Origin of the sequence: Blastococcus saxobsidens (genome assembly GCF_010682065.1) — a bacterium.
GTDB classification, from domain to species: Bacteria; Actinomycetota; Actinomycetes; order Mycobacteriales; family Geodermatophilaceae; genus Blastococcus; species Blastococcus saxobsidens_B.
Window position 1 is genome coordinate 1 of the sequence record NZ_JAAGWG010000018.1, and the last position, 55,720, is coordinate 55,720.

A 55,720-nucleotide genomic window follows, 5' to 3' on the forward strand; every position below is an offset into this window, starting at 1 on the left:
CTGGCCGACGTGCCGGCCACCGACGACCCCGTGCGCGACCTCGCCGCCCTCGGGGCGGCGTACGTCGCGGCCGCGCAGGCCGATCCCTTCCTGTACCGGGCGATGTTCGACGCGGCGGCCGACCTCGAGGACCCGGCAGCCGCGGACGCGACGTTCGGCCGGCTGGTCGAGGCGGCCGGGCGTGCGCGGGCGGCCGGGCGGTTCTCCGACGACGCCGACCCCGTGGCCGTGGCGACGCGGATCTGGGCGGCGGGCCACGGGCTGGTCCTGCTGGTGCTGACCGACGTGCTCCCGGCGCAGGCGCTGGCCCAGCACGGTCCGGAGCTCACCGTGGCCGGCTGCGTGGGCGCCGGCGACGACCTCCGGCGCTGCCGCACGTCGGTGCGGCGGGGGTGGGGAGCGGCCCCCTCGGCAGGGGCGAGCGTGCCCTCGAGCGGGGGCTGAGAGACTGCCGGGGTGACGATCCGCCCCATCCGCGAAGTCGGTGACCCCGTCCTCCGCACCCCCGCCGACGCGGTGCGCTCGTTCGACCGGGAGCTCGCCGCGCTCGTCCGCGACCTTCTCGAGACCGTCGACCACCCCGGCCGGGCCGGGCTGGCCGCCACCCAGATCGGGGTGGGCCTGCGCGCGTTCAGCTACAACATCGACGGTGTCATCGGGCACATGGTGAACCCGCGCATCGTCGAGCTGTCGGAGGAGACGCAGGACGGCGACGAGGGCTGCCTGTCGGTGCCCGGCATCTGGGCGCCCACCGTGCGCGCCATGCACGCCGTCGTGGAGGGGTTCGACGTGCACGGGAAGCCGCTGCGGCTGGAGGGCAGCGGCCTGATGGCCCGGTGCCTGCAGCACGAGGTCGACCACCTCGACGGGAAGCTCTTCCTCGACCGGCTCACCGGCGAGGCGCGCAAGAGCGCCCTGCGCGCGCTCCGCGACCGCTGACCTGGCTACGGTCGCCGTCGTGACCGACCTCGTGACGCGCGCCCGCGCCCTCCTCGACCTGCACGCCGCCCCGGAGATCCTGGTCCTCACCAACGTGTGGGACGTCGCCTCGGCCCGGGTGGTGGCCGGTACCGACGGCGTGCGGGCCCTGGCCACCGCCAGCCACGGCATCGCGGCGACCTTCGGCTACGAGGACGGCGAGAACATCCCGCTGGACCTCCACCTGGACATGGTCGGGCGGATCGCCGCCGCCGTGGAGCTGCCGGTGAGCATGGACCTGGAGGCCGGCTACGGCGATCCCGGCGGGACGACCCGCCGGGCCATCGCCGCGGGGGCCGTCGGCGGCAACCTCGAGGACCAGATGAAGCCGCTGGACGAGGCGGTCGCCGCCGTCGAGGCGGTGCTGCGCGCGGGGCGCGACGCCGGCATCGACTTCGTCCTCAACGCGCGCACCGACGCCCTCCTGCGGGCCGGGGCCGGCGCCGACAGGGCAGAGCTGCTCGCCGAGGCGGTCCGCCGCGGCCGGGCGTTCCTCGAGGTCGGTGCCCCGGTGGTGTTCGTGCCCGGGCTGGTGGCCCGCGAGGAGATCGAGACGGTGGTCGAGGGCCTCGGCCGCAACCGGCTCACGCTGATCAGCGTGCCGGGTGCCTCGCTGCCGGCCCGCGAGCTGCAGGAGCTCGGCGTCGCCCGCGTCTCCACCGGCCCGTACACCCAGCGGGTCGCTCTCACCGCCCTGCAGGACGCCGTCGTCGACATGGTCGGCGGTGGCGTGCTGCCGCCCGGCACCCGGACGCTGACCTGAGCAGGTGGGTCAGACGGCGATGCCGGCGCGGGGGAGGACCAGGCCGCGGACGGCGAACGGGGTGACCACCGTGGGCCGGCGTGGCCGCCCGTGCAGCACCTCGGTGGCGACCGGTCCGACGATCTCCGCGCTGTAGCGCTCGAAGTCCTCGCGCGACTCCCACACCTCGACCACCTGGAAGCCGTCCCCGGTCTGCCGGGCGAGGTGCACGAGCAGGCCGTCGACGACGCCGTCGGTCCGTTCCAGCAGGGCCCGGTGCACGGAGTCGTAGAGCTCCACCGGCTCGGGCACGTCCATGGTCACGCCCCATGTCATGGCGTCCTCCTCATCGGGACTCGCGACGGCCGTCTGCCGCCGGAAGATGCTGCACGCCCGGGCCGGATAGCCGGCCGAGGGCGGCGGTGCGGCCGGTCAGCAGCAGGAGCAGGTCGCCGGTGGTCCCCTCGACGGCGGCGCCGTCCCCCAGGTCGAGGTCGCTGTCGGTGGCCCGGAGGCGCAGGCCGGCCAACCTCCGCCGGGCGTGGAAGGGGAAGGGCAGCTGCCAGACCCGGGTCGCCGAGGCGGCTGCGGCCGCCGGGGGCACCGGCCGGTCCCGTCCTAGCGGCACCGCGACGTCCTGACCGTGCACGAGGACGTCGGTCAGCGGCTCCAGCGGGCTGATCAAGGGTGCGCGGCGCCGGGAGCCGACCATCGCCCGGATCCGCCGGCCGTACTCGGCGGGCGGTAGCGGGCCGACGCGCAACGCGGAATCCCGGATCATGCGGTCGAAGCTGCCCCGCGCCCGGACGGTCTCCCGCAGGGCCGGCCACGGGCCCATCTGGGCGAGGGTGAGGTGCGCGGCGACGTCGCGCACCCGCCAGGCGTCGCAGAGGGACGGCGTCTCCCACTCCTCCGGGGAGAGATCGTCGAGCAGGTCGGCGAGGCTCCGCCGCTCCGCGACGATCGTCCGCCACACCTCGTCGACGTCCATGGCGACTCCCGCGATTGGTACGATGCCCTGACCATCTAGTCAGATGAGCTGACCGTTCGTCAAAGGGGTTCCGTGGCCGAGTCCGACCTTCCCTCCGACAGCGAGCGCCAGAACTTGGGCCTCCTGTGCTTCTACCCGTACCGGGCCATGGAGGCCCGGATCCTGGCCGGGCTGGCCGCCGCCGGCTTCGACGACCTCACCCCGGCCCAGGGGCGGATCGCGGCACGCATCGGGCCCGCCGGCACCCGTCTCACCGATCTGGCCGAGCAGGCGCTGGTGACCAAGCAGACCGCCGGCTCCCTGGTGGACTCCCTCGTGCGCTGCGGCTACGTCGAGCGGGTGCCCGATCCGACCGACGCCCGTGCCCGGCTGGTCCGGATGGCCGAGCGGGGCCGGGCCGCCGTGGCAGTCGCCCGGCGGCTGGAGGCCGAGGTCGAGGCCGAGTGGACCGCCCACCTGGGGGAGGAGGCCACCGCGACGCTGCGCGCGGCGCTGACCCGGCTGCGCGAGGTGACCGACCCCTACCGCTGAGCGCAGGCGCCGCAGGTGCCGAAGACCTCGACGTCGTGCTGGACGTCGACGAACCCGTGCTCGGCGGCGATCCGGGCCGCCCAGCGCTCGACCGGTGGGTCGGCCACCTCCTCCGTCCGGCCGCACGACCGGCACACCAGGTGGTGATGGTGGCTGGGGGAGCAGCGCCGGTAGGCGGCCTGGCCGTCCTGGCCGCGCAGCACGTCGAGCAGGCCGTCGTCGACCAGCGCCTGCAGGGCCCGGTAGACCGTCGCCAGGCCCACGGCGTCCCCGCGGGCGCGCAGCAGCGCGTGCAGGTCCTGGGCGCTGCGGAACCCGTCCAGCTCGTCGAGCAGCGCGAGCACCGCGCTGCGCTGACGGCTGTGCCGCCGCGCGCCGGCCTCCGGCTGCTCCGCCACGCTCATCGGGTGCTCCCGGTCGCACCCTGACCCGTCGGAGCGGTGACCGTCCCGTGCTCGTCGTAGTGGACGCCGGTGCCGGTCATGTGCGGCGCGTGCAGGTGGCCGTCGTGGTCGTAGTCGACGTGGTCGCCGTGCGGCACGGCCGGGTGGCCGCAGCGCGGGCCGTGCTCGTGCGGGTGGGCCGCGTGCACCTCGCCGCGGCGCCGGTGCCGGCGCCGCGCGGTGGCCTCGCGGAGTGCGACGGCGCCCGCGACCAGGAGGAACACGGCGATGGCCAGCAGCACGATCGTCCCGCCGGACGGCGTGCCGGTGTAGTACGACGCGGTGGTCCCGGAGACGCTCACGACCAGCCCGATCCCGCAGGCGAGGTACAGCGCCTGCCGGAAGCTGCGGGCGACGAGCTGGGCCACCGCGCTGGGCACGATCATCAGCGCGCTGATCAGCAGCAGGCCGACCACGCGCATGGAGAGCACGACCGTCGAGGCGACCAGGACGGCGAGGACGACGTTGAGCGGCAGCACCGGGAGCCCGACCGCCCGCGCGTACTCCTCGTCGTCGCTCACCGCGTAGAGCCGCTGGCCCAGGAGGCCGACGACGGCCAGCACGGTGAGGGCGATGGCGGCGAAGACCACCAGGTCGCCGGAGCTCGTCGTCGTGATGGCGCCGAAGAGGTAGGCGTCGAGGTTGGTCGCCTGCCCCCGCGGGGCGAGGCTGAGCAGGACCACGCCGCCGGCGATGCCCCCGTAGAAGAGCACCGCGAGGGCGACGTCGCCGCTGGTGCGGCCGCGGGCCCGGATGAGCTCGATGAGCACCGCCCCCAGGACGGCGGCGACCAGGGCGGCGCCCACGGGGGCGGTCGACGTCAGGACGCCGACGGCCACCCCGGTCAGGGCGACGTGGCCGAGGCCGTCGCCGAGCAGGGACAGCCGCCGCTGCACCAGGAAGATGCCCACGGCGGGCGCGACGAGACCCACCAGCAGGGAGGCGAGCAGCGCGCGTTGCATGAAGCCGTACTCGAGGATCTCCACGTCAGCGCCCCCCGCCGAGCGGCCGGAGCACGCGCGCGGTCACGCTCGGCTGGTCCATGCGGTAGCCGGGGCGGGCCGGGTCCTCGGCCGGACCGCAGTGGTGGTCCCCGTGCGTGGTGGCGGCCCCGGCGAGCGGGCCGTCGTAGCTGATCCGCCCCTGGTCGACGACCACCGCCCGGGTGAGGACCTCGGCCAGCGGGCCGGTCTCGTGGGTGACGACGAGCAGCGTGGTGCCCGCGGCCGACACGCGGGCGAGCACCTCGGCCAGTGCCTGCTGGCTCGCGGCGTCCACGCCGGCCGTCGGCTCGTCCATGATCAGCAGCTCGGGCTGGGCCGCCAGCGCCCGGGCGACGAGCACCCGGCGCTGCTGCCCGCCGGAGAGCGACGCGACGGGCTCCTCCATGCGGTCGGCGAGGCCGACCGCGGCGACCGCCTCGCCGACGGCCACCCGGTCGGCCGGCCCCAGCCGGCGGTAGAGCCCGCGACGGGCCAGCCGGCCCACGGCCACGACCTCGCGGACCGTGGCGGGGACCGCGCCGCTCACCGTGTGCCGCTGCGGCACGTACCCGATCCGGCCGCGGTCGCGCAGCCGGCCGACGGGTGCGCCGAGGATCTCGACGTCGCCCCCGAGCACGGTGGCCAGCCCCAGCAGGCCGCGGGCCAGCGTGGTCTTGCCCGACCCGTTGGACCCGAGGACCGCGACGGCCTCGCCGTGCCGCACGGTCAGGTCGACGTGCGCGACGATCGGCACGTCCTCGTAGCCGATGCTGGCGTCGCGCAGTCGGACGGCGTCGGGAGAGCGATCGGTCATGAACAGTCCTGGCCTTCCTGCAGGGTGCCCAGGTTGGTGCGCATCACCTGCAGATAGTCCTCGCCGGCGGACTCGTCGGTCAGCCCCTCGAGCGGGTCGAGCACCGCGGTCTGCACCCCCGCCTCCTGCGCGACCGTCTCGGCGACCGCCGGGTCGACCAGGGTCTCGGTGTAGACGGTGGTGATCCCGCGGTCCTGGACGAGGTCGGCGATCTCGGCGAGGCCGGCGGGGCTCGGCTCCTGCGAGGGGCTCAGCCCGCTGATGCCGACCACCTCGAGACCGTAGCGCTCGGCGAGGTAGCCGAAGGCGTCGTGGCTGGTGACGAGGGTGTCCACGGCGCAGGTGGCGAGTCCCGAGCGGATCTCGGCGTCGAGCGCCTCGAGGTCGGCGCGCAGCGCCGCCGCGTTCTCCTCGTAGGTCGCGGCGCCGTCGGGGTCCAGGTCGGCGAGCCGGTCGGCCAGGGCGTCGCCGACGGCGGCCAGCCGGGTGGGGTCGAGCCAGAAGTGCGGGTCGACAGCGTCCTCGGCGTGCGCCTCGCCCTCGTGCTCCTCCTCGGCGTGCTCCTCGCCCTCGCCCTCGCCCTCGTGCTCGTGGGCGGCGCCCTCGACGAGGTCGGCGGCCTGACCGGCGTCCCAGGCGCTCTCGCCGGCCTCCGAGGCGGCGGCCTCGTCCAGCGCGGGCTGGAAGCCGGCCAGGTAGACGAGCAGGTCGGCCTCGCCGACGGCGGCGACGTCGCGCGGGGTGAGCTCCAGGTCGTGGGCCTCCGCCCCGGCGGGGGTCAGCGAGGACACCGCGACGCGCTCGCCGCCGACCCGCGCGGCGGCCCACTCCAGCGGGTAGAAGCCCGCCACCACGGAGACCTCGCCGTCGGCGGCAGCGTCCCCGCCCCCGGCCGAGCACCCGCCGGCGAGGAGGGCGGAAGCGGTCAGTGCGGCGAGGCCGGCGCGGCGGGCCGTGGACGTGCGCATGGGAATCATTCTCGCATGACCGGCGCGCCCTCCGTCCTCCGGTGCCGGTGGGCCCGGTCCACCCCGTGCGCCCGCGTACCCTCGCGGGCGTGTCCGAGGTCGCTGAGCTGCCCCTGATCGGTGCCGCCGCCCTGCGCGCGCGGTCGGTTGCCCGGGTGCTGCGCACCCTGCCGACGGACACCAAGGACGCCGCGCTGACCGCGATGGCCGAGGCGCTGGTCGAGCGGACCGAGGAGATCCTCGCCGCGAACGCCGTCGACGTCGACGCCGCGGCCGAGGCCGGCACCCCGGCGTCGGTGCTCGACCGGCTCCGGCTGGACGCCGCGCGGGTGGCCGGGGTCGCCGACGCGCTGCGCCAGCTGATCGCGCTGCCGGACCCGGTGGGCGACGTCGTCCGCGGCAGCCGGCTGCCCAACGGCCTGGAGCTCACGCAGGTCCGCGTGCCGCTCGGCGTCGTCGGCATCGTCTACGAGGCCCGCCCGAACGTGACCGTCGACGCCGCCGGGCTGTGCCTCAAGAGCGGCAACGCCGCGCTGCTGCGGGGGTCCGCGTCGGCCTACCGCACCAACACCGCGCTCATCGCCGTCCTCACCGAGGCGGGGGAGAAGGCCGGCCTGCCCGCCGGCTTCGTCGAGCTGCTGCCGGCCGAGCGCGCCTCGGTGGGGGAGCTGCTGAACGCCCGCGGGTACGTCGACGTGGTGATCCCGCGCGGCGGGGCGTCGCTGATCCAGCGGGTGGTGCGCGAGGCCCGCGTGCCGGTCATCGAGACCGGCGAGGGCAACTGCCACGTCTACGTCGACGCCTCCGCGGACCCCGCCATCGCCGAGGCGGTCGTGCTCAACTCCAAGACCCACCGGGTGAGCGTCTGCAACTCCGCCGAGACGCTGCTCGTGCACAAGGACGTGCCCTTCCTGCCGCGGCTCCTCGCGGCGCTGGCCGGCAGCGGCGTGACGCTGCACGGTGACGACGCCGCCCGGACCGCCCACGACGGCGTCGTCCCGGCCACCGACGAGGACTGGGCCACCGAGTACCTGTCGATGGACATGGCCGTGCGCGTGGTCGACGACCTGCCCCAGGCGCTGGAGCACATCGCCCGGTGGAGCACCGGGCACACCGAGGCGATCGTGGCCGACTCCGCCTCGGCCATCGCCGAGTTCACCGCGGGCGTCGACGCCGCCGCGATCCTGGTCAACGCCTCGACCCGGTTCACCGACGGCGGGGAGTTCGGCTTCGGCGCCGAGATCGGCATCTCCACCCAGAAGCTGCACGCGCGTGGCCCGCTGGGCCTGCCGGAGCTCACCTCCACCACCTACGTCGTCACGGGGCGCGGCCACACCCGCTGACCCGCCCCACCGCCCCCCCTCCGAGGAGCCCGCCCGATGCCCCGCCAGCAGTCCCCGAACTTCTCCTCGGTAGCGGACGTCGGCAAGCGGCTGTCCGCGGCGGGTTACCTGCCCGACGCGCAGATCGCGACGACGGTCTTCCTCGCCGACCGGCTGGGCAAGCCGCTGCTGGTCGAGGGGCCCGCCGGCACCGGCAAGACCGAGCTGGCCAAGGCGCTCGCCGCCGCCACGGGGTCGGAGCTGATCCGGCTGCAGTGCTACGAGGGCCTGGACGAGGCACGGGCGCTCTACGAGTGGAACTACAAGAAGCAGCTGCTGCGGATCCAGGCCTCCCAGACCGGGGACGGCGCGGACTGGGACACCGTCCACGACGACATCTTCGGCGAGGAGTTCCTGCTCTCCCGGCCGCTGCTGACCGCGATCCGGCGCACCGAGCCGACCGTCCTGCTGATCGACGAGACCGACAAGGCCGACGTCGAGGTGGAGGGACTGCTGCTGGAGGTGCTCAGCGACTTCCAGGTGACCATCCCCGAGCTCGGCACGATCACCGCGACCCGCCGGCCGATGGTCGTGCTCACCTCCAACGCCACCCGGGAGCTGTCCGAGGCGCTCAAGCGCCGCTGCCTCTACCTGGCCCTGGACTACCCGTCGGCCGAGCGGGAGCGCGAGATCGTGCTCTCCCGGGTGCCCGACCTCGCCCCGGGCCTGGCCGACCAGCTGGTCCGCACCGTCCGGGCACTGCGCGGGCTGGAGCTGAAGAAGTCGCCGTCGATCTCGGAGACCCTCGACTGGGCGCAGACCCTGCTGGAGCTCGGCCTGGACACCCTCGAGGAGCAGGCGATGAGCTCGACCCTCGGCGTGGTGCTCAAGCACGCCAGCGACCAGACCCGTGCCGCCGCCGAGCTCCGGCTGAACTGATGGGCGAGCGGCTGACGTCGGCCGGAGGGCTGGCCGGGCACCTCGACGGCTTCGTCCGCGCGGTCCGGGAGGCCGGGATCCCGGTCGGCATCAGCCAGGCGGTGGACGCCGCGGAGATCCTCACCGTGGTCGACCTGCTCGACCGGGAGCAGCTGCGCCACGGGCTGGCGGCGGTGCTGCTGCAGCGCGCCGCCCAGCGCCCCACCTACGACGTCCTCTTCGACCTGTGGTGGCCGCTGAGCGACCGCCCCGCCACCGGTCCCGACGACGACGAGCCGGCCGACGGCGCCCCCTCGACGCTCGACGTCCCGGACGACGCCGCGCTCGCCGAGCTGATGCGCGCCGAGCTGCTGCGGCGGCTGCAGGACGGCGATCCCGAGGAGCTGCGCCGGTTCGCGCGCGACGCCGTCGACCAGCTGGGGCAGGGGCAGCCGACCCCGTCGGGCCAGTCGTACTTCAGCTACCGGGTGCTGCGGGCGCTGTCGCCGGACACGCTCGTCGCGCAGCTGCTGGCCGGGCTCCTGGGCGATGCCGACCGCGGTGGGCTGGCCGAGCAGGTGGCCCGGCAGACCGTCCGCGACCGGCTGGCCGCCTTCAAGGCCGCGGTCGAGGCCGAGGTGCGCCGGCGGACGGCCGCGGAGAAGGGGCGCGACCGCGTCGTCAAGAACGCCGTCCGACCGCTGGCCGACCAGGTGGACTTCCTCCGCGCGCAGGCCGCCGACCTCGCCGAGCTGCGCCGGGCCGTGACGCCGCTGGCCCGCCGGCTGGCCGTCCGGCTGTCGGCCCGGCGCCGGATGGGCCGGGAAGGCCGGGTGGACTTCCGCAAGACCGTCCGGGCGTCGCTGGCCACCGGCGGGGTGCCGGTGGTGACCCACCACCGACCGCGCAAGGTGCACAAGCCCGAGCTGGTGGTGCTGTGCGACGTCAGCGGATCGGTGGCCGGCTTCAGCCACTTCACCCTGATGCTCACCCAGGCCCTGCGGGAGCACTTCACCGGCGTCCGGGCCTTCGCCTTCGTCGACTCCACCGACGAGGTCACCCGCTTCTTCCGGCCCGGGGCGGACGTGGCCGACGCCATCGCCCGCATCGGCCGCGAGGCGCAGGTGGTCGCCTTCGACGGGCACAGCGACTACGGCAACGCCTTCGACGTCTTCGCCGACCGGTGGGCCTCGGCGATCGGGCCGAAGACGTCGCTGCTGGTGCTCGGCGACGGCCGCACCAACTACCGGCAGCCGGGCGTCCCGGTGCTGGCGGGGCTGGTGTCGAAGGCCCGCTCGGCGCACTGGCTGAACCCGGAGCCGCGGCGGCTGTGGGGGAGCGGTGACTCCGCGGCCGACCGCTACGGCGAGGTCATCGACATGGTCGAGTGCCGCAATGCCGCGCAACTGACCGACTTCGTCACGACCCTCTGACCGTCCCGCCGCGCGACGCCGCCGGCGATTGCCGAGGTCAGCGGGTCGAGCGGCTCCTCCTCGGCGCGAAGCGGTCCGGGGAGGGCTCGCGAGGGCGGGCCCCCGCGAGACCGGGCCGTAACCGAATGCCGCCCTGCCGCGTTGTCAACGCGGTGTCGACAGATCGACGGATCGACTCGCCGACTCGTCGACACCCGCCGCCGCAGCGTCGCGGATGGACGGCGACCGGCTGCACGGGGGAGCCGGTCGCGGCGGGTCCACCCGGCCCGGCCTCCGGGCCGGGCGGGTGGTTCCGCGGGGCGGGGCCGGTCCTCACGGGGCCGGCCCCGGTACCCCCGGATACGCTCGACCGGTGGCGGGGCGACGAGTCGGGGTGATGGGTGGGACGTTCGATCCCATCCACCACGGTCACCTGGTGGCCGCCAGCGAGGTCGCCGGGCTCTTCGGGCTCGACGAGGTCGTGTTCGTGCCGACCGGGGAGCCGTGGCAGAAGAGCGACCGATCGGTCAGCCCGGCGGAGGACCGCTACCTCATGACGGTCATCGCGACCGCGTCGAACCCGCGGTTCTCCGTGAGCCGGGTCGACATCGACCGGGGCGGTCCCACCTACACGTTCGACACCCTGACCGATCTGCACGCGCAGCGTCCCGACGACGAGCTGTTCTTCATCACCGGCGCCGACGCGCTGGCCCAGATCATGACGTGGCGCGACGGGGCCCGGTGCTTCGAGCTGGCCCACTTCATCGGTGTGACCCGCCCCGGCTACACCCTGGCCGGGGCCCACCTTCCCGAGGGCGGGGTCAGCCTGGTCGAGATCCCGGCGCTGGCGATCAGCTCCAGCGACTGCCGGGAGCGCGTGGACCGGGGGATGCCGGTCTGGTACCTCGTGCCCGACGGCGTCGTCCAGTACATCGAGAAGCGGGGCCTCTACCGCCGGCCGCCCGGCCGGACCCTCCCCGCCGCCCCGGACGGCCGCCCCTCCGGCGACCGCCCGACCTACGACCGTCCACCGCCCGAGACGCCGGGGAACACCTCCGACGGCGCCGGCGCTGATCCCTCAGACACTTCTCACCTCCAGGAGGTACCCCGATGACCGCCTCGGCCGAAGCGCGGGAGACCGCGCTCGTCGCCGCCCAGGCGGCTGCGGACAAGCTGGCCACCGACGTCTCGATCGTCGACGTCAGCGAGCGGCTCGCGATCACCGACGCGTTCGTGCTCGCCTCTGCTCCGAACGAGCGGCAGGTGCAGGCCATCGTCGACGAGGTGGAGGAGCGCCTGCGCGAGCACGGCGTCAAGCCGGTGCGCCGGGAGGGCGTCGCCGAGGCGCGCTGGGTGCTCCTGGACTTCGTCGACGTCGTGGTGCACGTGCAGCACGCCGAGGAGCGGGCCTACTACGCCCTCGAGCGGCTCTGGAAGGACTGCCCGATCATCCCCTTCGTCGACTCCGCCGCGCCGGCACAGCCGGCCGGGGACGCCGGCACCCCGTCGGTCGTGGAGACGGCCGGCCAGTGACCGCTCCTGGTCTGCCCGAGCTGCCGGTGGGCCGTCTGGTCGTCTGGCGGCACGGACGGACCGAGTGGAACGCAGCGGGCCGGTTCCAGGGCCAGCTCGACCCGCCCCTGGACGACGTCGGCCGGGCCCAGGCCGCGCATGCCGCGCCGCACCTGCTCGCGGGTCTCGCCGGGCAGGAGGCCGTCGTGGTGTCGAGCGACCTGGTGCGCGCGGCGGACACCGCACGTGAGCTCACCGGCCTGCTGGGGGTTCCCCTGCAGCTGGACCCGCGTCTGCGCGAGCACGGCATGGGCTCCTGGGAGGGCCTGACGCGGAACGAGGTGGCCGACCGCTACCCCGACCAGTACGCCGACTGGCTCGCCGGGGGAACCGTGCGGGGACGCGGTGGCGAGGAGACGGCCGCCGTCGCCGAGCGGGTGCTGGGCGCCCTGCAGGAGCTGCCGCCGGTGCAGGTGGCCGTCGTCGTCACCCACGGCGGGACCAGCGGCCGGCTGATCGAGCGGCTGCTGGAGCTCGGGTCCGACCACCGCCGGGTGTTCGGCCCGCTGGGCAACTGCGCCTGGAGCGAGCTGGCCCGCCAGAGCGGCCGGTGGCGGCTGTTGCGGCACAACACCTCCGCCGGGCCGGTGCCCGAGGGCTTCCCCGGCCGGGCGCCGCGCGGGCGGGAGGACTCCGGGACCGCGGTCCTCCCCGGCACCGGCGCACAGCCCGGACCCGATCCCGCCCAGGACGCCGACGCCGTCGGCTGAGCCGCCCGCGGCCGCTCCGGCGGCACCGGGGCCGACGCCGCGCCCCGTGCCGGTTAGCCTTCGCCGCGTGCCCGTCGCCGTCCTCACCGATTCGACGGCATACCTGCCCCGTTCCACGGTGGACGAGTACGGCATCCACGTGGTCCCCCTGTACGTGGTCCTCTCCGGTCGCTCCGGCCGGGAGGGGGAGGACATCACCTCCGCCGACGTGGCCAAGGCCCTCTCCACCCGTGGGCAGCGGGTCTCGACCTCGCGCCCCACGCCGGGGGACTTCGTCGCCGCCTACCGGGCGGCGCTCGCCGCCGGCGCCGACCGGCTGGTCTCCATCCACCTGTCCTCGGAGCTGTCGGGCACCTGGGACGCGGCCCGAGTCGCGGCCTCCCAGGTGGGTGAGCACATCGTGTCGGTCGTCGACTCCCGCTCCGCCGCCATGGGCACCGGCTTCGCCGTGCTCGAGGCGGCCCGGGCGGCGGCCGGCGGCGCCGACCTGACCACGGTCGACCGGATCGCCCGCGCGGCCGTCGACCGCACCCGCACCCTGTTCGTCGTGGACACCCTGGAGCACCTGCGTCGGGGTGGCCGGATCGGCTCGGCCGCGGCGATCCTCGGTTCGGCGCTGGCGGTCAAGCCGGTGCTGCACGTCGAGGCCGGCCGGGTGGTGCCGCTGGAGAAGGTGCGCACGTCGGGCCGGGCGCTCTCCCGGCTGGTCCAGCACGTGGTCGACCACGCGGGGCAGCGGCAGGTCTCGCTGGCCGTCCACCACCTGGCGGCTCCGGAGCGGGCCGAGCGGCTCATGACCGAGCTGCGCGCGCGGGTGCCGTCGATCCGCGAGCTGCACGTGAGCGAGCTGGGCGCGGCCATCGGCGCGCACGTGGGACCCGGCGCGGTGGGCGTGGTCGTCTGCCTGCCGGAGGACGACGCCGACCAGGGGACCTGAGCCCCGCTCTGCCTCCCGCACCTGCCCAGCCTGCACCGGGATGCCCCCAGGGGCCCTCGGCCGTCCACAGCGGCCGGAACCGTCCACAGCCTGGCCGGACCGGCCTCGCGACCGGGTCGCTGTTCCTAGCGTCGGCCGGGTGCGCCTCTCTTCCCGCCGTGGCGATGACGCCGACCTCATCCGCGCCAGGCTGCGGGCCCTGCTGGCGGAGCACACCGCGACCCCCGGCGGCTGGGTGCCCGAGGCGGAACCGACTCCCCGGACCGAACCGGAGGAGGTGCCCGTCGCCGGCCTGACGGACGCCCCGGGGGCAGACGGCCCGGAGCCGGACGGAGCTCTGCCACCGGGCCTCGGCCGCCACCGCGCGCCCGGTACGGCCGTGCGGTGGGACACGGGTCGACCGGGTGCACGGGCGCTCTGGATGACCGCCGTCCTGGCCGTCGCACTGCTGCTCGGCTGGACCTGGCTGGACCGCCCGACCGTCGAGCCGGCCCCGGCACCCGAGGCGGCGCCCTCCGCCCCCGCACCCGGCCCCGCCTCGCCGACCGTCGGGGAGGCGGCGGAGAGCACGACCACCGTGGTCGTGTCCGTGGTCGGGCAGGTGGCGCGCCCCGGGCTGGTCACGCTGGGCGCCGGAGCGCGGGTGGCCGATGCCGTCGAGGCGGCAGGTGGGCTGCTGCCCGGTGCCGACCCGGCGTCGGTGAACCTGGCTGCACCGCTGAGCGACGGGCAGCAGATCGCGGTCGGCGTGCCCGGTGCCCCTGGGTCCGCGGGGAGCGGCGCGCCGGCCGGCGGCGGTCCGGCCGCCGCGGGCGGACCGGTCGACCTCAACGCGGCCGGGGTCGCCGACCTCGACGCGCTGCCCGGCATCGGCCCGGTCCTCGCCCAGCGGATCGTGGAACACCGCGCCCGGCACGGGCCCTTCCGCAGCGTCGAGGAGCTGGACGACGTGCCGGGCATCGGACCGGCGATCGCGGCTGAACTGGCCGACCTGGTGACGGTGTGACGCCCGCCGGGCGCGACGCCCGGTGGCGGTGGGTGGACCTGCGCCTCTGGCCGGTGGCCGGGACGGTCTGGGCGGTCACGCTCCTCGCGCCGTACGTCCCGGCGGTCGCCCTGGGCGCAGCGGCCGCGAGCGCCCTGCTGCTGGCGGTGGGGACGGCGCGCCGCCCGGGCCGGCGGGGGGTGACCGTGGCGGTCGGGATCCTCGCGGCGGTGGTGGTCGCCGCCGGCACCGCGGCCGTCCGCAGCGGCGCGCGGGAGGGATCGCCCCTGCGGGAGCCCGCCGTGAACCGGGCGACGGTGGAGGTGACCCTCACGGTGACCGGGGCACCGCACCGGCTCCGCGGCACAGGGCCGCCCCGTGTCGTCCTCGACGCCGACGTCGACGAGGTGGACATCGGTGGACGCCGGCACCGACTCGACGCCGGGGTGGTGGTCTTCGCACCCGCCGAGGGCTGGGAGACCCTGCTCCCCGGGCAGCGCGTGCGCTGCCGGGCCGGGCTGGCGCCGGCCGAGCCTCCCGACGTCGTGACCGCGGTCCTCTCCGCGCGCGGGCCGCCGCAGCCGCTGGGCGAGCCGGGCGCGGCCCAGCGAGCGGCGTCCGTGGTCCGGGAGTCCCTGGCGGGTGCGGCGGCGCGCGTCCTGGCCCCGCGCCCGGCGGGCCTGCTGCCGGGACTGGTCGTCGGGGACACCCGCGCGATGGACCCGGTGCTCGACGAGGAGTTCCGGCTGGCCGGGCTCTCGCACCTCACCGCCGTCTCCGGGGCGAACGTCGCGATCGTGATCGCCGGGGTGCTCTGGCCGCTGCGGCGGCGCGCGGTGGACCGCCGGGTCCAGGCCTTCGTCGGCGTCCTCGGGCTGGCCGGCTTCGTCCTGCTCGCCGGCCCGAGCGCCAGCGTGGTCCGGGCGGCGGCGATGGGTGCGGTGACCCTGCTGGCGCTCGCCTCGGGGCGCGCACGCTCGGCGCTGCCCGCGCTGGGTGCGGCCGTGGTCGTGCTGCTGCTGGCCGATCCCGCGCTGGCCCGCGATCCCGGCTTCGCCCTGTCGGTCACCGCGACCGCGGCCATCGTGCTGCTCGCGCCCGGCTGGTCTCGCCGGCTGCGCAGCCGCGGATGGCCGCAGTGGCCGGCCGATGCGGTGGCGGTGAGCGCGGCGGCCGGGCTGGCGACGGCACCGCTCGTCGCGGGGCTGTCCGGCACGGTCAGCCTGGTGTCGCTGCCGGCGAACCTGCTGGCCGCGCCGGCCGTCGCGCCGGCGACCGTGCTGGGTCTGGTGGCCGCGCTGGTCGGGGTCGCCGCCCCGGCGCTGGGTGAGCTGCTGGTCTCGGCCGCCGGCTGGCCGGTGCGCTGGGTGGTGTTCGTGGCCGAACGCGCAGCCGCGCTGCCCGACGCCGTCACCGGCTGGCCGGCCGGGACGGTCGGCGCGGTGGTGCTGGGCCTGCTCCTCGGCGCCGCCGGCTGGGCGCTGTGGCGGTTCGCCCCGCTGCGCCCGCTCGCCCTCGCCGCCCTCACCGCGCTCGTGGTCATCGGCTGGCCGCTGCGCCAGCCGCTGGACGGATGGCCCCCGGACGAGGCGAGGCTGGTCGCCTGCGACGTCGGGCAGGGCGACGCCCTGGTCCTCCTGCTCGGGGACGGTGCCGGCGTGCTCGTGGACGCCGGCCCGGAGGTGGGCCCGGTCGACCGGTGCCTGGACCGGCTCGGCATCCACCGGCTCCCGCTGGTCCTCCTCTCGCACCTCGACGCCGACCACGTGGGGGGCCTGTCCAGTGCGCTGGCCGGGCGCGCCGTGGGCGTGGTGGCCACCGGCACGCTCTCACCGGCCGACGACCGGGCGGAGGCGCTCGATGCCCTCCTGCGCCGCACCGGGGCGACGCGCACCGTCCTGGTGCCCGGGGACCGCCGGCAGGCCGGAGGAGCGGTCCTGGAGGTGCTCGCGCCCAGTCCCCGGCGGGCCGCCGCGGCCCCGGAATCGGCGGCCAACGACCTGTCGCTGGTCGTCCGGGTCACGGTCCGGGGACTCCGCCTCTTGCTCACCGGTGACCTGGGCGCCGACGCCGAGGAGCGGCTGGTGCGCGAGGGCACCGATCTGCGGGCCGACGTGCTCAAGGTGCCGCACCACGGCAGCGGCGATGCCGACCCCGGGTTCCTCGCGGCGACGGGGGCCGCGGTGGCGCTGATCTCCGTGAGCGCCGACAACACCTACGGCCATCCGGCGCCCCGGCTGCTCGGCTGGCTGGCCGACGCCGGGATGCGCGTCCACCGCACCGATCTGGGCGGTGATCTGGCGGTGGTGGGGGAGGCGGGGGACTGGGGGATCGTCGAGCGGGGTCAGGGCGCCGGCGGGAACGCGTCGGCGGCGGGGGAGGAGCCGGTTCCGGCGGCCGCCGGGCCTCCGGCCGGGACGCGCCCGGCCGGCCGGGGTCGTCGGTGCCCCGTGACACCATGCAGACGTGCCAGCGTCAGCGGTGGAGCCCACGTCCCGGTTGCGGGTGGTGATGGGCGAGGAGGAGCTGCTGCGCTCGCGGGCCGTCGGTGCGGTCCGCGCCGCGGTGCTCGGCCGCCACCCCGACGTGGAGGAGCACGAGCTGGCCGCCGCGGGCCTGCCGATCGGGCAGCTGGCCGACGTGCTGGCCCCGTCGCTGTTCGGCGGGCACCGCCTCGTCGTCGTCACCGGGGTCCAGGAGGCGGCCGGCGCGCTGACGGAGTCCCTGACGTCCTACGCCAAGGACCCGGACCCCGAGCTGACGTTGGTCGTCGTGCACAACGGCGGCAAGCGCAACGAGGCGCTGGTGAAGGCCTTCCGGTCCGCCGGCGCGGCGGTGGACGAGTGCCCGAAGGTCAGCTCGGTCGGCGACCGGATCGCCTTCGTGCGCAACGAGGTGCGCATCTTCGGCGGGCGGATCACCCCCGACGCGGTCACCGCGCTCGTCGATGCCATCGGTGCGGACCTGCGCGCGCTCTCGGCGGCGGTGAGCCAGCTGCTGTCGGACTTCGGCGGCAGCATCGACGCCGACGACGTCGCCCGCTTCCACCGGGGCCAGGCCGAGGTCACCGGCTTCACCGTCGCGGAGCGGGTGCTGACCGGGGACCGTGCCGGCTCCATCGAGATGCTGCGGTGGGCGCTGGACCGGGGGGTCGCCCACGTGCTCATCGCCGATGCGATCGCCGACGGTGTGCGTACCGCGGCCCGGGTCGCCTCGCTCAGCTCCACCAACCCCGGCGAGCTCGCCCGCACGCTGAAGATGCCGCCCTGGAAGGTCAAGAAGGCGCAGGCCCAGGCGCGCGGCTGGAGCATCGAGGGGCTGCAGCTGGCCCTGGGGGTGGCCGCCGACCTCAATGCCGACGTGAAGGGCGCCGCGGCCAGCGCCGACTACGCCCTCGAACGGGCGATCCGGCGGATCGTCACCATCCGCACCGAGACCGGCAGGGGTCGGCCGGCCCGTCGCTGACCCGGGCCCGATCCGGCCGACCGAGCCCCACCAGGCCGGACCGGCCGTGCAGGGCCCGACGGGCCCGGACATGCGACGAGCCCCCGTCCCGAGGGGACGAGGGCTCGTTCGCTGCGCGCGAGGCGCGGCGCCGGCTCAGAGGCCGGCGACCTGCTTGGCCAGCCCCGACTTGCGGTTGGCGGCCTGGTTCTTGTGGATGACGCCCTTGCTGGCGGCCTTGTCGAGCTGCTTGGCAGCGACCTCGAAGGCGGCACCGGCGGCAGCGGCGTCGCCGGACTCGGCGGCGGTGCGGACGCGCCGGACGGCCGTCTTCAGGGCGGACTTGACCGCGACGTTGCGCTGACGCGCCTTCTCGTTGGTCTTGATCCGCTTCATCTGGGACTTGATGTTCGCCACGCGTGAGCCTCGGGTGTCTCGCAGGAGGGAGTACTTCTGACAGTGCGTCCAGGGGCAGTGCACGACCGCGCGCCAGGACCGGTCTGCCAAGATACCAGCGCATCGGGCCGGTTCCCAACCCGGCCGGTCGCCGCGCTCAGTCGCACCGCCCGCCGGGCAGCCACGAGCTGGTGAGCACGTACCGGCCCGGGCGCTCCGCGGTCAGCGTCGTCCAGCCGTCCCGGTCACCGGGGCGAACGCACCCGCCCGGGCCGGCGACCGAGGACCACTGCGACCAGCGCAGCGCGACCTCCACCTGCCCCGCGGCGCGCACGTCGACCACCAGCCGGGACCGGTCGCTGGAGACCAGCGTGGCGTTCCCCCGGAGGATCCCGCCGCCGGACACCTCGAACAACCGCCACGACCGGTCCGACCACACCTCCCGCAGTCCCGGCACACCCTCGCGCAGCAGCCGGGCCTCGCCTCCCGTCGGCCAGTCCAGCGGGCCGCTGGGGAGCACCACGAAGGAGACCCCGGCGTCCCGGAGCCAGTCCAGGTACGTGCCGGCGTCGAGGGTGCCGTCGTAGAACAGCCCCGCGTGGACGGTGTCCAGCTGCCGCAGCCAGCCGCGCGCCAGCGGCACGCCCTGCGCCACCGACATGCTCTCCTCGTGGCTGTTCAGGGGCACCACCTCGATGCGCCCCACGGGTCCGCGCTCCCGCAGCTCGGCCAGCAGCGACTCGGCCTGCGGGGCGGGCGGCCCCGGCTCCCGCGGCATGAGGTCCCGGACCACGACGGGCGGGAGCAGCCACACCACGGCCACCGCGGCGAGGAAGGTGACCGCCGGCCGGGTGCGCGCCGCGGCGACCAGCACCGGGACGGCGAAGAGCAGGACCAGGCGGGTCGACGTCGAGCCGACCGGGCTGCTGACCAGCCAGGTCGCCAGCAGCAGCACGGCGGTGAACACCGCGCCGGCGCGCAGGGCCCGGTGGCAAGAGGGCAGCAGCGCCGCGGTGAGGCCGGCCGCCGCCACCGCCGCCAGCATCTGGTGGGCGCTGGTCGGCTGCGGCCCGCTCACCGCGCCGAGGAGCCTGGCGAGGGCCACCGACAGCAGGGCCCCGCCGGCGATCCACCAGGGCGCCACAGGTCGGAGGGTCACCGCCGACAGCCGCATCCCCGGCTGCGCCCCGATCCACCACGCCGCGGCGGCCAGCACCAGGAAGGCGGCCGCCACCGGGCTCGTGGCCCCGGCGAGCGCGGCCAGCACCGCCCCGGCGAGCCGTCCCCGACGACCCGGGCGGGTCGCCGCCAGGAGCGCCAGGCACCCCAGCGCCGCACCCAGCCCGAAGGTGGTGCGCCCGCTCCACTCGTTGGCCGCGAAGGTGGCCGCGGCGGTCACCCCCGCGGCGGTCCAGCGCGCGGGTGAGGGGTGGAGCCGGCCGAGCAGCGCCGTGGTGGCGGCGGCGCCCAGGACCGTGCCCAGGATGCCGACCAGCGGGAGCCCGAGCAGCCCACCGGCCCAGGGGCTGAGCAGGCTGTAGGAGGCGACCGTCACCCCGCCGTACCAACCCAGGTCCACCGGTGCCCGGTTCGTCGTCGCCCACGACGCCCACCACTCCTGCGCGACGAGGTCGCCGCCGACCACGGGCGCGGCCTCCACGAGCAGCGCCAGGACCAGCGCGCAGGCCGCCGCGACGCCGACGGGGGAGGTCGACAGGAGGCCCGCGGCGCGCCGGAACGACGTCGTCGGGGAGGCCGGCATCGCCGGCTGCGGCGTGGCTGTCCGGAGCACGCGCTGGTCCTGCCCCGGACCGGCGTCCCCGGAACTCCGCGTCCGCGCCGGTCCCGCCCGCCGGGTCGCGCCGTCCGACCTGCCGGGGACGTGGGACGATGGCGGCACTGTGACGACTCCTGCTGCCACCGATCCGGCCCGCATCCGGAACTTCTGCATCATCGCCCACATCGACCACGGCAAGTCGACGCTGGCCGACCGGATGCTCGAAGTGACCGGAATCGTCGAGGGCCGCAACATGCGCGCCCAGTACCTCGACCGCATGGACATCGAGCGCGAGCGCGGCATCACCATCAAGGCGCAGAACGTCCGGCTGCCGTGGACCCCGCGCAGCGGCGCCGACACCAGCACCGAGTTCGTGCTGGACATGATCGACACCCCGGGTCACGTCGACTTCACCTACGAGGTGTCCCGGTCGCTGGCCGCCTGCGAGGGCGCGGTGCTGCTGGTCGACGCCGCGCAGGGGATCGAGGCCCAGACGCTGGCGAACCTGTACCTGGCGCTGGAGAACGACCTCACGATCATCCCGGTGCTGAACAAGATCGACCTGCCGGCCGCCCAGCCGGAGAAGTACGCCGCGGAGATCGCGCACATCATCGGCTGCGACCCCGACGACGTGCTCCGGGTCAGCGGCAAGACGGGTGTCGGCGTCCCGGAGCTGCTCGACCGCATCGTCACCGACATCCCGGCCCCGACCGGCGTCGCCGAGGGTCCGGCGCGCGCGATGATCTTCGACTCCGTCTACGACATCTACCGCGGCGTCATCACCTACGTGCGCGTGGTCGACGGCCGGATCTCCGCCCGCGAGAAGATCAAGATGATGTCCACCGGCGCCACGCACGAGCTGCTGGAGATCGGCGTCATCTCGCCCGAGCCCAAGCCGGTGGACTCCCTGGGCGTCGGCGAGGTCGGCTACTTCATCACCGGGGTGAAGGACGTCCGCCAGTCCCGCGTCGGTGACACCGTCACGCTCCAGCACAAGCCGGCGACCGAGTCCATCGGCGGGTACCGCGACCCCAAGCCGATGGTCTACTCCGGCCTCTACCCGATCGACGGCAGCGACTACCCGCTGCTGCGCGAGGCGCTGGACAAGCTGCTGCTCAACGACGCCGCCCTGGTCTACGAGCCGGAGACGTCGGCCGCGCTGGGCTTCGGCTTCCGCGTCGGCTTCCTCGGCCTGCTGCACCTGGAGATCGTCCGGGAGCGGCTGGAGCGCGAGGCGGGCATCAGCCTCATCTCCACCGCCCCCAACGTCGTCTACCGGGTGGTCATGGAGGACCGCTCGGAGCTGACGGTGACCAACCCGAGCGACTGGCCCGAGGGCAAGATCGACAAGGTCTTCGAGCCGATCGTCAACGCGACGATCATCGCGCCCAGCGACTACACCGGCGCGATCATGGAGCTCTGCCAGAGCCGCCGGGGCCAGCTCGGCGGGATGGACTACCTGAGCGAGTCCCGGGTCGAGCTGCGCTACACGCTGCCGCTGGGCGAGATCATCTTCGACTTCTTCGACGCGCTGAAGTCCAAGACCCGCGGCTACGCCAGCCTGGACTACCAGGAGGCCGGCGAGCAGGAGTCCGCGCTGGTCAAGGTGGACATCCTGCTGCAGGGCGAGGCCGTCGACGCGTTCAGCGCGATCGTGCACAAGGACAAGGCGTACAGCTACGGCGTGATGATGGCCGGCAAGCTGCGCGAGCTGATCCCGCGCCAGCAGTTCGAGGTGCCCATCCAGGCCGCCGTCGGGTCCCGGGTCATCGCCCGCGAGACCGTCCGCGCCATCCGCAAGGACGTCCTCGCCAAGTGCTACGGCGGTGACATCACCCGCAAGCGGAAGCTGCTGGAGAAGCAGAAGGAGGGCAAGAAGCGGATGAAGATGGTCGGCCGCGTCGAGGTCCCCCAGGAGGCGTTCGTCGCCGCGCTCTCCACCAACGAGTCGACCGCCTCCAAGCCCAAGTGATCGGGCGGCTCACCGCCGTCTGCGTCTCGGGGACGGACCTGCCCGCCGTCGAGGGCCGCAAGCCCGTCCGCACCGGCATCGACAAGCGGCCGGTCGAGGGCCGGGTCGCCGTCGGGGAGCACGGGCTGGACGGCGACGTCCAGGTCAACCGCAAGTACCACGGCGGCGACGGGCAGCAGGTCTACGCCTACGCCCAGGAGGACGCCGACTGGTGGGTGGCCGAGCTCGGCCGCGAGCTGCCGCCGGGCCGGTTCGGCGAGAACCTCCGGACGACGGGGCTCGACCTCACCGGGGCGGTGCTGGGGGAGCGGTGGCGGGTCGGGACGGCGCTGCTCGAGGTGACGGCCCCGCGCATCCCGTGCGCCAACTTCGCCCGGTTCTGGGACGTGCCGCAGCTGGTCAAGCGGTTCACCGCGCGCGGTGCCAGCGGGGCCTACCTGCGCGTCCTGGAGACCGGTGAGCTCGGCGCGGGCGACGCCGTGGAGATCGTCGAGCGCCCCGAGCACGACGTGACCATCGGGCTGGCGTTCAGGGCCTTCACCACGCAGAAGTACCGCATCCCCGAGCTGGACCCGGCGCTGCCCCATCTGCCCGAGCGGGACCGCGCCAAGGTGGCGGCGAGGATCGCCCGGCGGATCACTCCCGTCCTCTAGCAGCGCAGCGCGCTAGTGTCCGCCGCGACGGCCGGGTCGACCGGTCGCGGGGAGAGGTGGCCATGTCCGTGCGCCGGTCGGGAATCGTGCTGATCTCACTGGCCCTGCTGGCCGGTCCGGTCCTGGTCGGCTGCGGCGGGAGCGACGAACCGGAGGAGTCGGCGGGGGACCTGCTCGGTCGCGCCAAGCAGCACCTCGACGAGACGTCCAGCGCGCACTTCGTCCTGGACAGCGAGGGGGCGCCGTCGTCGGGCACCGCCCTGGTCGGCGGGGAGGGGGACATCGCCCGCCCGGCGTCGTTCCAGGGGACGCTGAAGGTGGTCGCCCTCGGCTCCACCGTCGACCTGCAGGTCGTCTCCGTCGACGGGACCGTCTACGCCGAGCTGCCGTTCGCCGCCGGGTTCAGCGTGATCGAGCCGGCCCAGTTCGGCATCGGCGACCCCGGCGCGCTGCTCGACCCGGAGACCGGCATCTCCCAGCTCCTCGCCGAGGCGCAGTCGGCCGAGCTGGGGGAGGAGCGCCGGGTGGACGGCGAGGTGGTCCGCGAGGTGACGGCGGAGCTCCCCGGCGAGCTGGTGGAGCAGGTGCTCACCAGCAAGGACCCGTCCGAGCCGGTGCAGGCGCGCTTCTCCGTCGCCACCGAGAGCGGTGAGCTGCGCCGCGCCGAGCTGACCGGACCGTTCTTCGCCGCCGGCGAGGAAGCGACCTACACCCTCGAGCTCAGCGACTTCGGGGCCGATGTCGAGATCACCGCACCTCCCACGGGCTGATCCGGCGACCCCCGGCCGCACCCCGGTCCCCGGGGTGGCGGCGGTCGCCCTCGCCACCCTCGCCGTGCTGGTCACCGCGGCCGACACCTACGTCGTCGTCCTGGCGCTGCCCGACATCCTCACCGGCGTCGGGGTCGGTCTGGACGACCTCCAGCGGGCGACACCGATCGTCGGCGGTTTCCTGCTCGGCTACACCGCCACCCTGCCGCTGCTGGGCCGGCTCGCCGACCTGCGCGGCCGCACGCCGGTGCTCGTGGGTTGCCTCCTGCTGTTCGCGCTCGGCTCGCTGCTCACCGCCTCGGCCGACTCGCTCGGTCTCGCCGTCGCCGGGCGCGGCCTGCAGGGCATCGGCGCCGGCGGGCTGGTGCCCGCCACCCTCGCCCTGGTGGCCGACCGCTGGCCGCCCGAGCGGCGGTCGGTGCCGCTCGGCGTCGTCGGGGCCGTGCAGGAGGCCGGCGCGGTGCTGGGTCCGCTGGCCGGTGCCGCGGTGCTCGCCGCGGCCGACTGGCGGGCGATCTTCTGGCTCAACCTGCTTCTCGGTCTCGGGCTGGCGGCCGGCATCGCCGCGGCGGCCCGGTCGCGGCGGCCCGACGGCGTGGGCCTCGCGCTGGCGTCGCTCGCGGCCCTGGCCCTGGCCCTCCAGCTGGCCGAGCCGGCGGCGCTGGCCGAGGACGTGACCCTCGGCCTGCTCTACGTCCCGGTGGTCGAGGCGTGGCCGTGGACCACGCCGCTGGCGCTGGTCGCCGTGCTGGCGGCGGCCGCGCTCGGAGCGCGCAGCCTGGCCACCCCGGCGGGGGCGCTGCTGCCGCTGCGCGGGCTCGGCGCGCTCGCCCGCGAGGTCGACGTGCTCGGGTCGGCGCTCGCCGTGGTCGCGCTGGGCTCCCTGGTCTGGGCCTTCGCCGCCGCCGACCCGGCCACGCAGGTGGTGGCGCACGGCCGGCTGCTGCTGCCGCTGGCCGGCGTCACCGCGCTGCTGTTCGTGCTGCACGAGCGGCGGACGGCGAACCCGGTGCTGCCGCTGGCCGCGATGCGTCCCGTCGGCGCGTGGGGTGCGCTGCTGGTGAACCTGCTGGTCGGTGTCGCCCTGGTGGCGGCGCTGGTCGACATCCCGCTCTTCGCCCGCGCCACCACGGCGCCGGGGGACCAGCTCGGGGCGGCGCTCGTGCTGCTGCGGCTGCTGGTCGCCGTTCCGGTGGGTGCGGTGGCCGGCGGGTGGCTCTGCCGGGTGGTCCCGCCGCGCCTCGTCGCCGCCGTCGGCATGGCGCTGGCCGCGGTCGCGTTCGTGGCGATGACCAGCTGGGACGAGCGATCGCTGGACGGCTGGCCGTCGACCGTCGTCCTGCTGGCCGCGGGGCTCGGGTTCGGGCTGGCGATCCCGCCGGTCAACGCCGTGCTCCTGGCCGTCACCCGGCCCGAGGTGCACGGCAGCGCCGGCGCGCTCGCCGTCGTCGCCCGGACCGTCGGCATGCTGGCCGGGCTGTCCCTGCTCACCGCCGTCGCGCTGCGCCGGTTCACCGCGGAGGTGGCGGCGATCGGGACGCCGATGGAGCTCTGCCCGACCACCCCCGCCGACTGCGCCGCCTACGACGCGGCCACCGAGGCGGCGCTGCTCACCCAGCTGCACACGGTGTTCGCCGGCGCCGCGATCGCCGCGGGCCTGGCCGCCGTCGCGGCGCTGGTGCTGCTCAGGAGTTCAGGACCAGTCCGAGGTCCTGCCGGAGGCTGACCGGGTCGAGGCCGCGGTCGTGCAGGATCTTCATCGCCAGGCCCTCGCCCTCGCGGATCAGGCCGAGCGCGATGTGACCGTCGGCGATGCTCCGCGACTTCATCGCCAGCGCCTCGCGGAGGGAGAGCTCGAGCACCTTCTTCGCCCGCGGGGTGAACGGGATGTGCCCGCTGCCCCCGGAGCTGCGCCCGGGACCGTCGAGCGCGCCGGGGCCGAAGGTGGCCTCGACGCTGCTGCGGACCGCGTCGAGGTCGATGCCCACGCTGGTGAGCGCGTCGGCGTCCAGGTCGTCGCTGCCGGTCAGCCGGACGACGTCGGCGGCCACCTCGTCGGCCGCCAGGCCGTGCCGCGCGAGCACGACCGCGGACGGCGTGGACCGCCGCAGGAGCGCCAGCAGCAGGTGCTCGGTGCCGATCCGGGGGGAGTGCAGGGTCCGGGCCTCCTGCTGGGCGCCGACGACGACCGCCCGCGCCTCGGGGGTGAACCGCTCGAACATGGTCAGTCCTTCCGTCGGAGGGAGGCTCTGCCGCTGAGGGACCGAGCGCTCGCGTGCTTCTTGTGCACCGCCTGCCGGCTCACCCCGAGCAGCTGGGCGATCTGCTCCCAGGTCCAGCCCTGGTCGCGCGCGCTCTGCACCTGGAGGGCCTCCAGGCGTTCGACCAGCACCCGCAACGACCGGACGGCCTTCAGGCCCACGGCGGGGTCCTTGCTGCCGGCGGCGGTGGCCACCTCTGTCGTGTCGGCCATGGCTGTCAACCTAGGTTGCGCGCTTGGGTCCTGTCAACCCGCTTTGACAGCGGAGAGGTGGCTAAGCTCGGGTCGAGCCGCGACCACGGCTCCCGGACGAGCGGTGCCGTACCCGGTGTGCGACAAGACGGCGCCAGAGGAGCCCGCGATGTCGTGGTTGGTGCTGGTCCTGTCCGGGGTGCTGGAGGCGGTGTGGGCTGCGGCCCTGGACCGCTCGGAGGGCTTCACGCGGCTCTGGCCGACGGTGCTCTTCGCCGTCGCGCTGGCCGCGAGCATGGGCGGGCTCGCCTTCGCGATGCGCGAGCTCCCGCTGGGCACGGCCTACGCGGTGTGGGTGGGCATCGGCGCGGTGCTGACGGTCGTCTACGCCATGGTGACCGGCGCGGAACCGGTCTCGCTCGTACGGCTGCTGCTGCTCGCCGGGATCGTCGGCTGCGTGGTCGGCCTCAAGCTCGTCCATTGAGGGTGTGCGCGGATGCGCGATTCCGGGACTCGGAACTGCGCACCCGCGCACACCGTCGCCCGCCTACAGCGTGAAGACGATCTTCCCGTTGGTGCGGCCCTCGAGCATCCGCGCGAAGCCCTCGGCGGCCTGCGCCAGCGGCAGCTCGACGTCGATCTGCGGCCGGATGCCGGTCACGGCGCACATCTGGATGAGCGCCTCGAGCTCGGCCTTGGTGCCCATCGTGGAGCCGATCACCGACAGCTGGGTGAAGAACACCCGGTTGAGCTCGGCGCCGGGGTTGAAGCCGGTGGTCGCGCCCGAGGTCACCAGGACCCCGCCGGGCTTGAGCGACTTGATGCTGTGGCTCCAGGTGGCCTCGCCGACGGTCTCCATGACGCCGTCCACCCGCTCCGGCAGCCGCGCGCCGGACTCGAACGCCTGCTCGGCGCCCAGGGCCAGCGCGGCGGCGCGCTTCTCCTCGCTGCGGCCGGTCACCCAGATCCGGTAACCGGCGGCGCGGCCCAGCACGATCAGCGCCGTCGCGACGCCGCCGCTGGCGCCCTGCACGAGCACCGTCTGGCCCGGGCGCAGCCCCGACTTCACGAACAGCATCCGGTAGGCCGTCAGCCACGCGGTGGGCAGGCACGCGGCCTCGGCGAAGGACAGCTCGGCCGGCTTGGGCAACAGGTTGCGCCTCGGGACGGCGACCTTCTCCGCCATCGACCCCTGGTGCACCTCCGACAGCAGCGAGCGCTTCGGGTCGAGGGTCTCGTCACCCATCCAGTCCGGGGTGGAGATGACGCCGTGGACGACGACCTCGTTGCCGTCCTCGTCGATCCCGGCGGCGTCGGTGCCCAGGATCATCGGCATGCGCTGGGCGGGCAGCCCGATGCCCTGCAGGCTGAACAGGTCGTGGTGGTTGAGCGACACCGCCTTGACCTGGATCGTCGTCCAGCCGTCGGGCGCCACCGGCTCGGGCCGGTCGCCGACCTCCAGCACGGAGAGCGGGTCCTTCGGTGCGGGCGTGGAGACGAAGGCAGCGAGCATGTCCGGACGCTAACCGAGGCGGCGACCAGCGGCGACGTCGGCAGTGATGCGACCGGGCGCTAGCGTGACCGTGATCACGACCACGGCGAGGGGACCCCTGCAGATGACGACACGCGCGCTGGTGCTCGGTGGCGGCGGGATCGCCGGCATCGCCTGGGAGCTCGGGCTGCTCAGCGGCTGGGCCGCCTAGGGCGTCGACGTCCGGCAGGCCGATCTCGTCGTCGGTACGTCCGCGGGGTCGATCGTCGGGACCCTGCTGCAGGGGGGCCAGGACCCGCAGGGCCTGTACGAGGGCCAGCTGGGGCCCGTGCCGGCCACGGAGCCGCGGGTGGAGTTCGACTCGATGGCCATGATGACCGCGTTCGGGCAGGCGCTGGCGGGAGCGACCGGCCAGCAGGACGCCCGGGCGCGCATCGGCGCCCTGGCGGTGCAGGCGGCCACCGTCGCCGAGGGCGACCGCCGGGCGATCATCGCGGGGCGGATCGGCGACCCGGAGTGGCCGGCGACGCGACTGCTGGTCACCGCGATCGACACCGCGGACGGCGAGTTCCGGGCGTTCGACGCCGACTCGGGCGTGCGCCTGCTGGACGCCGTGGCGGCCAGTTGCGCGGTGCCCGGCGTGTGGCCGCCGATCACCATCGGCGACCGCCGCTACATGGACGGCGGCATGCGCTCGGTGACCAACGCCGACATCGCCACCGGCTGCGCGAAGGTGCTGGTGGTGGCCCCCATGGGCGGCTTCCCGAACAGCCCGCTGGGCCCGACGCTGGAGCAGGAGGTCGAGTCCCTGCGCCCGGACGCCGACGTGCACGTCGTCCTCGCCGACGAGGCGGGCCTGGCGGCCTTCGGCACCAATCCGCTCGACCCCGCGACCCGGGAGCCCTCGGCACGCGCCGGCCGGGCGCAGGCGGCGGCCACGCTGGAGGCCGTCCGCGCCTTCTGGGGCTGACGAGGACCCCGCGGCCCCCCGCTCGCGGCGGGTCCTGCAGCGCGGCCGGACGAAGGGACGCTGCCGCGCCTCCGGTCAGCGGATGACGACGACGTACTCCCCGCGCGGCACGAACTCGCCGATGACCGGAGCTCCGGGGACCTCGCCGCCCAGCAGCAGGCCGCCGGAGGTCTGGGCGTCGGCCAACAGGAGCGCCTCGTCCTCCGAGACGGCCGACAGGTCGGTGTGCGGCCGCACCCAGTCGAGGTTGCGACGGGTCCCACCGGAGACGAACCCGTCGGCCAGGGCCTGCCGGGCACCGGCCAGGTAGGGCACGGCGGCCGCGTCGACCACGGCGGTCACCCCGCTGGCCCGCGCCATCTTGTAGAGGTGCCCGAGCAGGCCGAACCCGGTCACGTCGGTGCCGGCGCGGATCCCGGCGGTGACCGCTGCCCGACCGGCGTCGCGGTTCAGCGCGGTCATCGAGGCGACCGCCTCCTCCGAGACCTCGCCGGTGGCCTTCATCCGGCTGTTGAGGACGCCGACGCCCAGGGGCTTGGTGAGGCTCAGCGGGGTGCCGGCCACCGCACCGGAGTTGGTGATGATCCGGTCGACGTCGACGATCCCGGTCACCGCCATCCCGTACTTGGGCTCCGGGTCGTCGATGGAGTGACCGCCGCCGACGTGGCAGCCCGCCTGCTGGGCGACGTCGAGGCCGCCGCGCAGCACTTCGGCGGCGAGCTCGGCGGGCAGCACGTCCCGTGGCCAGCCGAGCAGGTTCACGGCCACGACCGGGGTGCCACCCATCGCGTAGACGTCCGACAGCGCGTTGGCCGCGGCGATCCGGCCGAAGGTGTAGGCGTCGTCGACGACCGGGGTGAAGAAGTCCGTGGTCAGCACGATGCCCTGACCGCCGGCGATCCGGACCACGGCGGCGTCGTCGCCGTGGTCGAGGCCGACGACCAGCTCGGCGGCCGGGTCCACCGGCCCCTGCGCGGACAGGCCGGCGACCACGGCCTCCAGCTCGCCGGGCGGGATCTTGCAGGCGCACCCGCCGCCGTGCGCGAACTGGGTGAGCCGGATGCGGGCGGGTGCGGTGGTCACGGCACCGAATCTAGGCCGGTGTCAGGAGAGACCGCCGGGGAGCAGCCGGAGACGGGGTGCCGCCTCCGGCGGTGCGACCGGGGTGCGGGGCAGCTTCCGCCCCGCGGGGTGGTTCGAGGCCGGAGGGGTGCCGATGCCCGGCAGCTCGCGCCGCGGGGCGACCTCGTCGGTCACCTGCACGTCGTTGATCCGGTCCTCCCGGAACCAGCGGAGCTCCTGGCGCTCGCGGCACCAGGCGACCAGGAACCAGTGCGCCCCCTGGCGGGCGAGCAGCTGCGGCTCCACCGTGCGCTCCGACCAGCGCTGCTGGCGGTCGCAGTAGTCGATGACCAGCACCCGCCGCTCGGCCAGCCCGCGCTCGACCCGGCGCCGCAGATCCGCCTCGCGGGCGGCCTCGGACGCCAGCCACCGGTGGCTGGCCAGCATCCGCGCCCGGCGGCCGGCATCGGGCTCCAGCGCGGTGAGGACCTTCTCCATCGCCGTCTGCCCGGCCTCGGCGAACGGCCCCTCGGTCCGGCTCGACAGGGCGGCGACGATCGCGGCCGCCTCCTCGGGGGTGAGGTCGACCGGGGGCAGCGGCGCGGGGGTGCGGTGCTCGGTGCTGGTCACGGGGAAGAGGCTGGCAGCACCCTCTGACAGTTTCGGGGCACGGGCGATCCCGGAGCACGTACGCTGCCCGGTGGAGGCGTCAGGGTGTCTGGTGGCCCCCGCGGCCTCTAAAGCCGACGTGGTCGAGCATCTCGGCCAGGCGGGTTCGATTCCCGTCCGCCTCCGCCATATTTCCCCGCCCGCCTACGCTGCTCAGTCGATGAGCGCCGACCCGCGGCGGCAGGTGCCGCGCACCGACACGCTGCTCGCCGACCCACGCCTCGCGGCCGCCGCCGGACGACTGGGCCGCGCGCTGGTGAAGGACGCCGTCCAGCGGGTGCAGCAGCGGGTCCGCGCCGGGGAGGTCGCGCCCGACGCCGCCGTCGACGCGGTGCTGGCCGAGCTGCCGACGACGGCGTCGAGCCTCCGCCCGGTCCTCAACGCGACCGGCGTCCTCGTGCACACCAACCTCGGCCGGGCCCCCCTCTCGGACGCCGCGGTGGCGGCGATCACCGCCGCGGCCGGCACCACCGACGTCGAGCTCGACCTCGGCACGGGGCGCCGGGGCCCCCGCGGGGAGGCGGCGCTCGCCGCGCTGCTGGAGGCCGTGCCCGCCGCCGAGGCCGCGATCGTGGTCAACAACTGCGCCGCGGCCCTGGCCCTGGTGGCCACCGCGCTCGGTCAGGGCCGGGAGCTGGTCCTGGCCCGCGGCGAGCTGGTCGAGATCGGCGACGGCTTCCGCATCCCGGAGCTGCTGCAGAGCACCGGCGCCCGGCTGCGCGAGGTCGGCACCACGAACCGGGTCGCCGTGGCCGACTACCGCGACGCGCTGGGCCCCGACACCGGCGCGGTGCTCAAGGTGCACCCGTCGAACTTCGTCGTCCGCGGCTTCACCCGGTCCGTGGACGTGGCCGAGCTGGCGGCGGCGCTGGCGGGCACCGGCGTCCCGCTGGTCGCCGACGTCGGGTCGGGGCTGCTGCGGCCCAGTGCGGTGCTGCCCGAGGAGCCGGACACGCAGACCACCCTGGCCGACGGCGCGGACCTCGTCCTGGCCAGCGGCGACAAGCTGCTCGGTGGGCCGCAGGCCGGCCTGGTGCTGGGCCGCGCCGACCTGGTGCAGCGGCTGCGCCGGCACCCGCTGTACCGGGCGCTCCGGGTGGACAAGACCACCCTCGCCGCGCTGGAGGCGACGATGCGCGGCCCGCGGCCGCCGGTGCAGGAGATGCTCGCCGCCGACGTCGAGGAACTGCGCGCCCGTGCCCGGGCGGTGGCCGAGCGGCTCGCCGGTGCCGGCATCGACGCCGTCGCCGTGGACGCCGAGTCCCGCGTCGGTGGGGGCGGGGCGCCCGAGCACCCGCTGCCCGGGGCCGCCGTCTCCCTGCCGCCGGGCTTCGCGGAGCCGCTGCGGCTCGGGAACCGGCCGGTCGTCGGCTACGTCGAGGACGACCGCACCCTGCTCAACCTGCGCAGCGTCCCCCCGTCGGCCGACGGCGACCTCGCCGACGCGGTGCTGGAGGTGGCGGCCGCGTGGACGTGATCGCCACCGCGGGCCACGTCGACCACGGCAAGTCGGCGCTGGTGCGGGCGCTCACCGGCATGGAGCCCGACCGCTGGGCCGAGGAGCGCCGCCGCGGGCTCACCATCGACCTCGGGTTCGCCTGGACGACGCTGCCCTCGGGGCGCCGGCTCGCGGTCGTCGACGTCCCCGGGCACGAGCGGTTCGTCGGCAACATGCTGGCCGGTGTGGGTTCGGTGCCCGCCGCCCTGGTGGTGGTCGCCGCCGACGACGGCTGGTCGGCCCAGACCGCCGAGCACGTCGCCGTCCTCGACGCCCTCGGGGTACGGCGGGCGCTGCTCGCCGTCACGAAGTCCGACCTCGCCGACCCCGCGCCCGTCGTCGCCGACGTGCGGCAGCGGCTGGCCGCGACGTCGATGGGGGACGTGCCTGCGGTGGCCGTCAGCTCGGTGACCGGGCAGGGCCTGCCGGAGCTGACGACGGCGCTGGAAGCCCTCCTCGCGGGGCTCCCGGCCTCCGATGCCGCCGCGCCGGTGCGGCTCTGGATCGACCGGGCCTTCACGATCAGGGGCGCCGGCACCGTGGTCACCGGCACCCTGGCCGCAGGAACCGTGACGCCCGAGGACCGGCTCCTGCTGGGTGGTCGCGAGGTGACCGTGCGCGGCGTGCAGTCCCTGGGCGCCCCCGTCGAGCGCGCGCAGGCCACCGCGCGGGTGGCGCTGAACCTGCGCGGCGTCGCGGTCGAGGAGCTGTCCCGGGGCGACGCGCTGCTCACCCCGGGCGCCTTCCGGCTCACCGACGTCGTCGACGTGACCCTCGCCGTCGAGCCGGACGAGCGGCTGCCCGCCGAGCCGGTCGTGCACGTGGGCTCGGCGACCGTCGGCGCCCGGCTGCGCCCGCTGGACGGCGCCGCCGTGCGGCTGCGGCTGACCGCCCCGCTGCCGCTGCGGGTGGGCGACCGCCTGCTGCTGCGCGATCCGGGCGCCCGGCGGGTGCTGGGCGCCGACGTCCGCGACGTCGACCCGCCCGAGCTGCGCCGGCGCGGGGCCGCCCGGCAGCGGGGTGCGGAGCTGGCCGCTCAGCCCGAGGGGGACGCGGGCGCAGCGGCCGACCTCGCCCGCCGCCGGATCGTGCGCGCCGCCGACTTCGCCGCGATGGGCTGGCCGGTGCCGGCCGGGGCCACCGAGCAGGGGCCGTGGCTGCTGGCGCCCGGCCTGGCCGACGAGCTCGCGGCCCGGGTGCCCGACGTCGTGACCCGCTTCCGGCGGTTGCGGCCGCTCGAGCCGGGGCCCCCGGTCGAGGTCGTGCGCCGCGCCCTCGACCTCCCCGACGCCGACCTGGTCGCCTCGCTCGTGCGACCCCCGCTGGTGCTGCGCGAGGGCCGGGTGGTCGACGGAGACGCCGTCCTGCCGCCGACCGTGCAGAAGGCCGTGGACGACATCCGCGCCCGGCTCGTCCTCGACCCGTTCGCCGCGCCGGAGGCACCGGAGCTGGTGGTCGCCGGCCTCGGGGTGCGCGAGCTGGCCGCGGCGGTGCGCAGCGGGCAGCTGGTGCGCGTCGGGGAGGGCGTCTACCTGGCGCCGGACGTCGGCGGCGTCGCCCGGAACCGGCTGGCCACGATCCCGCAGCCGTTCACGCTCAGCCAGGCCCGGCAGGCGTGGGGGACCAGCCGCCGGGTGGCCGTCCCGCTCATGGAGTGGCTCGACGCCCAGGGCGTGACCGAGCGGCTGCCCGACAACACCCGTCGCCTGCGCTAGGTGTCCCTCCGGCACAGTTGTGCTCTGAGTCCCCGGGGACTCAGAGCACAACTGCCCGGGGAGCACCCCGGCCGCGGGGCAGGGGACGCGCGGTGGCCCGCGTCAGTCGGCGGTCGGCACCCATCGGGCGGCGCGCTTCTCGCGGAACGCGGCGATGCCCTCCTGGCCCTCCTCGCCGGCGAAGAACCGGGCGGAGAGGTCCAGCAGCTCGTCGAAGGCCAGTGAGCCCTGGCGGGCGCGCAGCAGCCGCTTCGTCTGGGCCAGCGCCGTGGGGGCGCCCGCGGTGAGGTGCACCAGCTGGGCCCGCACCTCGCCGTCGACGTCGGCGTCGGGGACGACGACGTCCACCAGCCCGCCGGCCGAGGCGACCGTCGCGTCGAAGACCTGACCGGTGAGCATCAGCCGGTGCGCCACGTGCGGCACCATCCGCGGCAGCACGACGGCGGAGATGACCGCCGGCACCAGGCCGAGCCGCACCTCGGAGAAGGCGAAGGTGGCCGAGTCGGCCGCCACCACGACGTCGCAGGCCGCGAGCAGCCCGACGCCCCCGGCCCGCGCCGGCCCCCGCACGGCGGCCACGACGGGCTTGGGGGAGGACCACACCAGCTCGAGCAGCTCCGGGAACTCACGCACCCCCTGGTCCTGCGACGACCCGCCGGCCGCCTCGGAGAGGTCCATCCCCGAGCAGAACACCCGGCCGGTGTGGTCGAGGACGACCGCCCGCACGGCGTCGTCGGCCAGCGCCTCGGCGAGGGCCGACCGCAGCTGACCGCGCATCGCGCGGGAGAGGGCGTTGCGGTTGGCGGGGGAGTCGAGGGTGAGGGTCGCGACGCCGCGCGACACCGACACCTGCAGCACTCGGTCGGAGGTCACCCCAGGCATCCTGCCGGTTCCCGGCGGTCGCGCGGCACACTGGGAGCAGATGAACACCGTCCTGCCGCTGCTGACCGACGCCGGCCTGCCGCCCGGCGCGCCCGGCCCCGACCGGCTGCCCGACACCGCCCGCCAGGGCCTGGCCACCACGCCGTTCGGGCTCTACGTGCACGTCCCGTTCTGCGCGACCCGCTGCGGCTACTGCGACTTCAACACCTACACCTCCGACGAGCTGGGCCCCGGCGCGAACCGCAGCGAGTACGCCGGCACCGCGATCGCCGAGCTGGAGCGCGCCGCGCGCACCCTCGGTCCGGACCTGCCGACGGTCTCGACGGTGTTCGTCGGCGGCGGCACCCCCACGCTGCTGCCGGCCGACGACCTCGCCGCCGTCCTGGCGGCGGTCCGGGAGCTGTTCCCGGTGGCCGACGACGTCGAGGTGACGACCGAGGCCAACCCGGAGACCGTCTCGCCGGCCTCGCTGACGACGCTGCGGGAGGCCGGCTTCACCCGGGTCAGCCTGGGCATGCAGTCCGCCGCGGCGCACGTGCTGGCCGCGCTGGACCGCCGGCACACCCCCGGCCGCGCCGTCGAGGCCGCGCACGAGGCCCGCGCCGCCGGGTTCGACCACGTGAACCTCGACCTGATCTACGGGACGCCGGGGGAGAGCGACGCCGACTGGGCCGCCTCGCTCGACGCCGTCCTCGCCTCGCCGGTCGACCACGTGAGCGCCTACGCGCTGATCGTCGAGGAGGGCACCAAGCTCGCCCGCCGCGTGAAGCGGGGCGAGCTGCCCATGCCGGACGACGACGTGCTGGCCGACCGCTACGAGCAGGCCGACGCCACGCTCGGCAGCGCCGGCTTCCGGTGGTACGAGGTGTCCAACTGGGCCACCTCCGACGCCGCCCGCTGCCGGCACAACGAGCTGTACTGGGCCAACGCCAACTGGTGGGGCGTCGGCCCCGGCGCGCACAGCCACGTCGGCGGGCTGCGCTGGTGGAACGTCAAGCACCCGGCGGCCTACGCCGACCGGCTGGCCCGCGGCGAGAGCCCGGCCCAGGACAGCGAGCTGCTGGACGAGGCCGACCGGGCGCTGGAGGCGGTGATGCTCGGGCTGCGGCTGCGCGACGGGCTGCCGCTGGCCGCCCTCACCGGGCTCGGGCGGGTCCGTGCCGCGGCCGCCGTCGACGACGGGCTGCTGGACGCCGGGGCCCACGCCCGGGGCCGCGCCGTCCTCACCGACCGCGGCCGGCTGCTGGCCGACGCGGTGGTCCGTGACCTCACCGACTGAACGTCCTCGTCCTGCCCACCCTTCGCAGGCTCAGGGCGGGACCCGGGACGAGGCCGTTCCAGCACGTCGCCGTGGGAAGTCATCCGAAAGAGCGAGATCCAGGTCGCACTCCTGGGCTAAGCTCCTGCGTTCCGGCAACGGCGCCGGGCAGACCTCGGGGGTGATCGGCATGGACGCATTCGCGATCCGGCATGCGCGATCCCGGCCCGGTGCCCGATCCGCCGTCCCGGTCCCCGCCCTCTCCGGCGGGATGCTGCTCGCTCTGGCGATGAATCGCCGGGCCCGCGGACTCCGCGGTCTCGACGTACTCCGCCGCAGCCAGGACCGGGCCCCGCCGCGCACCGCCTGACTCCCGTCCGGGAGTCGCGACCGCCCGTCCTGACGCGCCACCGACCGGTGACCGCGTCCTTCCGCGTTGCCAGAAGGAGAACCGCATGTCCGCCAGCCTCGACGCCATGACCGCCCCCTCGGCGGACCGTTTCCGCACGCTGCTGGAGACCCAGCGCGCCGACGCCGTGCAGCAGCGCGAGGAGGCCCTCGCCGAGTGCGCCACGTCGGTCCCCGACCCGGTCGCCCAGCACCGCAGCGCCGACCTCCAGCGCACCATCGAGCAGATCGACGCCGCCCTCGCGCGCATCGACGCCGGCACCTACGGCCGCTGCACCGGCTGCCAGGCCGAGATCCCCGAGGAGCGGCTGGAGCTGCGCCCGTTCGCCGGCACCTGCGTGTCCTGCACCAGCGCCGCCTGACGCCGTCGGTCGCCGGCCGGACCTGACGGATGTCAGATCCGACCGGCGACGTCCGGCACTACTGAGCGGGCCACGGGCGCGGCACGCTCGGCGCATGGAATCCGCAGCCGCCCTCGGCATCAGGGGGCTGACCGTCCGCTACGGCGACGCGGTCGCCGTCGACGACCTGTCCCTCACGATCCCGCGGGGCCAGACCGTCGCCCTGCTCGGCGCCAACGGCGCCGGCAAGTCGACCACGGTCAACGCCGTCCTCGGCTTGCTCCGACCGGCCGCCGGCCAGGTCCGCGTGTTCGGCCGGAGCCCCGCCGACGCCGTCCGCGCCGGGAGCGTCGGGGCGATGCTCCAGCACGGCGGGCTGCCCAGCGAGGCCCGGGTCGGAGAGGTCCTCGACCTCGTCCGCCGCAGCTTCCCGACCGCCTGGCCGCTGGACGACCTGGTCGTCACGGCGGGCATCGAGGGGCTGCTCGGCCGCTCCGTGGACGCCCTCTCCGGCGGTCAGCGCCAGCGGGTGCTGCTCTCCCTCGCGCTGGCCGGTGCGCCACCCCTGCTGCTCCTCGACGAGCCGACGTCGGCCATGGACGTCGAAGGACGCCGCGCCTTCTGGACGACGATGCGCGGGCTGGCCGGGCGCGGGCACACGGTCGTCTTCGCGACCCACCACCTCGACGAGGCCGACGCGGTCGCCGACCGTGTCGTCGTCGTGGCGGAGGGCCGCGTGGTCGCCGACGGCACCACCGCCGAGATCAAGACCGGCGTCGGTGGGCGCACCGTGTCCTTCACCGCCGACCCGGCCCGCCGGCTCGACGACCTCCCCGCCGTCACGGCCGTCACCCGGCGGGGCGCGACGGTGACGCTCGCGACCACCGATGCCGACGCCACGCTCCGGGCACTGCTGGCCGAGGGCGGGCTGCCCGACCTCGAGGTCCGCGGCGCCACCCTCGAGGACGCCGTCCTCTCCCTGATCGCCACCCGCCGCCCGACCCCGATCGGAGTTCCCCGATGAGCCCGCTGTTCGTCTTCCAGCTGCGCCGCGTCGCGCGGAACAAGCAGTTCGTCTTCTTCACGGTGCTGCTGCCCGCGCTCTTCACGGTCTTCCTGACGAAGATCATCGGCGGGCAGATGGCCGGCGCGGCCGAGCGTCAGGACGTCGCGGCGTCGATCATGGTCTCGATGATGGCGTACGGCGCCATCGGCGCGGCCCTGGGCGCCACCATCCGGATCTCCTTCGACCGCGCGTCGGGCTGGCTGCGGCAGCCTCGCGTCACCCCCGTGCCGCAGACCCAGGTGTTCGGCGTCGACGTCGCCGTCGGCGTGCTGCTGACCCTGCCCAGCGTGCTGGTGGTGGCGCTGGTCGGCCGGTTCGTCAACGGCGTGCAGCTGCCGCTGGGCACCTGGATCACCCTCGTCGCGGTGCTGTGGGCCGGGTCGGCGGCCTTCGTCGCGCTCGGCGTCCTGGTCGGCCTGTCCCTGGACGAGAAGGCGGCCGGCGGCGCCATCGGCATCCTGGGCGTGGTGCTGGCGGCGCTGGGCGGGCTGTGGTGGCCGGTGGAGATGCTGCCCGAGGCGATGCGCGGACTGGCCTACTCGCTGCCCTCCTACTGGTACGCCGAGCTGGGCCGCGGAGTGATCACCGGCGGCCTGCCCGCGGCGGTCGCCGTCCTGGCGATCGCCGCCTACACCGCCGCCTTCGGCGCGCTGGCCGTCCTCGTCGCGCGCCGCCGGCCGCTGTACGCGGTCGCGGGCTGAGCCGGTCGTTACGGTCGCCGGTGTGGACATGACCAACCGCCTGCAGCAGCTGGGCTGGGCGCTGCCGTGGTTGCTGTTCCAGGTCTTCCCGGTCGTCGACCTGCTCAGCACGCCGCGGCCGGACTGGGTGCGGGTCGTGGCCGCCGTCGCCCTCGTCGTCTTCACCGCCGCCTACCTGACGGTGTTCGCCCGGGCCTTCGCCCCCGGCTGCTCGCCGGCCTACCGCCAGCTGGCCGTGGTGGCGCTGCTCGGGGTGGGTCTGGCGGTCTGGCTGGGGACGCCGTTCGCCGGGCTGATGATCTACCTGTCCGCCGCGGTCGCGGTCACGCTGCCCGAGCGCTGGGTGTGGCCGGCCGTCGCGGGTGCGACGGCCGTGTGCGCCGGGGTCGCGTTCGCCGACGACGCGCCCGGGGACGTGTTCTTCCTGCCGCTGCTGTGCCTGCTGACCGCGTTCGCCCTGCGCGGCACGCGCTACCTGATCGGGGTCAACTCCGAGCTGACCGCGGCACGGGAGGAGCTGGCCCGCAGCGCCGTCGCCGAGGAGCGGATGCGGTTCGCCCGCGACCTGCACGACCTGCTCGGGCACAGCCTGTCGCTGATCGCGCTCAAGAGCGAGCTGGCCGGCCGGCTCGCCGACCGGGACCCCCAGCGCGCGCGGCAGGAGATGGCCGACGTGGAGGCGGCCGCCCGGCGGGCGCTGGCCGAGGTGCGTGACGCGGTCAGCGGCTACCGCCAGGTCAGCCTCGCCCAGTCGCTCGCCGAGGCCCGTTCGGCGCTGTCGGCGGCCGGCATCTCGCTCAAGGTGCCCGCACCCGGTGAGCAGCTGCCCGGTCCGGTGGACGCGGTCCTGGGCTGGGTGGTGCGGGAGGCGACCACCAACGTGCTCCGGCACAGCGACGCCCGGTCGGTCACCGTCTCCTTCTCCGCCGGTGAGACAGGCGTCGAGCTCAGCGTCTCCGACGACGGGCGGGGCGGCGACGCCCCCGCGGGAGCCGGGCTCAGCGGCCTGGCCGAGCGGGTGGCCGCCGTCGGTGGCCGGCTCGAGCACGGCCCCGCCGATGGCCGGGGCTTCCGGCTGACCGCCGCCGTCCCGCTGGCCGGCCCGGTGGCCGCCGGACGGGTGGCCGCCCGGTGATCCGGGTGCTGCTGGCCGAGGACCAGTCGATGGTGCGCGGCGCGCTGCGGGCGCTGCTGGAGCTCGAGGACGACATCGAGGTGGTGGCCGAGGTGGGGCGTGGCGACGCCGTCGCGGCCGCCGCGCTGGAGCACCGGCCCGACGTCGCCCTGCTCGACATCGAGATGCCCGGCGCCGACGGGCTGACCGCGGCCCGGGAGCTGGCGACGGCGCTGCCGAGCTGCCGGGCGGTCATCCTCACCACGTTCGGCCGGCCGGGCTTCCTGCGGCGGGCGATGGAGGTGGGCGCGGCCGGGTTCCTGGTCAAGGACGCGCCGGTCGCCGAGCTCGCGCAGGGGATCCGGGCGGTGATGGCCGGGGAGCGGGTGATCGACCGCGACCTGGCCGCCGCGGCCCTGGCGATCGGGGCGACGCCGCTGTCGGCGCGGGAGGCCGACGTGCTGCGCGCCGCTGCCGACGGCGCCACCGTCTCCGACATCGCCGGGCGGCTGTTCCTGTCGGAGGGGACGGTGCGGAACTACCTGTCCTCGGCCATCGGCAAGACCGGTGCCCGGACCCGGGTGGAGGCCGCGCGCGTCGCCGAGGACAAGGGCTGGCTGTAGCTCAGCTGGTGCGGGGCCCCGGCACCGGCGGCTGGGCCGGGATCGCCGCGGTGCTCGGCCCGGCCGGTGCCTGCACCGGCGTGAGCGCGTCCAGGTCGAGCACCCGCACGTGGATGACGTTGCGCTGCTGCAGCGCGGCCCGCAGCGCGCGGTGCAACCCGTCCTCCAGGTAGAGCTCGCCGTGCCACTGCACCGCGTGCGGGAACAGGTCGCCGTAGAAGGTCGAGTCGTCGGCCAGGAGGGCGTCGAGCGCCAGCTCCCGCTTCGTCGTCGTCAGCGTGTCCAGGCGCACCTGACGGGGCGGGATCATCGCCCAGTCGCGGGTGGACAGCCCGTGGTCGGGATACGGGCGACCGTCGCGCACGCCTTTGAAGATCAGGGGAGGACCTCCGCTTCTCAGCCCCGCCCCGGGGCGCCGACGGACCCACCCTAGTCGTCGTCGGCTGCGGCCGTCGCCGCCCTCGACGGCTCCGTGCAGGGGCCCGGCACGGGCGGGCGAGCGCTGAGGGGGACGGCGTCCTTCGCGTATGCTGGGCTGGCACCCTGTCCGTGCGAGTGCCAGCCCGCAGCCGCTCGGGCCGGCCCGCCCCGGGACCTGCGTCCCGACGGTGCGCACGGCGCGTCGACCGGTACGGGGAGGTGTCACCGTGGCGCACGACGAACGCCGCCTGGAGGTGCTCCGGGCCATCGTCCAGGACTTCGTGTCGACCAACGACCCGGTCGGCAGCAAGGCCCTGGCCGAGCGGCACGACCTCGGGGTCTCGCCGGCCACCATCCGCAACGACATGGCCGTGCTCGAGGAGCAGGGCTACATCACCCAGCCGCACACCAGCGCCGGCCGGGTGCCCACCGACAAGGGCTACCGGCTCTTCGTCGACCGGCTGTCGGCGGTCAAGCCGCTCTCGGCCGCCGAGCGGCGGGCGATCGAGCGCTTCCTCGACGGCGCGGTGGACCTGCACGACGTGCTCGGCCGCACGGTGCGGCTGCTGGCCCAGCTGACCCGCCAGGTCGCCGTCGTCCAGTACCCGACCCTGTCGCGCAGCGCCGTCCGGCACCTGGAGGTCGTCCAGGTCGCCGGCACCCGCCTGCTGCTGGTGCTGATCACCGACACCGGCCGGGTCGAGCAGCGGGTCGTCGAGTCGCCGGTGGAGGTGGACGCGCAGGCGGTGCCCGAGCTGCGGGCGCTGCTGAACTCCGCGTTCGCCGGCGTCCGGCTGACCGAGGCCGGCGACAAGGTGCCCGACCTGCTGGACACCGCCCCGCCGCACCTGCGGGGCCTCGTCGCCACGGTGAGCACCACGCTGGTGGAGACCCTGGTGGAGCCCAGCGAGGACCGGCTCGTCGTCGGCGGGACGGCGAACCTCGCCCGCGGGAACGCGATGGAATTCTCCGGCACCATGCGCCCGTTGCTCGAGGCGCTGGAGGAACAGGTCGTCGTCCTGCGCCTCATGGGCGAGGTCGACCCGAGCACCGTGCTGGTGCGGATCGGCGAGGAGAACGCCCACGAGGCGCTCACGGGCGCCTCGCTGGTCACCGTGGGGTACGGCTCCGCCGACCGGCCGCTCGGCGGGCTGGGCGTGGTGGGGCCGACCCGGATGGACTACCCAGGGAACATGGCCGCGGTTCGTGCCGTGGCCCGCTACGTCGGCCACCTGCTGGCCGAGAGCTGAGGACGAGACTCACCGATGGCAACCGACTACTACGGCGTGCTGGGGCTTGCCCAGGGGGCGACCGACACCGACATCAAGCGCGCCTACCGGCGGCTGGCCCGGGACCTGCACCCCGACGTCAACCCCGACCCCGAGGCCAAGGAGCGCTTCCAGGAGGTCACCCGCGCCTACGAGGCGCTGACCGACCCGGAGAAGCGCCGCATCGTCGACCTGGGCGGCGACCCGTTCGACTCCGGTGCCGGTGGTGCCGGTGGGTTCGGCGGCGCGGCCGGCTTCGGTGGCCTCGGCGACATCATGGACGCCTTCTTCGGGGGCGCGGCGGCCCGCGGGCCGCGCAGCCGCACCCGCGCCGGCCGCGACGCGCTGATCCCGGTCGAGCTGGAGCTCGACGAGACGGTCTTCGGCACCCAGAAGGACATCACCGTCGACACCGCCGTCCTCTGCGACACCTGCACCGGGGCCGGCACGGCGCCGGGCACCCACGCCACGACCTGCGCCACCTGCTCGGGTCGCGGCGAGGTGCAGAGCGTGCAGCGGGGGTTCCTCGGCCAGGTCGTGTCCAGCCGGATCTGCCCGACGTGCTCGGGCACCGGTCAGGTCATCCCCGAGCCGTGCCCCAAGTGCGCCGGCGACGGCCGGGTGCGCTCCCGGCGCACCATCTCGGTCAAGGTGCCGGCCGGCGTCGAGGACGGCATGCGCATCCGGCTCACCGGCCACGGCGAGGTGGGCCCCGGTGGCGGCCCCGCCGGTGACCTCTACGTCGAGGTGCACGAGCGCCCGCACCCGGTGTTCACCCGCGAGGGCGAGGACCTGCACTGCCGGGTCACCCTGCCCATGACCTCCGCCGCGCTGGGCACCACGCTGAACCTCAAGACGCTGGACGGCGAGGAGGACCTCGACATCCGCCCGGGCACCCAGTCCGGCAGCGTGCTCACCCTGCGCGCCCACGGCGCCCCGCGGCTGCGGGCGAGCGGCCGGGGGAACCTGCTCGTGCACGTGGAGGTGGAGACGCCCACCAGGCTCGACGCCGAGCAGGAGAAGCTGCTGCGCGAGCTCGCCGCCCTCCGCGGGGAGGACCAGCCGGAGTCCCACCGCGAGGCGCAGGGCGGGCTGTTCTCCCGGGTCCGCGACGCGTTCAACGGGCGCTGAGCCGATGAGCACCGAGGTCCCCGAGCTCGACGGTGCGCCGCTGTTCCTCCTCGACGAGGTGCCCGACGTGCCCGAGCTGCTGGTCGACGGCCAGGAGGGCCGGCACGCGGTCGACGTGCTGCGCCTGCAGCCGGGGGAGCGGGTGCACGTCGGCGACGGCGAGGGGACGCTCGCCGAGGGCGACGTCGTGGCGGCCGGACCCGAGGGGCTGCGCGTGGCGGTGCGGGCCCGGTTCGAGGTGCCCGCGCCCGATCCGGAGTTCGTGCTCGTGCAGGCGCTGCCCAAGGGTGACCGCGGGCCGTTGGCCGTCGACCTCGCCACCGAGCTGGGCGTGGACCGGATCGTCCCCTGGCAGGCGGCGCGCTGCGTCACCCGCTGGCGCGACGACCGCGTGGGCAAGGGCGTGGCGAAGTGGCGGGCGGCCGCACGTGCGGCGAGCAAGCAGTCCCGCCGTCCGCGGCTGCCTGAGGTGACCGAGCCGATGACGACCCGGGAGGTCGCCGGGCTGCTCGCCGACGCCGACCTCGCCGTGGTGCTGCACGAGCAGGCCCGCCGTCCGCTGACCGAGCTCACGATGCCCACGGAGGGCACCGTGGTCATCGTCGTCGGCCCCGAGGGCGGGCTCACCGACGGCGAGGTCGTGGCCTTCCGGGCCGCCGGCGCCGAGCCCGTGCGGCTGGGCCCCGAGGTGCTGCGCACCTCCACCGCCGGCGCGGCCGCGATCGCCGCGCTGTCCGCCTCGACCCGCTGGCACTGAGCGACGACACCGCGGTCCTCCGGACCGCACCACGGCCAGGTGCCGTCCTCCTGCTGCGACGAGTGGCGTCAGCGGTCCGCGCCGGGAGCCTCCCGGGCCCCGCGGCGCGGACCGCTGATCAACAGCATCTGGACATGGGGTTCTTCTCCGCCGCGTCGGTGCGCTGCTTCTCGAACTCGTAGCGGCTCATCGGCGTGTGCCCGTGCTCCGCGCAGTGGGCCAGGTAGCGGTCCCAGTTCGCCTCGCCGGTGAACTCCTTGAGGTACCAGCGCACGCCCTGCCAGGCGCGGGTGAGGGTCGCGGTCACTTCTCCTCCGCCTCGCCGCGGCCGGCGCCGGCGCCGACCAGCCGGTCGCGGTCGGCCATCGCCCGCTTCTCCTCGGCGGTGGCGAACAGGCCGGCCGGCTCGACGATCTGCGACGGCACGGCCGGCTCCTCCGTGGTCGGCAGGCCGTGCGACCGGATCGCCTTGGCGATGACGACGGCGGCGTGCGCGGCGACGACCAGCGTGAGGAGCGCGAAGACGGCCTGCAGGATGCCGTTGAGCGTGGAGTTGAAGATGACCTGGTCCATCTGCTCCTGGGTAGTCGCGGGCGCCAGCAGCTCCCCGGCGTCCTGGGCGTCGGAGTACACGCCCGCCTGGGTGAAGTAGCCGACCCGCGGGTCGCCGGAGAAGACCTTCTGCCAGCTCGCGGTCATGGTGATGACCAGGTCCCACGCCAGCGGGACCGCAGTCACCCAGGCGTAGCGGAGCTTGCCGTGCTTGACCAGCAGCACGGTGCACAGCGTGAGCGCGATGGCGGCCAGCAGCTGGTTGGCGATGCCGAACAGCGGGAAGAGCTGGTTGACGCCGCCCAGCGGGTCGGTGACGCCGATGTAGAGCACCGAGCCCCACAGGCCGACGACGACGGCGCTGGCGATGATGTTGCCCGGCCGCCACGACAGGTCGCCGAAGCGCTTCCAGACGTTGCCGATCGTGTCCTGCAGCATGAACCGGCCCACGCGGGTGCCGGCGTCGACGGCGGTGAGGATGAACAGCGCCTCGAACATGATCGCGAAGTGGTACCAGAACGCCTGGCCGCCGCCGCCGAACGCCTGGCTGAACACCTGGGCGAGGCCCACGGCCAGCGCCGGGGCGCCGCCGGTCCGCGAGACGAGGCTGTCCTCCTGGACGGCCGCCGAGGCCGCGGCGATGCTCTGGGCGGTGGTGTCGAACCCGAGACCCTGCACGAACGCCGCTGCCGACTCCGCCGTCCCGCCGGTGGCTCCGGCCGGGCTGTTCATCGCGTAGTAGAGGCCCTGGTCGATCACGACGGCGGCGATCAGCGCGCTGATGGCCACGAAGGACTCCATCAGCATGCCGCCGTAGCCGATGAGCCGGACCTGGCTCTCCTTGGCCACCATCTTCGGCGTCGTCCCCGACGAGATCAGCGCGTGGAAGCCCGAGAGCGCACCGCAGGCGATCGTGATGAACACGAACGGGAAGAGCGACCCGGCGAAGACCGGACCGGTGCCCTCGCGGGCGAACTGCGTCACCGCGTCGGCCTGGATGACCGGGCGGGCGATGATCAGGCTCGCGGCCAGCAGGACGATGACGCCGATCTTCATGAACGTGGAGAGGTAGTCGCGCGGGGTCAGCAGGAGCCAGACGGGCAGCACCGAGGCGACGAACCCGTAGATGACCAGGGCCAGGACCAGCCACTCCCGCGACAGGGTCAGCGCGTCGCCCAGCGCGGTGTCCTGGATCCAGCCGCCGCCGACGATCGCCAGCAGCAGCAGGGCGACGCCGATGCCGGTGGCCTCGAGCACCCTGCCCGGTCGCAACCGGCGCAGGTAGACGCCCATGAACAGCGCGATCGGGATGGTCAGCGCGATGGAGAAGACCCCCCACGGCGACTCGGCCAGCGCGTTCACCACGATCAGCGCGAGCACCGCGAGGATGATGATCATGATCGCGAAGACGGCGATCAGCGCGGCGATGCCGCCGACGATCCCGATCTCCTCGCGGATCATCTGGCCCAGGCTCTTCCCGTTGCGGCGCATCGAGAAGAACATGACGACGAGGTCCTGGACGGCCCCGGCGAAGATGACGCCGACGACGATCCAGATCGTGCCGGGCAGGTAGCCCATCTGGGCGGCGAGCACGGGCCCGACCAGCGGTCCGGCGCCGGCGATGGCGGCGAAGTGGTGGCCGAAGAGGACCCGCCGGTCGGTGACGTCGAAGTCCACGCCGTTCTGCAGCCGCTCGGCGGGCGTGGCCCGGCGGTCGTCGGCGCGCAGCACCCGGTAGGTGATGAAGCGGGCGTAGAAGCGGTAGGCGATGGCGTAGGAGCACAGCGCCGCGAACAGCATCCACAGCGCGGAGATCGTCTCGCCGCGGGCGAGCGCCAGCACCGTCCAGCAGACCGCGCCGACGGCGGCGACGGCGGTCCAGACGAGGATCGACCTCAGCGGTGGGCGTCTCCTCCCCGGACCCGAGGGAGCGGCGCCCCCGGCGTCGTCGTTCCTGGTCATGGTCCCGGCCATCTGTGCCTCCCGCTCGCGGCGACCTGGGCGGCGCCTGCGGGCAGCAGCATAGGGATCCGGAGCCGTTCCGCGAGGGGGAAACGACCGCTGTCGTCTCGCGATCCGCGGCGGGTCAGCGCAGGGCGGCGCGGGCCCTCGAACCGAGCACGTCGACGGCGAAGCCCAGCAGCACGACGGCGCCCAGCACGGTGGTCACCGCCGGCCAGTCGAACGCCGAGGTCCGGGCCGACAGCAGCACGCCGATGCCCCCGGCGCCGAGCAGCCCGACGAGCACCGTGTCGCGGATCGTCACCTCCCAGCGGTGCAGGGCGAGCGCGAGCACCGGCCCGGCCAGCGCCGGCACCGCGCCGTACAGCCAGGCGCCCGCCGGCGAGGCGCCGGCCGCCCGCAGTGCCGCAGGAGGACGGCGGTCGGCCTCCTCGACCGCCTCGCCGACGAGCCGGCCGAGCACGCCCAGCGTGTAGACGGCCAGCGCCAGCGCGCCGGGCAGGATCCCGGGGAGCAGCACGAAGAGCAGCACCAGCGCCCACACCGGCGGGGGCACCGCGCGCAGCAGCAGCAGTCCGGCCCGCACCAGGACGCCGAGCGCCCGGCGGAGGGGGCCGGCCGCCGGCGGCCGTGCGGCGAGGCCGGCGAGGGCGACCGCGCCGGCGGTGGCGAGGACGATCGCCACCACCGACATGAGCAGCGTGTCGACGGCGGTGGTGGCCACGTCGCCGAGCAGCGACGGGTCGGTCGACGGCGGCCACGCCGCGGCGGCGACGTAGGACAGCTGCTCACCGGTGCGGCCGGAGAACAGCGCGGCGGGGGAGAGGGCGAGGAACCATCCCGCCCAGCCGGCCAGCCCGACGACGGCCAGGACCGACGCCGTCAGCACCGGGTCGCGGCCGGGGCCCGGGGACGGGGGAGCGGCCACCCGCCGGCGGACGGCGCGCCCGCAGACGTCGGCCAGCAGGCAGAGCAGGGCCAGGGCGTAGACCGTCGTCCAGACCTGCTCCCAGCGCAGCGAGGTGAACGAGAGCGCCAGCTGGTAGCCCAGGCCGCCGGCGCCGATGAGGCCGAGCACCACCGCCGACCGGACGGCGCACTCCAGCCGGTAGAACGAGTAGGACAGCAGCCCGCCGGCCGCCGGCGGCAGCAGCCCGTACAACGCGGCGGTGCCCCGGCCGGCCCCCGCGGCCACCAGGGCCTCGTAGCCGCCGCGGGGCACCTCGTCGAGCAGGTCGGCGAAGACGGTGGCGGTGACGGCGCCGTACGGGACGGCGATGGCCAGCACGCCCACCCACGGGTCCAGCCCGAGGACGTTGAGCAGCAGGAGCCCCCACACCGCCTCGTGCAGACCACGCGGAACGGCGAGCAGTCCGCGGGTGACCAGCCAGCCCGTGCGGCGTCGTCCCCAGGTGCGCCGGGAGACGAGCACGGCACCGACGGCGCCGAGCAGCAGGGCCAGCCCGCCGCCGAGCACCGCGTAGGCGACCGTGACCAGGACCGAGTCGGCCACGACGGCCAGGAACCCGGGATCGAGCTCCGGCCGCAGCGCCGCCGCCGCGAAGCGGCCGAACTGCGCGAACCCGCCCCGGTTCAGCACCGGACCGGAGAGCAGGCCGCTGCCGGCGAGGGCGGCCGCGGTCAGCGCGACCGCGGCCAGGCCCCACGCCCACCGCCGCCGGTCCCGCGCCAAGCGGGGGGCCGGCGGGGCGGCGCGGTCGAGCACGGTGGTCACCGGGTGACCCCGTAGAACCGCTCCAGGGCCGTGGCCGTCAGCGAGTCCGCGGGGGCGTCGAGGACCACCCGGCCGGAGTCGAGGCCGACCACCCGGTCGCAGTGCCGCAGCGCCAGCGCCGGATCGTGCAGGCAGGCGACGAGGGCGCCGCCGCGCTCGGCGGCGAGCTCGCCGAGGACCGCGAGGACCGTGTCGGCCAGCGCCGGGTCCAGCGCCGACGCGGGCTCGTCGGCCAGCACCAGCTCGGGCCGCTGCAGCAGCACCCGGGCGACGGCGACCCGCTGGCGCTGGCCGCCGGAGAGCCGGTCGGTGCGCTCGTACATCCGGTCGGCCAGGCCGAGCCGGTGCAGCGCGGCGCCGACCTCCGCCGTCCCCTGGGGCCGGACCAGCGACCAGGCGGCGCGGGCCGCCGACCACGAGCCGAGCCGGCCGGCGTTCACGTTGTGCACCACGCGCAGCTGCCCGGGCAGGTCCAGGGACTGGCGCACCGAGCCGGTGCGCCCGCGCAGGCGGCGCAGCTCCCGGCCCCGCAGCGACGTCGGGTCGACGCCGTGCACCCGGACCTCCCCGGCGGTCGGCGTCACGCTGCCGTCGAGCACGCCGAGCAGCGTCGACTTCCCCGCCCCGGAGGCGCCCACGACGGCGACCCGCTCGCCGCGGGCGACGGCGAGGTCCACCCCGGACAGCGCCGTCGTGCCGCCGAAGCGCACCTCGATCCCGCTGAGCCGGACGATCGCGGTCAGCTGATCAACCCGAGGTCACGGCCGATCTCCTCGATCTGCCGGTAGTTCGCCGCCTCGGTCGGGACGAACGACCCGGCCCCGAAGAGGTCGAGCACTCCTGCGTCGGTGGGCCGGTCGGGGGAGAGTCCGGTGAAGTACCCGACGACCCGGTCGGGCCCGCCGAGCCGCTCGGCCGCCCGCGGCCCCAGCAGCCAGTGGTAGTCGGAGTACCCCGGGGTCCGGGCGTAGGCGACCACCGCGGGGTCGACCTCCCCGGCCTCGGTGCGGGCCAGCCACACCTGCTCGTTGACCGCCCCTGCCTGGTAGCTCCCCGAGGCGACGAGGGCGAGCGTGGCGTCGTGCGAGCCGGAGAACCCGGGCCCGCCCGGGAAGCCCTCCGGGTCCACGCCGGCCTCGCGCAGGAAGTAGGCGGGCATGAGCCGGCCCGACGTGGAGGTCTGGCTGCCGTAGGTGAAGCGCAGGTCCGCGAGCGGGCGCAGGTCGTCGGACGGGGTCAGCCCGGTCGCGGTGTTGACGACGAACACCGAGTGGAAGTCGGCGTCGATGTCGCGCTGGGCCACCGGGACGGCGCCGGGCGTCTGCAGCCGCGCCTGGACCCCGGTGAGGCCGCCGAACCAGACCAGGTCGAGGTCGCCGGTGCGGAACAGCGAGACCGCGGCCGCGTAGTCGGTGACCGGCCGGTACTCGACGGGGATGCCGAGCGCGTCGGCCAGGGAGTCGGCGACGGCGGCGTGCAGCCGCTGCAGCAGCTCGGGGTCCTGGTCGGGGATCGCGCCGATGCGCAGCGGGCCGGCCCGGTCGGGGGCGGCGGCGGAGCCGGCGCCGCAGCCGGCGAGCGCGGCGGCCAGGGCGGCGCCCGTGCCGGCCAGCAGGGCGCGGCGGGAGAGGCGGGGGAGGAGCGGGACGGTCACGGTCTCGGGGCCACCCGACCGGGCGGCGCGAACGGTGCTCACTACGTCCTCGCGGGGGGCAGGGGAACGGGCACGACGGACCTCCGGGCGTTCGGCATCGGGTGCCCCATCCTGTACCGGAGGCCCCGGCGGCGGCACGGCGCGCCGTCGTCGCACCCCTGCGGCGCCCAGGTCGGTCACGTTCTGGGCACGCTTCCCGCACCCCGGCGCGGACGGTCCCGGGGGCTGCCTAGTGTGACGGGCGTAACCGGCCGGCCGACATGGTCGGCCCCACGACCCGGGGCAGCGAGGGCAGGCCCCCGTCCGCCCTGGAGACGCGCGAACCCGCCGGCCGCCAGGCGGGCGCCGGGTTCGACAAGGGAGAGACATGCGCACCAAGCTCTGCACCGTGGCCGCGGCGGGCGCCGCCGCCCTCCTCCTCGCCTCCTGCGGGTCCGGGGACTCCGGTGGCGGGGGCTCCGACGCCTCGGGCGGCCTGACCGGCGAGGGCAGCGGCGAGTCGTGCACCATCGAGGGCGCGGTGCCCATCGGCGCGGTGCTCAGCCTCACCGGTGCGGCGGCCAGCTACGGCGAGTCCCAGCAGCGCGGCCTGGAGCTGGCCGCCGCGGAGCTGGCCGAGACCGACGGCGTCACCTACGACCTGACGATCGAGGACGACCAGACCGATCCCCGCCAGGCGATCACGCTGTTCGACGAGTTCGTGAACGACGGCGCCAGCCTGATCATCGGCCCGACGCTGTCCAACGCCGCCGTGCAGGCCGACCCGATCGCCCAGGACGCCGGCGTCCCGGTGCTCGGCATCTCCAACACCGCGGCCGGCGTCACCGAGATCGGCGACTACGTCTTCCGCGACTCGCTGACCGAGCAGGCGGTCATCCCGCAGACGATCGCCAAGGCCACCGAGGAGTTCGGCCTCCAGGACGTCGTCGTGATGTACAGCAACGACGACGCGTTCACCGAGTCCGGCTACGAGGCGTTCGCCGCGGCGCTGGAGGACGAGGGCGTGGAGGTCAGCGAGACGATCACCTTCTCCAAGTCCGACACCGACTTCCGCGCCCTGCTGACCCAGGCCCAGGAGAGCGACCCCGACGCGATCGTCGTCTCGGCGCTGATCGAGGCCGCCGTCCCGCTGGTCACCCAGGCCCGCGAGCTCGGCATCGACGTGCCGATCATCGGCGGCAACGGGTTCAACAACCCGCGGCTGATGGCCGACGCCGGTGAGGCGGCCGAGGGCGTCGTCGTCGGTGCCGCGTGGAACTCCTCGTCGGACAACCCGGAGAACCAGGCGTTCCTCGAGGCCTACGAGGCCGAGTACGACGCGCAGCCCGACCAGTTCGCCGCGCAGGCCTACACCGGGCTGAAGCTGGTGGACCAGGCCGTGCGCGCCGGGTGCTCCGCCGAGCGCGACGCGATCCAGCAGGCCCTCGGCGAGATCGAGGACGTGCCGACGGTCCTGGGCGAGTTCTCCATCGACGAGAACCGCGACGCCGACCACCCCGCCGTCGTGCAGGTGGTCGAGAACGGCGCCTTCGCCGTCCTCGAGTGATCCGGCGCACGGCTCCGGTCGGCTGACCGGCCGAGCCGTCCTGCGACCCTCCCGGGGGCCCGGTCCGCGGACCGGGCCCCCGGGAGGGCGTCGACTACCGTGCCTGCACCCACCTCGAGACAGGGAACGCTGTGCAGCAGCTCCTCAACGGCATCTTCATCGGCTCGATCTACGCGCTGTTCGCGATCGGGTTCACGCTGGTCTTCGGCATCCTCGACCGGCTGAACCTGGCGCACCCCGCGGTCTTCGCCGCCTCGGCCTTCGTGGGCATCGAGCTCGTCGAGCGCGGCGGGCTCTCCCTGTGGGCGGCGCTCCCGCTGGTGTTCGTCGTCGGCGGCGTGCTGGGCCTGCTGATCGAGCGGCTGGCGTTCCGCCCGCTCAAGGGCCGGGCCGACGCGCACTTCGCCGGCCTGATCTCCTCCATCGCGCTGGCCGGCATGCTGATCGCCCTGCTGCAGTGGCGGTACGGCCCCGACACCCGCCGCTTCCCGCCGGGCTCGTTCCCCGACACCCGGTTCGAGGTGTTCGGCGCCCAGGTCACCCTCGTGCAGGTGGTGATCCTCGCGGTCTCCCTCGCCCTGATGGTGGGGCTGACCTACATGGTCACCCGCACCCGGCTGGGCCGCGGCATGCGCGCGGTCGCGGAGAACCCGACGGCGGCGCGGGTGCTCGGCGTGGACGTCGACCGGGTGACCGCGGTGACCTTCGCCATCTCCTCGGCGCTCGGCGCGGTCGCCGGCGTGCTGTTCGCCATCAACGTGAACACCGCCCAGCTCGGCATGGGCGCCGCCATCGAGCTCAAGGGCCTGGCCGTCATCATCGTCGGCGGCATGGGCTCGCTGCCGGGGGCGCTCATCGGCGGGCTGCTCCTGGGCCTGGCCGAGGTGTTCGCCGTCCAGTACATCGGCTCGTCCTGGATCGACGTGATCGCCTTCGGCCTGCTGTTCGTCATCCTCCTGCTGCGCCCGCAGGGCCTGCTCGGCGCGCGGAAGGTCCGGGAGGTCTGATGCTGGCCCAGTACGCCACCACCCTGACGTTCATCGCCCTCGGGGCGATCTTCGCCTACTCGTTCTACGCGGTCCTGATCGCCGGGCAGCTGAGCCTCGGGCAGGCCGGCTTCGCCGCCCTCTCGGCGTTCGCCGGGGCCTACCTGGCGCCCAGCCCTGCCGACGTCGGGGACGTCCCCTCGCTGCTGATCGCGGTGGCCATCGGCATGTCGGTCGGCGCCCTGGCCGCCGTGGTCCTCGGCCTCCCGACGATGCACCTGCGCGGGGTCTTCCTGGCCATCGCCACCCTCGGGTTCGCCGAGGCGGTCCGCGTGGTGCTGACCAACCAGGAGTGGACCGGCGGCGCCCAGGGGCTGGGCGTGCCGCGGGTCCTGACCGTCGGCATGGCCTGGCTGGCGCTCGGGCTGGTCGCCTACTGGTTCTGGCGGATGGGCCGCTCCCGGTACGGCCGGGCGCTGGCGGCCATCCGGGAGGACGAGCTGGCCGCGCGGGCCATGGGCATCGACGTCGGCCGGCACCGGCTCGCCGCCTTCGTCACCGCGGGCGCCGTCGCCGGCCTGTACGGGGTGCTCTACGCCTACTACGTCCGGCTCATCGCCCCGGACGACTTCGACTTCACGGCGGCCGTCGAGGGGCTGGTCACCGCGGTGGTCGGCGGGTCCACGATGTTCCTCGGCCCGCTGCTGGGCAGCGGGTTCCAGACGATCGTCCCGGAGATCCAGCGGGCGGTCGGCGTCGAGGCCGGCTGGATCCGCCCGTTCCTCGCCAGCCTGCTGCTGCTGGTCGTCATCCTCTTCCTGCCCGGCGGGCTGGCCAGCCTGCTGCCCCGCCGCACCCGGATGCCCGGCACCACCGGCGACCAGGCGGGGAAGCGCGCCGGTCGCACCCACCCGGCGGCGGGGGAGACGGTGGTCTCGCTGGCCGGCCTGGGCAAGGAGTACGGCGGCGTGCACGCGGTGCGGGACGTCGACCTGGAGGTCCGGGCCGGCGAGGTCGTCGGCCTGATCGGCCCCAACGGCGCCGGCAAGACCACGCTGGTCAACATGATCAGCGGCCTCGTGCCGCCCAGCACGGGCACCGCGACGGTCCTCGGGGCGGCCATCGGCCGTACGCCGGTGCACCGGATCGCCGCGGCGGGCGTCAGCCGCACGTTCCAGCACGCCAAGCTGTTCAACCGGCTGTCGGCGCTGGAGAACGTCCTCGTCGGCGCGCACCTGGTCAGCCGACCGACGTTCCTGCGGCGGCTGCTGTGGCTGCCCTCGGCCCGCCGCGACGAGCGGGCCGCGCTGCTCCAGGCCGCCGGCTGCCTGGAGCGGGTGGGCCTGGCCGACCAGGCCGCCACCCGCGCCGAGGCGCTCTCCTACGGCGACCAGCGCAGGCTGGAGATCGCCCGCGCCCTGGCGTCGGACCCGTCCCTGCTGATCCTGGACGAACCGGCCGCCGGGATGAACCACGTGGAGGCGCAGCGGCTGTCGGAGCTGATCACCTCCCTGGCGCGGGACGGCCTCACCATCCTGTTCATCGAGCACAACGTGGGCATGGTGCTGCGGACCTGCACCCGCGTGGTCGTGCTGAACTTCGGCGAGGTCATCGCCAGTGGCGCGCCGGGCGAGATCGCCTCCGACCCGGCCGTCATCGAGGCCTACCTCGGCTCGGCCGACGAGGACCCGGCCGGCGGATCCATCGCCGAGGGCACGCTCGACGACCCGGCGTCGGCGGAGCGGGCGGACACCCCGCCGGACGCGGTCGCCAACGTGCGGCCCGGTGCCGCCGGCGACCTGGAACCACCGGACACCACCCCGAGGAATGCGACATGAGCGACCCCATCCTCACCGTGGAGGACCTGCGGGTGACCTACGGCCGGGTCGAGGCGGTCCGGAGCGTCAGCTTCCGCGCCGAGCCGGGGTCGCTCGTGACGCTGGTCGGCGCGAACGGGGCCGGGAAGTCCTCGGTCATCAACGCCGTCTCCGGGCTGCTCCGGCCGGCCGGTGGCCGGATCACGTTCGAGGGTCAGGACATCACCCGGACCCCGGCGCACAAGCTGGTGGGCCGGGGGCTGGTCCAGGTGCCCGAGGGGCGTCAGATCCTCGCCACGCTGACCATCGAGGAGAACCTCCAGATGGGCGGGTGGCACTCCGGCAACGGCGGCGCCGGCTCGATCGACGCGATGTACGACCGGTTCCCGGTGCTCGCCGAGCGGCGCGCGCTGCCGGCCGGTGCGCTGTCCGGCGGCGAGCAGCAGATGCTGGCCATCGCCCGCGCGCTGGTGGCCGGGCCCAAGGTGATGCTCATGGACGAGCCGTCGATGGGGCTGGCGCCCAAGATCGTCGACGAGGTGTTCCGGGTCATCGAGGAGATCCGCGCCTCGGGCACCACCGTCGTGCTGGTGGAGCAGAACGCCCGCCGGGCGCTGCGCGCGGCCGACCACGGCTACGTCATGGCCAGCGGGGAGGTCGTGCACTCCGGCCGGGCCGCCGACCTGCTCGCCGACGAGCGGATCGTGCAGGCCTACCTGGGGGTCGAGAGCGGCAGCTGACCCCAGAACCGGCTGGAACGGCCCCCGCGCAGGGTCCCGCCACGAGCGCAGCGAGTGGTGGGGGGCACGGGGGTCCTTCTAAGGTGCCTGTCGTGACCGACTGCCTGTTCTGCCGCATGGTCGCCGGTGAGATCCCCGCCGACGTCGTCCACCGCACCGACCGCGTGCTCGCCTTCCGCGACATCAACCCGCAGGCGCCGACGCACGTGCTGGTCATCCCGACCGACCACCACGCCACCGCCGGCGCGCTGGCCGAGGCCGACCCGGCGCTGCTCGGCGAGGTCGTGGCGGCCGCCCACGCGGTGGCTCGTCAGGAGGGCCTGGTCGGCGGGGACGGCGCCGAGCCGGGCTACCGGCTGGTCGCCAACACCGGCCCCGACGCGGGCCAGACCGTCCACCACGTCCACCTGCACGTGCTGGGTGGCCGGGGGCTCGGCTGGCCGCCGGGGTGACCCCCGCAGGGCAGCCTGAGAGGGTGGGGGCATGAGCGAGCCCCTGCGCATCGAGCGCGACGGCGACGTCGCCGTCGTCGTCCTGGACAACCCGCCGCTGAACCTCTTCGACGCGGCGACCTTCGACGCGATGGAGCGGGTGGCGCGCGAACTCGTCGCGATGACCGACCCGGCCGACCCCGACCGTGCCCGCGCGGTGCTGGTCGAGGCGCGCGGCAAGGTCGTCTCCGGGGGCGTCGACGTCACCTACTTCCGCGACATCGCCGAGGGGCCCGACCCGGCCGAGCGCGGCGGCGAGCTGTGGGCCCGCCTGCTGGAGGTGGCCAACACCTTCGAGGACCTGCCGGTGCCCACGGTGTTCGCCGCCCACGGGCTGACGCTGACCGCAGCCTTCGAGCTGGCGCTGTCCTGCGACATCCTGCTGGCCGCGGAGAAGGCGTCGTTCGGGCTGGTGGAGATCGTCGTGGGGCTGACCCCGTCGATGGGCGGGCCGCAGCGGCTGGCCGAGCGCGCCGGGCCGGCGCGGGCCAAGGAGCTGATCTACACCGGCGAGCGCTACCCCGCCGCGGTGCTGGAGCGCTGGAACGTGGTCAACCGGGTGCTGCCGGACGAGGGCTTCGCCGAGGCGGCCCGCGCCTACGCCCACCGGGTGGCCGCCGGCCCGACGGTGGCGCACGCGGCGACGAAGCGGCTGGCGTCGGTCGCGGTCCGCGAGGGGGCCCGGGCCGCCGACGCGCTGGTGCCCACGGTCTCCGGCCCGCTGTTCGCCACCGAGGACCTGCGCGGGGCGGTGGCGTCGTTCCTGTCCGAGGGACCGGGCAAGGCCACCTACCGGGGGCGCTGACCCCATCGGGCGACGGGCGCTTGGGCGGCGCCGGCGCGGGTAGAGTTGACCGGTCCGGTGCCGCAACAGCACATCGCCGTAGCAGGAAGGCAGGGTCGAGGGTTCTTGCCCGACACCTCCCCGAACGTCCCCGTGCCGGGTGCGCCCACGTCCCGTGAGGCTTCGGCGCACGCCGCCGCCGCGGACGGCGCCCCCGAGAGCGCGGCGGCCGTCCGCACCACGATCACCGTTCCCGAGACCGTCCCGATGGTGTCCCTCCTGGGCTCCGGCGACGAGCTGCTCCGCCT

General features: G+C 75.3%; 56 protein-coding genes, 1 tRNA gene, 2 pseudogenes and 1 riboswitch (1 of these 60 cut by a window edge). Of the genes and pseudogenes, 39 read left to right on the plus strand and 20 right to left on the minus strand.

The annotated features are described in order from the left end of the window. From GCU60_RS12745 to GCU60_RS12755, 3 genes are all read left to right on the plus strand, one after another. On the plus strand, positions 1-444 hold a 444-nt coding region (locus tag GCU60_RS12745), incomplete at its 5' end, for a WHG domain-containing protein (RefSeq protein ID WP_163205775.1). A 12-nt stretch (positions 445-456) separates the two neighbouring features. After that, on the plus strand, positions 457-939 hold the full coding sequence (def, locus tag GCU60_RS12750) for a peptide deformylase (protein ID WP_163205777.1): 483 nt from the start codon (positions 457-459) through the stop codon (positions 937-939). 19 nt (positions 940-958) lie between these two features. Beyond that, positions 959-1,741, plus strand: a complete 783-nt coding sequence (locus tag GCU60_RS12755) for an isocitrate lyase/phosphoenolpyruvate mutase family protein (protein ID WP_163205779.1) — start codon at positions 959-961, stop codon at positions 1,739-1,741. 9 nt (positions 1,742-1,750) lie between these two features. Here the strand turns inward: GCU60_RS12755 and GCU60_RS12760 are convergent, their stop codons facing one another. Together GCU60_RS12760 and GCU60_RS12765 are read right to left on the minus strand one after the other, a co-directional pair. Next, positions 1,751-2,056: a hypothetical protein gene (locus tag GCU60_RS12760; RefSeq protein WP_163205781.1), complete on the minus strand. Its 306-nt coding sequence runs from the start codon at positions 2,054-2,056 to the stop codon at positions 1,751-1,753. 10 nt (positions 2,057-2,066) lie between these two features. Next, positions 2,067-2,711, minus strand: a complete 645-nt coding sequence (locus tag GCU60_RS12765) for a maleylpyruvate isomerase family mycothiol-dependent enzyme (RefSeq protein ID WP_163205783.1) — start codon at positions 2,709-2,711, stop codon at positions 2,067-2,069. Positions 2,712-2,783: 72 nt separating this feature from the next. Here GCU60_RS12765 and GCU60_RS12770 point away from each other — a divergent pair, with 72 nt between their 5' ends. After that, complete coding sequence (locus GCU60_RS12770; protein ID WP_345770568.1) at positions 2,784-3,242, plus strand: MarR family winged helix-turn-helix transcriptional regulator; 459 nt, start codon at positions 2,784-2,786, stop codon at positions 3,240-3,242. Here the strand turns inward: GCU60_RS12770 and GCU60_RS12775 are convergent. The 4 genes from GCU60_RS12775 to GCU60_RS12790 are packed head-to-tail and all read right to left on the minus strand — an operon-like array spanning position 3,233 to position 6,450. Beyond that, on the minus strand, positions 3,233-3,646 hold the full coding sequence (locus GCU60_RS12775; protein WP_163205785.1) for a Fur family transcriptional regulator: 414 nt from the start codon (positions 3,644-3,646) through the stop codon (positions 3,233-3,235). The genes GCU60_RS12770 and GCU60_RS12775 overlap by 10 nt on opposite strands. After that, positions 3,643-4,671 (minus strand): iron chelate uptake ABC transporter family permease subunit, encoded by a 1,029-nt coding sequence (locus GCU60_RS12780; RefSeq protein WP_163205787.1) that lies wholly within the window; start codon positions 4,669-4,671, stop codon positions 3,643-3,645. The genes GCU60_RS12775 and GCU60_RS12780 overlap by 4 nt, the downstream gene beginning before the upstream one ends. Before the next feature lies 1 nt (position 4,672). Continuing rightward, positions 4,673-5,482 carry a metal ABC transporter ATP-binding protein gene (locus GCU60_RS12785; protein ID WP_163205789.1) on the minus strand — a complete coding sequence of 270 codons (810 nt, stop codon included), beginning with the start codon at positions 5,480-5,482 and terminating at the stop codon, positions 4,673-4,675. Beyond that, complete coding sequence (locus GCU60_RS12790; protein WP_163205791.1) at positions 5,479-6,450, minus strand: metal ABC transporter substrate-binding protein; 972 nt, start codon at positions 6,448-6,450, stop codon at positions 5,479-5,481. Before GCU60_RS12790 ends, GCU60_RS12785 begins: the two co-directional genes overlap by 4 nt. Positions 6,451-6,539: 89 nt before the next feature. On the opposite strand from GCU60_RS12790, the gene GCU60_RS12795 reads away from it, so the two are divergent. From GCU60_RS12795 to holA, 10 genes and pseudogenes are all read left to right on the plus strand, one after another. Further along, positions 6,540-7,793: a glutamate-5-semialdehyde dehydrogenase gene (locus GCU60_RS12795; protein WP_345770569.1), complete on the plus strand. Its 1,254-nt coding sequence runs from the start codon at positions 6,540-6,542 to the stop codon at positions 7,791-7,793. A 36-nt stretch (positions 7,794-7,829) separates the two neighbouring features. Beyond that, on the plus strand, positions 7,830-8,711 hold the full coding sequence (locus GCU60_RS12800; RefSeq protein ID WP_163205793.1) for an AAA family ATPase: 882 nt from the start codon (positions 7,830-7,832) through the stop codon (positions 8,709-8,711). Beyond that, complete coding sequence (locus GCU60_RS12805) at positions 8,711-10,123, plus strand: vWA domain-containing protein (RefSeq protein WP_163205795.1); 1,413 nt, start codon at positions 8,711-8,713, stop codon at positions 10,121-10,123. The genes GCU60_RS12800 and GCU60_RS12805 overlap by 1 nt, the downstream gene beginning before the upstream one ends. A gap of 352 nt (positions 10,124-10,475) precedes the next feature. Continuing rightward, positions 10,476-11,216, plus strand: a complete 741-nt coding sequence (gene nadD / locus GCU60_RS12810) for a nicotinate-nucleotide adenylyltransferase (RefSeq protein ID WP_345770570.1) — start codon at positions 10,476-10,478, stop codon at positions 11,214-11,216. After that, positions 11,213-11,635, plus strand: coding sequence for a ribosome silencing factor (gene rsfS, locus GCU60_RS12815; protein ID WP_163205800.1), 423 nt, complete (start codon positions 11,213-11,215; stop codon positions 11,633-11,635). The genes nadD and rsfS overlap by 4 nt, the downstream gene beginning before the upstream one ends. Beyond that, positions 11,632-12,384 (plus strand): histidine phosphatase family protein, encoded by a 753-nt coding sequence (locus GCU60_RS12820; RefSeq protein ID WP_163205802.1) that lies wholly within the window; start codon positions 11,632-11,634, stop codon positions 12,382-12,384. The genes rsfS and GCU60_RS12820 overlap by 4 nt, the downstream gene beginning before the upstream one ends. Before the next feature lie 67 nt (positions 12,385-12,451). Then, complete coding sequence (locus tag GCU60_RS12825) at positions 12,452-13,321, plus strand: DegV family protein (RefSeq protein WP_163205804.1); 870 nt, start codon at positions 12,452-12,454, stop codon at positions 13,319-13,321. A 139-nt stretch (positions 13,322-13,460) separates the two neighbouring features. Further along, on the plus strand, positions 13,461-14,327 hold the full coding sequence (locus GCU60_RS12830; protein ID WP_345770571.1) for a ComEA family DNA-binding protein: 867 nt from the start codon (positions 13,461-13,463) through the stop codon (positions 14,325-14,327). Positions 14,328-14,380: 53 nt separating this feature from the next. Then, positions 14,381-16,435 (plus strand): annotated as a pseudogene (locus GCU60_RS20355) (ComEC/Rec2 family competence protein); the annotation flags it as partial. Positions 16,436-16,772: 337 nt separating this feature from the next. Then, a complete protein-coding gene (holA, locus tag GCU60_RS20360) occupies positions 16,773-17,771 on the plus strand; it encodes a DNA polymerase III subunit delta (RefSeq protein WP_345770572.1) in 999 nt (332 codons plus the stop codon). A gap of 135 nt (positions 17,772-17,906) precedes the next feature. Here holA and rpsT read toward each other — a convergent pair whose 3' ends face one another. Together rpsT and GCU60_RS12845 are read right to left on the minus strand one after the other, a co-directional pair. Continuing rightward, entirely contained in the window at positions 17,907-18,167 is a 261-nt protein-coding gene (rpsT, locus tag GCU60_RS12840; protein WP_163205808.1) for a 30S ribosomal protein S20, read from the minus strand. A gap of 136 nt (positions 18,168-18,303) precedes the next feature. After that, positions 18,304-19,938 (minus strand): hypothetical protein, encoded by a 1,635-nt coding sequence (locus GCU60_RS12845; protein ID WP_163205810.1) that lies wholly within the window; start codon positions 19,936-19,938, stop codon positions 18,304-18,306. Positions 19,939-20,047: 109 nt separating this feature from the next. Between GCU60_RS12845 and lepA the strand changes: the two genes are divergently transcribed. From lepA to GCU60_RS12865, 4 genes are all read left to right on the plus strand, one after another. Further along, complete coding sequence (gene lepA, locus GCU60_RS12850; RefSeq protein WP_163205812.1) at positions 20,048-21,895, plus strand: translation elongation factor 4; 1,848 nt, start codon at positions 20,048-20,050, stop codon at positions 21,893-21,895. Continuing rightward, positions 21,892-22,548 (plus strand): MOSC domain-containing protein, encoded by a 657-nt coding sequence (locus GCU60_RS12855; RefSeq protein ID WP_163205814.1) that lies wholly within the window; start codon positions 21,892-21,894, stop codon positions 22,546-22,548. Before lepA ends, GCU60_RS12855 begins: the two co-directional genes overlap by 4 nt. Positions 22,549-22,616: 68 nt before the next feature. Next, positions 22,617-23,318: an LppX_LprAFG lipoprotein gene (locus tag GCU60_RS12860; protein WP_163205816.1), complete on the plus strand. Its 702-nt coding sequence runs from the start codon at positions 22,617-22,619 to the stop codon at positions 23,316-23,318. 34 nt (positions 23,319-23,352) lie between these two features. Beyond that, positions 23,353-25,044, plus strand: a complete 1,692-nt coding sequence (locus tag GCU60_RS12865) for an MFS transporter (RefSeq protein WP_345770573.1) — start codon at positions 23,353-23,355, stop codon at positions 25,042-25,044. Here the strand turns inward: GCU60_RS12865 and GCU60_RS12870 are convergent. Together GCU60_RS12870 and GCU60_RS12875 are read right to left on the minus strand one after the other, a co-directional pair. Beyond that, positions 25,004-25,540 (minus strand): Clp protease N-terminal domain-containing protein, encoded by a 537-nt coding sequence (locus GCU60_RS12870; protein ID WP_163205819.1) that lies wholly within the window; start codon positions 25,538-25,540, stop codon positions 25,004-25,006. The genes GCU60_RS12865 and GCU60_RS12870 overlap by 41 nt on opposite strands. A 2-nt stretch (positions 25,541-25,542) precedes the next feature. Continuing rightward, on the minus strand, positions 25,543-25,791 hold the full coding sequence (locus tag GCU60_RS12875; protein ID WP_163205821.1) for a helix-turn-helix domain-containing protein: 249 nt from the start codon (positions 25,789-25,791) through the stop codon (positions 25,543-25,545). 71 nt (positions 25,792-25,862) lie between these two features. Next, a riboswitch (guanidine-III (ykkC-III) riboswitch) is annotated at positions 25,863-25,928 on the plus strand. Positions 25,929-25,939: 11 nt separating this feature from the next. Here GCU60_RS12875 and GCU60_RS12880 point away from each other — a divergent pair. Continuing rightward, positions 25,940-26,254, plus strand: coding sequence for a DMT family transporter (locus tag GCU60_RS12880; protein WP_163205823.1), 315 nt, complete (start codon positions 25,940-25,942; stop codon positions 26,252-26,254). A 63-nt stretch (positions 26,255-26,317) separates the two neighbouring features. On the opposite strand, the gene GCU60_RS12885 is transcribed toward GCU60_RS12880, so the two are convergent. Further along, positions 26,318-27,283, minus strand: a complete 966-nt coding sequence (locus GCU60_RS12885) for a zinc-binding dehydrogenase (protein WP_163205825.1) — start codon at positions 27,281-27,283, stop codon at positions 26,318-26,320. 217 nt (positions 27,284-27,500) lie between these two features. On the opposite strand from GCU60_RS12885, the pseudogene GCU60_RS12890 reads away from it, so the two are divergent. Next, positions 27,501-28,232 (plus strand): annotated as a pseudogene (locus GCU60_RS12890) (patatin-like phospholipase family protein); the annotation flags it as partial. 75 nt (positions 28,233-28,307) lie between these two features. Here GCU60_RS12890 and selD read toward each other — a convergent pair. Both selD and GCU60_RS12900 read right to left on the minus strand, forming a co-directional pair. Then, positions 28,308-29,315, minus strand: a complete 1,008-nt coding sequence (gene selD / locus GCU60_RS12895; RefSeq protein ID WP_430537421.1) for a selenide, water dikinase SelD — start codon at positions 29,313-29,315, stop codon at positions 28,308-28,310. Between the two features lie 21 nt (positions 29,316-29,336). After that, complete coding sequence (locus GCU60_RS12900) at positions 29,337-29,924, minus strand: WYL domain-containing protein (protein WP_163205827.1); 588 nt, start codon at positions 29,922-29,924, stop codon at positions 29,337-29,339. A gap of 72 nt (positions 29,925-29,996) precedes the next feature. On the opposite strand from GCU60_RS12900, the gene GCU60_RS12905 reads away from it, so the two are divergent. The 3 genes from GCU60_RS12905 to selB all read left to right on the plus strand — a co-directional run bounded on the left by GCU60_RS12905 (position 29,997) and on the right by selB (position 33,176). Further along, positions 29,997-30,092 (plus strand) — tRNA-OTHER (locus GCU60_RS12905). 31 nt (positions 30,093-30,123) lie between these two features. Next, on the plus strand, positions 30,124-31,440 hold the full coding sequence (selA, locus tag GCU60_RS12910; RefSeq protein WP_163205829.1) for an L-seryl-tRNA(Sec) selenium transferase: 1,317 nt from the start codon (positions 30,124-30,126) through the stop codon (positions 31,438-31,440). Continuing rightward, entirely contained in the window at positions 31,431-33,176 is a 1,746-nt protein-coding gene (selB, locus tag GCU60_RS21610; RefSeq protein WP_163205831.1) for a selenocysteine-specific translation elongation factor, read from the plus strand. Before selA ends, selB begins: the two co-directional genes overlap by 10 nt. Before the next feature lie 102 nt (positions 33,177-33,278). Here the strand turns inward: selB and GCU60_RS12920 are convergent, their stop codons facing one another. Beyond that, the gene (locus tag GCU60_RS12920; protein ID WP_345770574.1) at positions 33,279-34,049 is read right to left on the minus strand and encodes an enoyl-CoA hydratase-related protein; all 771 of its coding nucleotides are present in this window, start codon (positions 34,047-34,049) and stop codon (positions 33,279-33,281) included. Positions 34,050-34,098: 49 nt separating this feature from the next. On the opposite strand from GCU60_RS12920, the gene hemW reads away from it, so the two are divergent. From hemW to GCU60_RS12950, 6 genes are all read left to right on the plus strand, one after another. Further along, on the plus strand, positions 34,099-35,337 hold the full coding sequence (hemW, locus tag GCU60_RS12925) for a radical SAM family heme chaperone HemW (protein ID WP_204261966.1): 1,239 nt from the start codon (positions 34,099-34,101) through the stop codon (positions 35,335-35,337). Positions 35,338-35,771: 434 nt separating this feature from the next. Continuing rightward, positions 35,772-36,086: a TraR/DksA family transcriptional regulator gene (locus tag GCU60_RS12930; protein ID WP_163205835.1), complete on the plus strand. Its 315-nt coding sequence runs from the start codon at positions 35,772-35,774 to the stop codon at positions 36,084-36,086. Between the two features lie 94 nt (positions 36,087-36,180). Beyond that, positions 36,181-37,089: an ATP-binding cassette domain-containing protein gene (locus GCU60_RS12935; RefSeq protein WP_163205837.1), complete on the plus strand. Its 909-nt coding sequence runs from the start codon at positions 36,181-36,183 to the stop codon at positions 37,087-37,089. Continuing rightward, positions 37,086-37,832 (plus strand): ABC transporter permease, encoded by a 747-nt coding sequence (locus GCU60_RS12940; protein ID WP_163205839.1) that lies wholly within the window; start codon positions 37,086-37,088, stop codon positions 37,830-37,832. Before GCU60_RS12935 ends, GCU60_RS12940 begins: the two co-directional genes overlap by 4 nt. A gap of 28 nt (positions 37,833-37,860) precedes the next feature. Then, a complete protein-coding gene (locus tag GCU60_RS12945; protein WP_204261967.1) occupies positions 37,861-38,967 on the plus strand; it encodes a sensor histidine kinase in 1,107 nt (368 codons plus the stop codon). Continuing rightward, on the plus strand, positions 38,964-39,569 hold the full coding sequence (locus GCU60_RS12950) for a response regulator (RefSeq protein WP_163205843.1): 606 nt from the start codon (positions 38,964-38,966) through the stop codon (positions 39,567-39,569). Before GCU60_RS12945 ends, GCU60_RS12950 begins: the two co-directional genes overlap by 4 nt. A 1-nt stretch (position 39,570) precedes the next feature. Here the strand turns inward: GCU60_RS12950 and GCU60_RS22100 are convergent, their stop codons facing one another. Beyond that, on the minus strand, positions 39,571-40,257 hold the full coding sequence (locus GCU60_RS22100; protein WP_430537422.1) for a type II toxin-antitoxin system VapB family antitoxin: 687 nt from the start codon (positions 40,255-40,257) through the stop codon (positions 39,571-39,573). Here GCU60_RS22100 and hrcA point away from each other — a divergent pair. From hrcA to GCU60_RS12970, 3 genes are read left to right on the plus strand one after another with little or no spacing between them, the layout of a single operon-like run. After that, the gene (gene hrcA / locus GCU60_RS12960) at positions 40,217-41,239 is read left to right on the plus strand and encodes a heat-inducible transcriptional repressor HrcA (RefSeq protein ID WP_163205847.1); all 1,023 of its coding nucleotides are present in this window, start codon (positions 40,217-40,219) and stop codon (positions 41,237-41,239) included. The two genes, GCU60_RS22100 and hrcA, sit on opposite strands and share 41 nt — an antisense overlap. Positions 41,240-41,254: 15 nt before the next feature. After that, complete coding sequence (gene dnaJ / locus GCU60_RS12965; RefSeq protein ID WP_163205849.1) at positions 41,255-42,388, plus strand: molecular chaperone DnaJ; 1,134 nt, start codon at positions 41,255-41,257, stop codon at positions 42,386-42,388. A gap of 4 nt (positions 42,389-42,392) precedes the next feature. Next, entirely contained in the window at positions 42,393-43,145 is a 753-nt protein-coding gene (locus GCU60_RS12970) for a 16S rRNA (uracil(1498)-N(3))-methyltransferase (protein WP_163205851.1), read from the plus strand. 118 nt (positions 43,146-43,263) lie between these two features. Here GCU60_RS12970 and GCU60_RS12975 read toward each other — a convergent pair whose 3' ends face one another. The 5 genes from GCU60_RS12975 to GCU60_RS12995 form a co-directional block, all read right to left on the minus strand. Next, entirely contained in the window at positions 43,264-43,452 is a 189-nt protein-coding gene (locus tag GCU60_RS12975) for a CstA-like transporter-associated (seleno)protein (RefSeq protein ID WP_163205853.1), read from the minus strand. Then, positions 43,449-45,671 (minus strand): carbon starvation CstA family protein, encoded by a 2,223-nt coding sequence (locus tag GCU60_RS12980; RefSeq protein WP_204261968.1) that lies wholly within the window; start codon positions 45,669-45,671, stop codon positions 43,449-43,451. Before GCU60_RS12980 ends, GCU60_RS12975 begins: the two co-directional genes overlap by 4 nt. Before the next feature lie 112 nt (positions 45,672-45,783). Continuing rightward, a complete protein-coding gene (locus GCU60_RS12985; RefSeq protein ID WP_163205855.1) occupies positions 45,784-47,394 on the minus strand; it encodes an ABC transporter permease subunit in 1,611 nt (536 codons plus the stop codon). Next, the gene (locus GCU60_RS12990; protein ID WP_163205857.1) at positions 47,391-48,104 is read right to left on the minus strand and encodes an ATP-binding cassette domain-containing protein; all 714 of its coding nucleotides are present in this window, start codon (positions 48,102-48,104) and stop codon (positions 47,391-47,393) included. Before GCU60_RS12990 ends, GCU60_RS12985 begins: the two co-directional genes overlap by 4 nt. A 29-nt stretch (positions 48,105-48,133) precedes the next feature. Then, positions 48,134-49,090 carry a putative selenate ABC transporter substrate-binding protein gene (locus GCU60_RS12995; protein ID WP_163205860.1) on the minus strand — a complete coding sequence of 319 codons (957 nt, stop codon included), beginning with the start codon at positions 49,088-49,090 and terminating at the stop codon, positions 48,134-48,136. A gap of 325 nt (positions 49,091-49,415) precedes the next feature. Between GCU60_RS12995 and GCU60_RS13000 the strand changes: the two genes are divergently transcribed. The 7 genes from GCU60_RS13000 to GCU60_RS22105 form a co-directional block, all read left to right on the plus strand. Then, positions 49,416-50,594, plus strand: coding sequence for an ABC transporter substrate-binding protein (locus GCU60_RS13000; protein ID WP_163205862.1), 1,179 nt, complete (start codon positions 49,416-49,418; stop codon positions 50,592-50,594). 131 nt (positions 50,595-50,725) lie between these two features. Then, on the plus strand, positions 50,726-51,601 hold the full coding sequence (locus tag GCU60_RS13005; RefSeq protein WP_163205864.1) for an ABC transporter permease subunit: 876 nt from the start codon (positions 50,726-50,728) through the stop codon (positions 51,599-51,601). Beyond that, a complete protein-coding gene (locus GCU60_RS13010) occupies positions 51,601-53,418 on the plus strand; it encodes an ATP-binding cassette domain-containing protein (RefSeq protein WP_163205866.1) in 1,818 nt (605 codons plus the stop codon). Before GCU60_RS13005 ends, GCU60_RS13010 begins: the two co-directional genes overlap by 1 nt. Continuing rightward, positions 53,415-54,137 carry an ABC transporter ATP-binding protein gene (locus GCU60_RS13015; RefSeq protein ID WP_163205868.1) on the plus strand — a complete coding sequence of 241 codons (723 nt, stop codon included), beginning with the start codon at positions 53,415-53,417 and terminating at the stop codon, positions 54,135-54,137. The genes GCU60_RS13010 and GCU60_RS13015 overlap by 4 nt, the downstream gene beginning before the upstream one ends. A gap of 92 nt (positions 54,138-54,229) precedes the next feature. Next, a complete protein-coding gene (locus GCU60_RS13020; protein WP_345770575.1) occupies positions 54,230-54,589 on the plus strand; it encodes a histidine triad nucleotide-binding protein in 360 nt (119 codons plus the stop codon). A gap of 31 nt (positions 54,590-54,620) precedes the next feature. Then, positions 54,621-55,433: an enoyl-CoA hydratase/isomerase family protein gene (locus GCU60_RS13025; RefSeq protein ID WP_163205870.1), complete on the plus strand. Its 813-nt coding sequence runs from the start codon at positions 54,621-54,623 to the stop codon at positions 55,431-55,433. A 105-nt stretch (positions 55,434-55,538) separates the two neighbouring features. Continuing rightward, positions 55,539-55,720: the 5' portion of a PhoH family protein gene (locus GCU60_RS22105; RefSeq protein WP_204261969.1), read on the plus strand. Its footprint extends 2,017 nt past the window's final position; 182 of the gene's 2,199 nt are visible here — the first part of the coding sequence; it begins with the start codon at positions 55,539-55,541; the stop codon falls past the right edge of the window.

Coding starts and splice junctions, on each gene's coding strand:
- GCU60_RS12970 (WP_163205851.1), top strand. CDS start 42,393: ATGAGCACCGAGGTCCCCGAGCTCGACGGTGCGCCGCTGTTCCTCCTC.
- hemW (WP_204261966.1), top strand. CDS start 34,099: ATGAACACCGTCCTGCCGCTGCTGACCGACGCCGGCCTGCCGCCCGGC.
- GCU60_RS12935 (WP_163205837.1), top strand. CDS start 36,181: ATGGAATCCGCAGCCGCCCTCGGCATCAGGGGGCTGACCGTCCGCTAC.
- GCU60_RS12980 (WP_204261968.1), bottom strand. CDS start 45,671: ATGGCCGGGACCATGACCAGGAACGACGACGCCGGGGGCGCCGCTCCC.
- GCU60_RS12765 (WP_163205783.1), bottom strand. CDS start 2,711: ATGGACGTCGACGAGGTGTGGCGGACGATCGTCGCGGAGCGGCGGAGC.
- GCU60_RS12945 (WP_204261967.1), top strand. CDS start 37,861: ATGACCAACCGCCTGCAGCAGCTGGGCTGGGCGCTGCCGTGGTTGCTG.
- GCU60_RS13015 (WP_163205868.1), top strand. CDS start 53,415: ATGAGCGACCCCATCCTCACCGTGGAGGACCTGCGGGTGACCTACGGC.
- GCU60_RS12785 (WP_163205789.1), bottom strand. CDS start 5,482: ATGACCGATCGCTCTCCCGACGCCGTCCGACTGCGCGACGCCAGCATC.
- GCU60_RS12775 (WP_163205785.1), bottom strand. CDS start 3,646: ATGAGCGTGGCGGAGCAGCCGGAGGCCGGCGCGCGGCGGCACAGCCGT.
- GCU60_RS12800 (WP_163205793.1), top strand. CDS start 7,830: ATGCCCCGCCAGCAGTCCCCGAACTTCTCCTCGGTAGCGGACGTCGGC.
- GCU60_RS13000 (WP_163205862.1), top strand. CDS start 49,416: ATGCGCACCAAGCTCTGCACCGTGGCCGCGGCGGGCGCCGCCGCCCTC.
- GCU60_RS12760 (WP_163205781.1), bottom strand. CDS start 2,056: ATGACATGGGGCGTGACCATGGACGTGCCCGAGCCGGTGGAGCTCTAC.
- GCU60_RS12940 (WP_163205839.1), top strand. CDS start 37,086: ATGAGCCCGCTGTTCGTCTTCCAGCTGCGCCGCGTCGCGCGGAACAAG.
- GCU60_RS22100 (WP_430537422.1), bottom strand. CDS start 40,257: ATGGCCCGGAGCACCTCCAGGCGGCGTTCGTCGTGCGCCACGGTGACA.
- GCU60_RS12805 (WP_163205795.1), top strand. CDS start 8,711: ATGGGCGAGCGGCTGACGTCGGCCGGAGGGCTGGCCGGGCACCTCGAC.
- GCU60_RS13025 (WP_163205870.1), top strand. CDS start 54,621: ATGAGCGAGCCCCTGCGCATCGAGCGCGACGGCGACGTCGCCGTCGTC.
- GCU60_RS12930 (WP_163205835.1), top strand. CDS start 35,772: ATGTCCGCCAGCCTCGACGCCATGACCGCCCCCTCGGCGGACCGTTTC.
- rsfS (WP_163205800.1), top strand. CDS start 11,213: ATGACCGCCTCGGCCGAAGCGCGGGAGACCGCGCTCGTCGCCGCCCAG.
- GCU60_RS13010 (WP_163205866.1), top strand. CDS start 51,601: ATGCTGGCCCAGTACGCCACCACCCTGACGTTCATCGCCCTCGGGGCG.
- GCU60_RS12885 (WP_163205825.1), bottom strand. CDS start 27,283: ATGCTCGCTGCCTTCGTCTCCACGCCCGCACCGAAGGACCCGCTCTCC.
- GCU60_RS12880 (WP_163205823.1), top strand. CDS start 25,940: ATGTCGTGGTTGGTGCTGGTCCTGTCCGGGGTGCTGGAGGCGGTGTGG.
- GCU60_RS12790 (WP_163205791.1), bottom strand. CDS start 6,450: ATGCGCACGTCCACGGCCCGCCGCGCCGGCCTCGCCGCACTGACCGCT.
- selA (WP_163205829.1), top strand. CDS start 30,124: ATGAGCGCCGACCCGCGGCGGCAGGTGCCGCGCACCGACACGCTGCTC.
- GCU60_RS12870 (WP_163205819.1), bottom strand. CDS start 25,540: ATGTTCGAGCGGTTCACCCCCGAGGCGCGGGCGGTCGTCGTCGGCGCC.
- dnaJ (WP_163205849.1), top strand. CDS start 41,255: ATGGCAACCGACTACTACGGCGTGCTGGGGCTTGCCCAGGGGGCGACC.
- GCU60_RS12875 (WP_163205821.1), bottom strand. CDS start 25,791: ATGGCCGACACGACAGAGGTGGCCACCGCCGCCGGCAGCAAGGACCCC.